Origin of the sequence: Brasilonema sp. UFV-L1, assembly GCF_012912105.1 — a bacterium.
Taxonomy (GTDB): Bacteria; Cyanobacteriota; Cyanobacteriia; order Cyanobacteriales; family Nostocaceae; genus Brasilonema.
The window spans coordinates 1-49,540 of sequence record NZ_QMEA01000042.1 but is presented as its reverse complement, the minus strand read 5'-3'; the positions used below and the strand labels follow the sequence as shown (position 1 = coordinate 49,540).

General features: G+C 40.7%; 42 protein-coding genes and 2 pseudogenes. 22 read left to right on the top strand and 22 right to left on the bottom strand.

Annotated features, from left to right (window positions below; all coding sequences use genetic code 11):
* Positions 1–496 precede the first annotated feature (496 nt).
* From DP117_RS14210 to DP117_RS14185, 6 genes and pseudogenes are all read left to right on the top strand, one after another.
* Positions 497–1,096: a cytochrome b/b6 domain-containing protein gene (locus DP117_RS14210; protein WP_169218948.1), complete on the top strand. Its 600-nt coding sequence runs from the start codon at positions 497–499 to the stop codon at positions 1,094–1,096.
* Positions 1,097–1,179: 83 nt separating this feature from the next.
* Complete coding sequence (locus DP117_RS14205) at positions 1,180–1,902, top strand: molybdopterin-dependent oxidoreductase (RefSeq protein WP_169218947.1); 723 nt, start codon at positions 1,180–1,182, stop codon at positions 1,900–1,902.
* Between the two features lie 68 nt (positions 1,903–1,970).
* Positions 1,971–3,413, top strand: a complete 1,443-nt coding sequence (locus tag DP117_RS14200) for a bifunctional orotidine-5'-phosphate decarboxylase/orotate phosphoribosyltransferase (RefSeq protein ID WP_169218946.1) — start codon at positions 1,971–1,973, stop codon at positions 3,411–3,413.
* 287 nt (positions 3,414–3,700) lie between these two features.
* Positions 3,701–4,981: pseudogene (locus DP117_RS14195) on the top strand (glycosyltransferase).
* Positions 4,982–5,047: 66 nt separating this feature from the next.
* Complete coding sequence (locus DP117_RS14190) at positions 5,048–5,812, top strand: phytanoyl-CoA dioxygenase family protein (protein WP_169218945.1); 765 nt, start codon at positions 5,048–5,050, stop codon at positions 5,810–5,812.
* A gap of 522 nt (positions 5,813–6,334) precedes the next feature.
* Entirely contained in the window at positions 6,335–6,562 is a 228-nt protein-coding gene (locus tag DP117_RS14185) for a hypothetical protein (RefSeq protein WP_169218944.1), read from the top strand.
* A 156-nt stretch (positions 6,563–6,718) separates the two neighbouring features.
* On the opposite strand, the gene DP117_RS14180 is transcribed toward DP117_RS14185, so the two are convergent.
* The 7 genes and pseudogenes from DP117_RS14180 to DP117_RS14145 form a co-directional block, all read right to left on the bottom strand.
* Positions 6,719–7,141 carry a TerB family tellurite resistance protein gene (locus DP117_RS14180; RefSeq protein WP_169218943.1) on the bottom strand — a complete coding sequence of 141 codons (423 nt, stop codon included), beginning with the start codon at positions 7,139–7,141 and terminating at the stop codon, positions 6,719–6,721.
* 90 nt (positions 7,142–7,231) lie between these two features.
* Positions 7,232–8,632 carry a 16S rRNA (cytosine(967)-C(5))-methyltransferase gene (locus DP117_RS14175; protein WP_282440277.1) on the bottom strand — a complete coding sequence of 467 codons (1,401 nt, stop codon included), beginning with the start codon at positions 8,630–8,632 and terminating at the stop codon, positions 7,232–7,234.
* Between the two features lie 1,374 nt (positions 8,633–10,006).
* Entirely contained in the window at positions 10,007–11,455 is a 1,449-nt protein-coding gene (locus tag DP117_RS14165) for a glycoside hydrolase 100 family protein (protein ID WP_169218941.1), read from the bottom strand.
* A 1,664-nt stretch (positions 11,456–13,119) separates the two neighbouring features.
* Positions 13,120–13,408, bottom strand: a pseudogene (locus DP117_RS14160) (Uma2 family endonuclease); the annotation flags it as partial.
* Between the two features lie 235 nt (positions 13,409–13,643).
* Positions 13,644–14,972: a carboxyl-terminal processing protease CtpB gene (ctpB, locus tag DP117_RS14155; RefSeq protein WP_169218940.1), complete on the bottom strand. Its 1,329-nt coding sequence runs from the start codon at positions 14,970–14,972 to the stop codon at positions 13,644–13,646.
* A gap of 272 nt (positions 14,973–15,244) precedes the next feature.
* The gene (locus tag DP117_RS14150) at positions 15,245–15,856 is read right to left on the bottom strand and encodes a hypothetical protein (RefSeq protein ID WP_169218939.1); all 612 of its coding nucleotides are present in this window, start codon (positions 15,854–15,856) and stop codon (positions 15,245–15,247) included.
* A gap of 180 nt (positions 15,857–16,036) precedes the next feature.
* Entirely contained in the window at positions 16,037–17,044 is a 1,008-nt protein-coding gene (locus DP117_RS14145) for a hypothetical protein (RefSeq protein WP_169218938.1), read from the bottom strand.
* Positions 17,045–17,172: 128 nt separating this feature from the next.
* Here DP117_RS14145 and DP117_RS14140 point away from each other — a divergent pair, with 128 nt between their 5' ends.
* A complete protein-coding gene (locus DP117_RS14140) occupies positions 17,173–18,090 on the top strand; it encodes a metallophosphoesterase (protein ID WP_169218937.1) in 918 nt (305 codons plus the stop codon).
* A 641-nt stretch (positions 18,091–18,731) separates the two neighbouring features.
* Complete coding sequence (locus DP117_RS14135; RefSeq protein ID WP_169218936.1) at positions 18,732–20,291, top strand: serine/threonine-protein kinase; 1,560 nt, start codon at positions 18,732–18,734, stop codon at positions 20,289–20,291.
* Positions 20,292–20,749: 458 nt separating this feature from the next.
* On the opposite strand, the gene DP117_RS14130 is transcribed toward DP117_RS14135, so the two are convergent.
* The 5 genes from DP117_RS14130 to DP117_RS14110 form a co-directional block, all read right to left on the bottom strand.
* On the bottom strand, positions 20,750–20,953 hold the full coding sequence (locus DP117_RS14130; protein ID WP_169218935.1) for an NblA/ycf18 family protein: 204 nt from the start codon (positions 20,951–20,953) through the stop codon (positions 20,750–20,752).
* Between the two features lie 207 nt (positions 20,954–21,160).
* Complete coding sequence (locus DP117_RS14125) at positions 21,161–21,346, bottom strand: hypothetical protein (protein WP_169218934.1); 186 nt, start codon at positions 21,344–21,346, stop codon at positions 21,161–21,163.
* A 213-nt stretch (positions 21,347–21,559) separates the two neighbouring features.
* A complete protein-coding gene (gene nblB / locus DP117_RS14120) occupies positions 21,560–22,225 on the bottom strand; it encodes a phycobilisome degradation protein NblB (protein ID WP_169218933.1) in 666 nt (221 codons plus the stop codon).
* A 122-nt stretch (positions 22,226–22,347) separates the two neighbouring features.
* Complete coding sequence (locus DP117_RS14115; RefSeq protein ID WP_169218932.1) at positions 22,348–22,815, bottom strand: CBS domain-containing protein; 468 nt, start codon at positions 22,813–22,815, stop codon at positions 22,348–22,350.
* Between the two features lie 123 nt (positions 22,816–22,938).
* Positions 22,939–23,982, bottom strand: coding sequence for a M42 family peptidase (locus DP117_RS14110; protein WP_169218931.1), 1,044 nt, complete (start codon positions 23,980–23,982; stop codon positions 22,939–22,941).
* A gap of 219 nt (positions 23,983–24,201) precedes the next feature.
* On the opposite strand from DP117_RS14110, the gene DP117_RS14105 reads away from it, so the two are divergent.
* The 5 genes from DP117_RS14105 to ilvD all read left to right on the top strand — a co-directional run bounded on the left by DP117_RS14105 (position 24,202) and on the right by ilvD (position 29,379).
* Positions 24,202–24,843 (top strand): pentapeptide repeat-containing protein, encoded by a 642-nt coding sequence (locus tag DP117_RS14105; RefSeq protein ID WP_169218930.1) that lies wholly within the window; start codon positions 24,202–24,204, stop codon positions 24,841–24,843.
* 424 nt (positions 24,844–25,267) lie between these two features.
* Entirely contained in the window at positions 25,268–26,038 is a 771-nt protein-coding gene (locus DP117_RS14100; RefSeq protein ID WP_169218929.1) for a pentapeptide repeat-containing protein, read from the top strand.
* Positions 26,039–26,086: 48 nt separating this feature from the next.
* Positions 26,087–26,707 (top strand): TenA family protein, encoded by a 621-nt coding sequence (locus tag DP117_RS14095; protein WP_169218928.1) that lies wholly within the window; start codon positions 26,087–26,089, stop codon positions 26,705–26,707.
* Between the two features lie 445 nt (positions 26,708–27,152).
* Entirely contained in the window at positions 27,153–27,572 is a 420-nt protein-coding gene (locus tag DP117_RS14090) for a pentapeptide repeat-containing protein (protein WP_169218951.1), read from the top strand.
* Positions 27,573–27,693: 121 nt separating this feature from the next.
* Entirely contained in the window at positions 27,694–29,379 is a 1,686-nt protein-coding gene (gene ilvD, locus DP117_RS14085; RefSeq protein WP_169218927.1) for a dihydroxy-acid dehydratase, read from the top strand.
* Here the strand turns inward: ilvD and DP117_RS14080 are convergent.
* Complete coding sequence (locus tag DP117_RS14080) at positions 29,376–30,695, bottom strand: hypothetical protein (protein WP_169218926.1); 1,320 nt, start codon at positions 30,693–30,695, stop codon at positions 29,376–29,378. The two genes, ilvD and DP117_RS14080, sit on opposite strands and share 4 nt — an antisense overlap.
* Before the next feature lie 80 nt (positions 30,696–30,775).
* Positions 30,776–31,441, bottom strand: a complete 666-nt coding sequence (locus DP117_RS14075; RefSeq protein ID WP_169218925.1) for a hypothetical protein — start codon at positions 31,439–31,441, stop codon at positions 30,776–30,778.
* Between the two features lie 1,009 nt (positions 31,442–32,450).
* On the opposite strand from DP117_RS14075, the gene DP117_RS14070 reads away from it, so the two are divergent.
* The 4 genes from DP117_RS14070 to DP117_RS14055 all read left to right on the top strand — a co-directional run bounded on the left by DP117_RS14070 (position 32,451) and on the right by DP117_RS14055 (position 35,400).
* Complete coding sequence (locus DP117_RS14070) at positions 32,451–32,594, top strand: hypothetical protein (protein WP_169218924.1); 144 nt, start codon at positions 32,451–32,453, stop codon at positions 32,592–32,594.
* Entirely contained in the window at positions 32,587–33,066 is a 480-nt protein-coding gene (locus DP117_RS14065; protein WP_169218923.1) for a hypothetical protein, read from the top strand. Before DP117_RS14070 ends, DP117_RS14065 begins: the two co-directional genes overlap by 8 nt.
* 549 nt (positions 33,067–33,615) lie before the next feature.
* Positions 33,616–34,968 (top strand): S8 family serine peptidase, encoded by a 1,353-nt coding sequence (locus tag DP117_RS14060; protein WP_211176108.1) that lies wholly within the window; start codon positions 33,616–33,618, stop codon positions 34,966–34,968.
* Positions 34,969–34,989: 21 nt separating this feature from the next.
* Positions 34,990–35,400, top strand: coding sequence for a hypothetical protein (locus DP117_RS14055; RefSeq protein ID WP_169218922.1), 411 nt, complete (start codon positions 34,990–34,992; stop codon positions 35,398–35,400).
* Between the two features lie 67 nt (positions 35,401–35,467).
* On the opposite strand, the gene DP117_RS14050 is transcribed toward DP117_RS14055, so the two are convergent.
* From DP117_RS14050 to DP117_RS14040, 3 genes are all read right to left on the bottom strand, one after another.
* A complete protein-coding gene (locus DP117_RS14050; RefSeq protein WP_169218921.1) occupies positions 35,468–36,628 on the bottom strand; it encodes an FAD-binding oxidoreductase in 1,161 nt (386 codons plus the stop codon).
* 371 nt (positions 36,629–36,999) lie between these two features.
* Positions 37,000–37,824: a hypothetical protein gene (locus DP117_RS14045; RefSeq protein WP_169218920.1), complete on the bottom strand. Its 825-nt coding sequence runs from the start codon at positions 37,822–37,824 to the stop codon at positions 37,000–37,002.
* Positions 37,825–37,944: 120 nt separating this feature from the next.
* Positions 37,945–38,730 (bottom strand): hypothetical protein, encoded by a 786-nt coding sequence (locus DP117_RS14040; protein WP_169218919.1) that lies wholly within the window; start codon positions 38,728–38,730, stop codon positions 37,945–37,947.
* Positions 38,731–39,365: 635 nt separating this feature from the next.
* On the opposite strand from DP117_RS14040, the gene DP117_RS14035 reads away from it, so the two are divergent.
* A complete protein-coding gene (locus tag DP117_RS14035; RefSeq protein ID WP_169218918.1) occupies positions 39,366–41,315 on the top strand; it encodes an iron uptake porin in 1,950 nt (649 codons plus the stop codon).
* Positions 41,316–41,525: 210 nt separating this feature from the next.
* Here the strand turns inward: DP117_RS14035 and DP117_RS14030 are convergent, their stop codons facing one another.
* Positions 41,526–42,476, bottom strand: a complete 951-nt coding sequence (locus DP117_RS14030; protein WP_169218917.1) for an isopenicillin N synthase family oxygenase — start codon at positions 42,474–42,476, stop codon at positions 41,526–41,528.
* Between the two features lie 13 nt (positions 42,477–42,489).
* Here DP117_RS14030 and DP117_RS14025 point away from each other — a divergent pair, with 13 nt between their 5' ends.
* Positions 42,490–43,017, top strand: a complete 528-nt coding sequence (locus tag DP117_RS14025; protein WP_248277660.1) for a GNAT family N-acetyltransferase — start codon at positions 42,490–42,492, stop codon at positions 43,015–43,017.
* A 54-nt stretch (positions 43,018–43,071) separates the two neighbouring features.
* On the opposite strand, the gene ychF is transcribed toward DP117_RS14025, so the two are convergent.
* Positions 43,072–44,163, bottom strand: a complete 1,092-nt coding sequence (gene ychF / locus DP117_RS14020) for a redox-regulated ATPase YchF (RefSeq protein WP_169218916.1) — start codon at positions 44,161–44,163, stop codon at positions 43,072–43,074.
* Between the two features lie 61 nt (positions 44,164–44,224).
* Positions 44,225–44,446 carry a hypothetical protein gene (locus tag DP117_RS14015; RefSeq protein ID WP_169218915.1) on the bottom strand — a complete coding sequence of 74 codons (222 nt, stop codon included), beginning with the start codon at positions 44,444–44,446 and terminating at the stop codon, positions 44,225–44,227.
* A gap of 128 nt (positions 44,447–44,574) precedes the next feature.
* Between DP117_RS14015 and DP117_RS14010 the strand changes: the two genes are divergently transcribed.
* The 3 genes from DP117_RS14010 to DP117_RS14000 all read left to right on the top strand — a co-directional run bounded on the left by DP117_RS14010 (position 44,575) and on the right by DP117_RS14000 (position 47,798).
* Complete coding sequence (locus tag DP117_RS14010; RefSeq protein WP_169218914.1) at positions 44,575–45,465, top strand: AraC family transcriptional regulator; 891 nt, start codon at positions 44,575–44,577, stop codon at positions 45,463–45,465.
* Between the two features lie 97 nt (positions 45,466–45,562).
* Positions 45,563–46,267: a DJ-1/PfpI family protein gene (locus tag DP117_RS14005; protein WP_169218913.1), complete on the top strand. Its 705-nt coding sequence runs from the start codon at positions 45,563–45,565 to the stop codon at positions 46,265–46,267.
* Between the two features lie 19 nt (positions 46,268–46,286).
* Positions 46,287–47,798: an aminotransferase class I/II-fold pyridoxal phosphate-dependent enzyme gene (locus DP117_RS14000; protein WP_169218912.1), complete on the top strand. Its 1,512-nt coding sequence runs from the start codon at positions 46,287–46,289 to the stop codon at positions 47,796–47,798.
* A 71-nt stretch (positions 47,799–47,869) separates the two neighbouring features.
* On the opposite strand, the gene DP117_RS13995 is transcribed toward DP117_RS14000, so the two are convergent.
* Positions 47,870–48,010: a hypothetical protein gene (locus DP117_RS13995; protein ID WP_169218910.1), complete on the bottom strand. Its 141-nt coding sequence runs from the start codon at positions 48,008–48,010 to the stop codon at positions 47,870–47,872.
* Positions 48,011–48,228: 218 nt separating this feature from the next.
* Complete coding sequence (locus DP117_RS13990) at positions 48,229–49,398, bottom strand: CO2 hydration protein (protein ID WP_169218911.1); 1,170 nt, start codon at positions 49,396–49,398, stop codon at positions 48,229–48,231.
* Positions 49,399–49,540: the final 142 nt, after the last annotated feature.

Here is a 49,540-nt window from a genome sequence, read left to right as displayed (position 1 = left end):
GCGGAGGACTTACGGCGAAGAAGTTAAAACTTGATTTTTCGATCATCTGGAGTGCGATACGCTTTGCGTCAAGCCTCCGGCTTATCGCCACCCATCTAACGGTAATTGTTAAAAGTCTGGAACGACCAAATCACGTTATACACATGATGTCCTTTTTGTACAGTGCGTAAGTCCTAAACCGAAGAAATCGCTCGATTTCGCTGTGGTTAATAAAGCAGGGGTCAAACAAACTGTTAACTGAGGCGTTCATCCAGATTACCTAGGGTAAAAATTACGTAAGCTCGATAGCGATCTGCGCTTCCTTGCAGCAGCGTTAGCGCAGGCCCCCTAAGGGGCTAGCGATCGCCAAGGAATTGCTTAATCCTGAGAAAGACTACTGATTAGATATTTCCGGAAACACTCAAATTTATGGCTGACAGGTAGTAAAGTGTAGGGTATGACGCCTTGGTTTCTGAAGGCAACCGAATGTATACGCCAAATATAGATAAGTTTATCTATGACTTCAACTGTTACCTATAAAAATCGCAAGTTACCAACTCAAGCAATAGGAGCCAAAATTTTCCACTGGATTAACATTATTAGTGTATTGATTATGTTGACCAGTGGACTGCAAATTTACAACGCCAATCCTGTATTTGGTGGACGAGCAGGTTGGCACATTCCTCCTATATTTACTTTAGGAGGTTGGCTGGCTGGAGGTAGACACTGGCATTTTGCTGCTATGTGGTTATTTGCGCTAAATCTTTTTTGGTATGGAATTTATATTTTCATCAGTCGGCGCTGGCGACATCGATTTGTAGGTATCAACGACTTCAAAGCATTGCAAAAAAGTAAAAATTCCAAACGCCTTATTTATGCTTGGCATCGCATTATTTATACAGGTATTATTCCTATTCTACTTTTAGCTATATTCACAGGTTTAGGAATGTATAAACCTGCTCAATTTCATTGGATTGTCGATATGTTTGGCAGTTGGCAAGCACTGCGAATTGTTCACTTTTCATCGGTTCCAATAGTTCTTTTATTTGTCATAGCTCACTTTTTGTTAGGACGTCAGGCTGGAGGTGATAAATTAACTGAATCTATGTTTTGGTAAATCAACAGCAGAGTCACAGAAAACAGAGAGACTCAAAAGAGTGAAGGAAGAGAACGAGTTATAAATAGCTCATGATAAATCCTATGAATTTAATTCGCATTCATCGTCCTCAATTATCACGCCGTCGATTTTTACAAATTTCTGGACTGTCTGGCACAAGTTTTCTTCTTGGTGGATGTGGAACACCGTTGTTTGAAGATGTTGTTGGTAAACTGTCTGAACCACTTAATGAAAAAGTTGAAGCTTTTATATTGAACTCACAAAAACCTGTGCCAGAATTCTCTTACAATGAGATTCAACCAGAAGCTTTGATTATTAATAGCTTTAGGCATACTCCAGTTATTGACCAGGCAAAATATCGTTTAATTGTGAATGGTGAAGTCAATAATCCCTTAAGCTTGAGTTTAACAGAAATTCACTCTTTACCCCTAACGTCCATGATTATTCGTCATGTTTGTGTAGAGGGTTGGGCAGCAATTGTGCAATGGGGAGGCGTTCGCTTGCAAGACATTGTTGCTCTTGCACAGCCGAAAGCAAATGTCCGATATGTTTACTTCCAATCGGCTGATGGCTACTATTCAAGCTGGGATATTGCTTCAAGTTTGCATCCCCAAACTTTATTAGCTTATCAGAAAAACGGAGAATCTCTGCCAGTACAAAATGGTGCGCCACTTCGTTTGGCTTCTCCCATTAAACTTGGATATAAGCAAAGTAAGTGGATAACTGAAATTACACTTGTGAGTCAATTGTCTCGTTTTCGAGGTTATTGGGAAGACCAAGGATATGAATGGTTTGCAGGACTGTAATTAGGAAAGATTTTTTATAAAACTCTGAAATATGACTGTCACAACAAATCTATCCTTTCAATAAAACTATGAACTTTTTTGATAAGTTGAATCAGGCAATATCACAAAATCAAAGTCTTCTATTCATCGGGTTAGATCCTAGTCTAGAAATGATACCCAAACGCTACAAATCTCAAGATATCATTTCTGGATTATCGGATTGGTTGCAATTTATTATTTCTGAAACAGTCGATAAAGTCTGTGCTTATAAACCGACACTCGGATTTTATGAAGCTTTAGGTGCTCCAGGTTTAGAACTGTTGCAGCAAACTTTAGCAGCGGTTCCTGCTCACATTCCGATTATTTTAGATGCCAAACATGGTGATTTAAATACCAGCACTATTTTTGCCCAAACTGTGTTTGCTCAATGGGGTGTAGATGCGATAACTTTGAGTCCTTATATAGGACAAGAACATGTAGCGCCTTTTTTGGTTTACCCAGATAAGGCTGTTTTTATTTTGTGTTGTACTTCTAATTCGACTGCTATTACTTTACAGCAATATCCTTCAACTGAGTCACCTTTTTATTTGCAGGTTGTCAAGGAATCAAAAAATTGGGGGACTCTAGAACAACTGGGTTTAGAAGTCGGGACGACGAATCCAGATGTTTTGTCACGTATTCGTGCAGTTTCTCCTGAACGAGTGATCATGACTCGTAGTATTTGGGCAGAAGGTAACAATCTTTCTAAAATTTTAGCAGCTGGTTTGAATGCAAATGGTGACGGTTTGCTGATTCCTGTTCCTCAAGATATCTTGATACAAGAAAATTTATCTGAACAAGTTCAGTCTTTGCAAGCAGAAGTTAATCACGCCAAAACTGAAATTACCTATAATGCTTCCAGTTGTTCTGTATGGTTACCTGATGTTTGTCTATTAGAACAACATCCGCAGCAAGATTTGATTTTGCAACTTTATGATATCGGTTGCATTATGTTTGGTAACTATGTGCAAGCATCAGGTACTACATTTCCTTATTATGTTGATTTACGGACAATTATTTCTAATCCACAAGTTTTTAATCAAGTTATCAATGCTTATGAAGAGATTTTGAAAAGCTTAGAATTTGATAGAGTAGCAGGTATTCCTTATGGCTCTTTACCTACAGCTACTGGTTTAGCATTACGTCTCAATTGTCCAATGATTTTCCCGCGCAAAGAAGCGAAAGCACATGGAACTCGAAGGTTAATTGAGGGTGAATTTTATCCAGGAGAAACCGTTGTTGTTGTCGATGATATTCTCATCAGTGGTAAAAGCGTTATGGAAGGAGCAGAAAAGTTAAAATCTGTCGGATTAAATATCAATGATATTGTAGTTTTTATCGACCATGAACAAGGGGTGAAAAACCGATTACAAGAAAATGGTTATCGAGGTCATTCTGTTTTAACGATGTCAGAAATCACAGAGACGTTATATCAAGCTGGACGAATTAATGAAGAGCAATTTTCAGCTTTAAGTGAATCATCAAATAGGTAGGACGTACAGCATGGGAATAAATATACTATGAAAAACTAATGTTGGACAGGTTTTTAACACTTAAGTAAAATGTGTGATTAGCAGAGGGCTAGTATACCAAAAGTTGTTTTTTTGCAAGCCTTCTGTCAAAAGTGTTCAATTTCTTTACATTTATGCTCTATCTAAGTTAAGTGCATAAGCTGATTTGATTGGCACTTAATAAGTAGATAACGGGTTTTGAGTTTAACCGTTGCATAGTTTTGCTTGCCATATCTGAAACTCTATTGAACTTTTGTAAAGTATCAGCTATGACTCATTTTGGACTAATCTGCCCTGCATCCACTGGTCACCTTAACACGATGATTCCCTTAGGAAAAGAACTACAAAAGCGTGGTCATCATGTGACTTTCATCGGAATGCTTGATGCGAAACCTAGGATACTAGCAGCAGGATTAGAATTTAGGGCAATAGGCGAATCAGAATTTCCAAGTGGGGCGATCGCACAATGTTTGACAGATCTTGGAAAACTAAGCGGACTTGCAGCAACAAAATATACTATCAATCTGCTTAAAGAGTCAGCGGTTGTCATACTTCGAGATGCACCAACAGCCATCAAACAAGCAGGTGTCGAAGCACTGTTAATAGACCAAGTTTCACCAGGGGGAGCAGCTGTTGCAGAATCTCTAGATATTCCTTTCGTGACTGTATGTAGTGCTGTAGCTGTTAACAGAGAAGAGAGTGTTCCCCCTCATTTCACAAACTGGCGCTATAATCCTGCCTGGTGGGCACGTCTTCGCAATCAAACAGGTTATGAGTTGCTTAAACGCATGACCAAACCAGTCAAAGAGGTGATAGCTGAGTATCGCCGAGAGTGGAACTTACCCATACCCTCTGTTTCTACTGATCGCTTCTCTCAACTAGCTCAAATCAGTCAACAGCCTGCTGAACTAGAATTTCCAAGACAGCACTTACCTCAGTGGTTTCATTTTACAGGACCTTATCATAGTCCAGTTGGTCGGGATGCTGTTGATTTTCCATATGAAAAGTTGACGGGACAACCCTTGATTTATGCTTCACTAGGGACTGTACAAAATCGGCTACAGTACGTTTTCCGTGATATTGCTCAAGCATGTGAGGGGTTGGATGTTCAGTTCGTGATGTCTCTGGGAGGTTCACTTGAACCAGAAGCACTGCCGAAATTACCGGGTGAGCCTTTAGTTGTCAAATATGTACCCCAATTGGAATTGCTAAAAAAAACCACCTTCATGATTACTCATGCAGGAATGAATACCACCCTAGAATGCTTAACTAATGGTGTGCCAATGGTTGCTATTCCCATTGCCAATGATCAGCCAGGGATAGCGGCGCGTATTGCTTGGGCTGGGGCGGGTGAAGTTGTTTCCCTCAACAAATAGAGTGTTTCTAAGCTGCGAGAAGCCATCAAGCGAGTGTTAACGCAAGAATCTTACAAGCAGAATGCTCTGAGGTTGCAAGAAGCTATTCGTCAGGCTGGGGGAGTGAGTCGCGCTGCTGATATTGTCGAGAAGGCGGTATCTACAGGTAAGCCTGTCTTGGCTCAAACGATTTAAACAATAACAGATAAAAACTAAACGCCTAACAACAACACAAATCATTGGTCAGGAGTTAATTTTACGATGAAAGAAGTTGCAAGTTTGGTAGACGAAATTATTCAAGGCAAGGGATATGTTCTGATTCCTGAGGTATTAAGTGCAGAACAGGCGCAAGAGGCTCGCTCCCTTGTTCTCAAACTCGCACAGGAGGAGCGCCAGCAAGGAAAATTGTTGATAGATGGAGACAAGGAACGATTGTATGGCTTAATTTACAAAGGCGAAATTTTCGAGTTGATGGTGCAGCACCCAACAATAATCGAAATCATCGAGACTATTTTGGGGAATGACATGACACTTGGTGGTTTCTCCGCTCACATACTCAACCCTGGTGCGACAAACATGGGTGTACACGTAGACTATCCTTATTGGACAATGAAGCCGCCGTTTCCGACTTATCCCATAATGGAAGTTCAAGTCATTTGGATGGTTGAGGACTTCAAAGAGGAAAACGGTGCGCCACTTTTCACTCCAGGTAGCCAGAAGCTTTGCAGTCCGCCTGACTCAGTATACTTTTCAAAAACGGCTGAAAAAGTCACTGGAAAGGCTGGCTCAGTCGTTGTTTCCCACGGTCTTTGCTGGCATGATACCTCTGTCAATGCTACAGAGAAGCCAAGAGTCTCAATTCTTGGCAACTATGGTCCTAAGTTCGTGCGTCCTCTTGAAGACCCGTTGCATGACGTGCGGCAAGAAGTGCTAGAACGAGCAACTCCTAAGCTCAAACAACTGCTTGGATACGAATTTAAATCAGCTCTGTTTAAAGATATTCAAAGAATTCGGTCACAAGGATGAAACCGAATAATCTAGAACTTACGCAGAAACCGGGTTTCTTTACGAAAAATCGTCATTTTAGCCGTAAGTCTGTGGTCTGTGAAACCCGGTTTCTTTCGTGTCTGTGCGTAAGTCCTGTTGTCTTTAATGCGTGAATTTTGAGAGAAGTTGGAGCGGAGGTTTCCTCCGTAGACGCTTTGCGGTGAGACAGCACGGCGCAGGAGGGTTTCCCGACAGAGGCGACTGCGAATCCGTTCGGCCTCAAGCCGTGCCCGATAGGCGCAGCCGTGCCGTAGGCATAGGGCTCAGGGCAAGCCTGTGGCATCCAATCTATGCCCTCCCTTGCCCGCTGCGCTATCGGTGATTTTGAATTTTGAATTTGTTAGCGTAGCGTGCCGTAGGCAGCGTTTGCGCAGCCCCCCCTTAGGGGCTAGCGAGTGACTTCCCACTCTAACTATATTCCTCTCTCCTGCGGTGGATGCCGGTGATACGCTCTTTCTATACGGTCTAATGTAGTGTTGCCGACTATAGGAGGTTATACTCATGTATTTTTTGATGGAAGTAGCAGCGGAAGCAGTCAAAGAACCATATCAATTTCCTTGGGCTTTCACGGCTGTGTATGTGATTGGCTTTATTGCAGCTGTCACTATTGGCTCAATTGCTTGGTACAACTCTAAACGTCCCGTGGGTTGGGAAGACAAAGAGCGTCCTGATTTTGTTCCTAAAGTGGACAAAGATCCGACTCCAGGATTGGGTGAGCCAAAGTCCTAGATAGTGCTGAGTTGTGAGTGCTTCATCAGTACCGAGTCATGAGTTGCGAGTTCCGAGTGGAGAACAAAGAGTTTTTGTTTGACTCGACAAGTCGATACTCAGGACTCAGCACTGCTTAGCACTCATTGCTCAGAACTTAAGACTAGCAGACTCTATTCAATGTTGAACTTCAACCCAACGACGGTAAAGCTTTTGAATTTGTTTGAGAATGGCATTATGCCCAGTTTGGCTTGAATCATTTGCGTCTGATAACTGTTGTAGTTTCGTTAAGAGTTTTGCTTCTTCGATCGCAACTTCGCCATCGCTGTAAATTAAGCCACTGATGGCTTCAATCAGGTTTTGGCTATCTTCTGCACTCGGGCGATCGCCTAAATATTCCTTCACCCACTCGTAAAACTGTTCTGGTTGGACAGCAACCAACTCATGTAGCAAAGGCTGAATTTCCGAATCATTCGCCACACCCTTTTCTTGAGCTATTTTGCGAAGATATTGTCTTTCTTCTGGCTGAATTCTGCCATCAATCCAAGCTGCGCCAATCAGAATTTTCACCAAGTTTTTCACACTGGAATTACTAACCATGATTTTTTCTTAGAAAATTAGGATTTGAGAATTGGTATTCATAACTATTTTCCTATTCCCCATATCCTATTCCCCATTCATCAAAAAATCTTACCTTTCATTCTTAGTTTTCCTTAAACGCACCATAAAAAAGCCATCCATATTCTGTTGATGGGGTAACACTTTAATCCAACCTTGTGGAGTGAAGTGTACTCCAACAGGAGAATCAGGATTAGGAGGCTCTATTTCCCAATTAGGATTCTCAGCCAAAAAAGACGAAACCACATCTTCATTTTCTTTTGGATGCAGTGTACAGGTGGAATAAACGAGGACACCATTTTCCTTGACAAAAGTAGATGTATGTGATATTAATTCTTTTTGAAGCACCGAAAGTTCTTCTACAGTTTTTGGAGTCTGTCGCCAACGAGCATCAGCATGACGGTGCAAAGTACCCAAACCAGAGCATGGGGCATCTAGTAGGACACGGTGAGCAGTATTTTGAAACTGAGGCATATTGCGACTGTCACCAGTACAAATCTCAATAGATTTTAATTTCAACCGTTGAGCATTTTCTTGCAGTTTTTTTAGACGCGAGAAAGTGCGGTCACAAGCAAAAATCTTTCCTTCATCCCTCATCAACTCTGCAATGTGAGTTGTTTTACCCCCTGGTGCAGCACAAGCATCAATCACCACTTCACCAGGTTGAGGGTCGAGTAAATAACTGACTAATTGGGCGCTACTATCTTGTATTGTCCACCAACCCTCGTGATAACCAGGTAGATTTTGAATAGGACCGGCGTTACTTATCAATCGTAAAGCTTGTGGTAACAGGGGAAGCTGTTGGAATGCAACACCGTCAGATGTCAACGCCGCTTCCACTTGTTCTGTTGAAGTGCGAAGGAGGTTGACTCGCAAATCAATGGCTGGAGTCTTATTCATCCACAAGCAAAGTTGTTCTGTTTGTGCTAAACCAAATTGTTCCACCCAAACTTGAATGATCCAGTCAGGAAAGCTGTATAAAATACCTAAACGTTCTATGGGGTCAGAAGATTGAACACACAAGAAAGAAGATAGAGAACTTTCTTGATCATTGTTTGTTTGATTTTCTTTCTTCTCTAAACGGATATACTGTCGCAATAGACCATTCACAAAACCCGTCAGTCCAGAAAAGCCATTCTCTCTAGCGAGTTGGACAGTCGTATTGACAGCAGCACTTTCAGGAATGCGTTCTTGATACTGTAGTTGGTATAAGCCCAAATGTAGAATAGTGCGGAGGTCTTTTGGCTGTTGGTGGGATTTCTTTTTGCCTAATTGGTCGATGAAGGCGTCAAGCGTACGCTGTCTTCTGGTGCAGCCATAGACTAATTCTGTGACAAGGCGGCGGTCAGTATCTGGTAATTTTACTTTTTGCAGCACTCTGTCTAGGGCAATGTCAGTGTAAGCCCCTTTATGAACATCTCGCAAGGCCATAAAAGCCAGCTGACGGGGAGATGGGAACAATTCAAAGTTCAAAATTCGCTCATTCAAAATTCAAAATTGGACAAGCTGATGGTAGCAAGTCTCTTGGCGGTTTTGCTGATAGCAGTCTCATTCCAAAATGTATAAAAGATATTTGTGAATGCCCAGGCGGAGGTCTTGCTGCAGCTTCAAAAACCGGGTTTCTTGCAACTCATATAATCTAGAAACCTTGATTTTTCGTTAATAAACCCGGTTTTCTTGGTCTTGTTGAGAATGCTGCAAGACCTAAGCAAGGGTGATTCTAAGGCGATCGCCTGAATTTCAAATCAGTCAGTTTCCATGAAAAAATCAAGCTTTTAGATGTTTGTTGTTCATCAAAAAGGCGAAGTTATGCACGCTTTTCCCAGACTATCAATGAGTCAGTCTTAGAACTTTCAGTCAAATGACAAAATTTAACGCGGTTCGGCGGAATTCAAGAGTCCGCCGTGCGGTGGGGATGGATAGCCGGGGAATGACGAAAGCAACCCCAATTAAAGTTGTTCTCGATCAACAAGATTGTGGGTTGTTTGAGGAATTCCCACCCTCCTTTGTTGGTAACGAGTCGATGAAGTCTTCAAGTATTCGAGTCATAGTTTTGTCTTCCATCGTTGAGTATTCGCGTAGCTTGTTCAGTCTGCGCTCAGATATCCGAAGGTTTAATGTTTTATTCTTCATTCGCCAGTACAAGGCCGTTACATTTATGCTATCATGATTGTATCAGCTAACCACTGACCACTTGACACAAACGAACTTGCTTGACAAGGTGACCGAGTCTAACACGAAAAAAATGGGCAGCCTTACTACAACGAGTACTCGTGAGCGCCGACAGATCAACAAAACAAAGGAGCCACTGCTCGACTAGGGTTCCCCGGCAGTCCCGCATGTGGCGTGCTGCCCATTTTTTAGGGGACAAATTGGTGAACAGTGCAAACGTTGGGAACGGTTCTGAACCATGACAACTGATAGGGGGTTGCAGCCAGAAGCACAGGTAATCTTGTCTGTCAGGTTGGTTGCGTAAAATCAGTTACCTTTGGCTGTACAGAGCTTTTGCTTCATGTACAAAGACTCCGTGGGGCGTCAGGAGTCTCTAAACTGCCTGTGGAGGTGAGACAGCCCTGCAGGAGGGTTTCCCGACAGAGGGGACTGCGTTAGCGCAGCCAGACCGAAGGTCTTCCCCGAAGGGCTTCGGAGCGTGGATGTTGCTGTATGTTTTCGGACTTGGGGCATCTGGAGTAACGACCAATGTTCGCGCAGCGTGCCCGAAGGGCTTAGCAGGAAATTTCTAGTTCCTAAAAGGAACCGCTAGCCCCTAAGAGGGGCGCTACGCAAACGCTTCAAAGCAATTTGGGGAAGCCCCACCAAGAGCCGGAAGGCAGGGTGGGGAGAACGTCACCCGAAGTACAAAGTATTAGCCTCAACGAGTTCAAACTCACAAGCCCGAGAAGCAGGTTCTACACTAAATGATGCAAAAGTGACCAAAGGTAAAAATGTAGGGTTGCGTAATAGTTCTTTTGCTAACAAAAATCCAGTAATTGTCCAGGTTTGATATTTTCTGGCTTGTTTCCCAATGAGTCGCCCTTTCTTACCATCGTAATACTCTGGCCATTCGTCTAGATGTAGGCGTGCTTGTGCAATTTCAACAGCTTTGTGTGCAAGTTCCACTCTATTCGTTTTCACAGCAGCTGCTGATAAGAACCACAGTAAAACTGGCCAACTTCCACCATTATGATATGACCAAGGTATATTCTTGGGGTCACATCCAGTGACAATCTTATACTCTTCGTCTTCCAAAGCTGGGAAACAAATTTTCATGGGCATATCTCCCACTAAATCCTCCCATCGCTCTTCAATAAGATTCATAATTGCTTGTGATTGCTCTTCACTGGCAAGGTCTGAAATAATAGCCATCATGTTTGCTAAACAAAAGAAGCGAGTATCTAGCTGCGAAGGTCCAACATTACCAACTAGATAACCACCTTTTCTTGGCAACCACCTGTCCAGTTCATAATAAGGTAGTGAATCTGCATATATATTGAAGGGATTAGCTGCTGCTTTACCATACTCTTCACTCTTGAAGCGATAAATCTTATTTAAGCGATGAAGATCCATCCAGTAATGCTGGCGAATATGAGCCTGTAGAAGCGGTAAGCGATTATCAATAGCTGTAACAATATCCTCATTTCCCTGACAAACCAGCAGTTCTCTTGCTGCACGTAATGCAGTAAAAAAGAGAGCTTGAATTTCCAATGGGTGCCCATAAATACCCATACGACGGTCAATCATACAAGCACCATCTGGAACTAATAATGTCGGGTACATATCAAACCGAGTTGCCAAACACAGTTCCATAATTAATCTCAAACCGTGTTGGAATTCAGGTTTATAGGCTAGAGAAAAATCTTTCGTAGCAACAACGTAAGCACGCAATAAAATAACCCACCACAAGCAAGAATCAACAGGTGTGACTCGCGCAATAGCGTGTTCGCCAAAATCAGCTTCTAGATATTCTTCGTCAGCTTCGCATACTACTTTAAAGCTAGCTGGTATTAAACCTCGACCAGGCTTGTAAGCATTCAATTGCCTTTCTTTAGGCTGTAATCTTAAAGTTTCTTCTAAAAAGTTGCGGACAATATCCGCTCTACCTTTAATCAGAAAAATTAAAGCGGAAGATACAAAATCCCGAATAAAACATTGGTCGTAATTCAGCGCCTCTACTGTTGCATCATAAGCAGCTACCGTCCCTACAGGACGACCTTTATAATAGAGAATGGACCTTTCCAGTGCTGTCCACCCTTCTTTTTCTAGACTATCACTTGATACCAAGTTATCTAATTGCATTTTTAGAACAACTCCCTTTTGGTCGTAAATTGTGGTTTGCTTGCTGGTTTGCTTGTAAATGCACCAATGTTTAAGTTATTGCTGTTATTTTCATCATAACAATGATGATTTTTTGAAGAATAGCAAACAAAAATCGCTAAACTTTAATAACAGCAAAAGTCGCTTTGCCTACTCATTTCTCACAGTTTCATTGAGAGTTTTTTTTCAATGAATTATCTCTTTTGAAATGAAAACTTTTGTTTTCTCTCACTTCAAACAGTCAATTCAAATCTTTTTATAGCATTTTTTAGATCATAATCTTGCTCTGTTTGAAATCCAGAAATCTTTGTTTTACTAAACAACTACATGTTTCAGCTACTATGTAATGTTTGCATATTAAAGTCTTGATTTAGGCAATTTTACTTAAACTTTCTAGAGATTCATTGGACTATGAATGAAATGATTTGACCATGCCTATATGATCAAAAATTATAACAAATTTTCACAATATGCAATATGATTTTTCATTTTGCTCTTTACATTGCTTAATAAGGGTTGCTCATTTTACCTCAATTTCCTTTCAATAACGAACGTCTAAAAAGTAGAAGAGATAAAATAAAATGCACAAGAGCCGAAACAAAAAATAAGTTTTCATCTTGCTTAAAGAAAATTTATAGGCAAGAGAAGTAAGGATAATGTGATTTTTAAAACAACCAAAATTTTGTAACCTGTCTTGAAAATAGAACTTAGCAACTCCAAACCTCCAGTTAGGAGTCTGGTGGCTCCCTTCAGAAGGGAAAAAATCTTTTTCATGGCAAGGTTCGTGGGATTTTCCCGTGATTGACTGTCTTAAAAAGAGTTACAAAGCTGTATAGTGACTTCGTAGTTTAGCTAAAGCAAAATCTGCACTTATTCGCAAAACACTTTAGATTTACTGTGTGCTGAGAATAAAGATTTCTCTTTACCACTCAGTTAAATGCTTTTTGCAAAAACAAATAAGCAATACGGGAGTATCTGACTCCCAAATTTTAACCAAAGTGGGATAGGAGCCAGGACTACAAAACACAACAAACAGAAACATTTAGGATGTTCCCACCAAGAAGACTTAGCTGTATGGAAAACCATAACAGCTAGCAGTTGGTAAATGTATTAAGCAAGTGTAGATACCCAGAAAAGTACACCCGAAGAAAAGATATATGCTGCATAGTTAGAATGGCTGTATGACCTGTGAATACTTTATCTACAAGATAATCCCATTCTATTACGCTAATTCAATACAAACTGTGATTTCAAAGTCCACTTTGAAATGTTGAACTGTGCTGGCAGACCAGCCCTTTAACTGTAAGTGAAACTGATTTTATTTTTAATCCCATTGTGTACCAATCACTACAGTATATAAGAAATTTTGTTACTTGGTACATATAAGTTCTAGTTATTACGTACCAATTTTGTTAAAACTATTTTTCAACAAGTTTTTATAATCTTTTCCATTATTTTTAACTAAAAATATCTAGAAGAAGAATGATGTGCATATATAAATACTAACTTGACATAGTGATTCTTGTTCAGTAAAAATCCGTAAACTATTGGATTTTTTATGTAAATTTTCTGTAAATTTTTTGAATTATTCCGGTTAGCAAAGTTAGCAATTCAATGCTGTCATAGTACCAAATAATTTAAAAATCTTAATTTTCTTTATCACTTTTTGCAAAATTTACTTGTTCGTAAAGATTGCTAAGTTTAATTTGAAAATCAATCGTTTTCAGTGATACAATCGCAGATTAATCTTCGGATATGAGTAAATAACCATTGATTCTCAGCAGTTTTGACATACTGCATAACATGATAGTGATATTTGTTGATTAAAATATATTCCTTGAATTCTGGGATTGACCGATAGTAGAAAAACTTATCACCTTGGTCATAATTTTTAGTAGATTTAGATAAAACTTCTGCAATGAGCAAAGGATTCATTGCATAAAGACACCACCTCTTTTTTGTGCAGCTAAAATTTTTTAGGCACAAACATGATCACACTCAGTAATGGTTTTCATGAGATTGTTAATATTGAATGGATACAGCCGAGCGCAAAATTAAAAGTATAAAAACTTACCTATTGGAAATCAAAATGAATGATTCCAGCAGGTTGATAGATAACTTCCTAAATGTCGTCGAAGTCGTTTTCTGCAAAACGGCTTCGGTGATAGCGCTAGCTTTTTCGTAATCGAATAAACGGTTGATGAAGCGAGGATTTAGCAGTAAACGAGTTGTTTAGCAAAACTGCGAGCGCTCGAGCATACTGAGGGTCAGACTGAGTGCCAATTAATGCTGGGTTCGTGGCTAATTGCCGCAATTGCTCATCCGTCAAGTCTATCTTGACATCAGGCATAATTCCTATTTTGTTAATATCTGTTCCCTTGGGGGTAAAATAACGACCGACAGTCACTGTCAATCCTGAACCATCTGAAAGAGAATAAAGCTGCTGAACTAAAGCTTTACCAAAGGTTTTACTCCCAACAATCACTGCTCTATTATTATCCCTAAGTGCTCCAGTGAGAATTTCACTAGCACTGGCAGAATTTCCATCTACCAAAACCACTAAAGGCTTTTGTGTCAGTGCTGTGTGATTAGCCTTAAACTCTGTGGATCCACCTGTACGTTCTACCTCGCGGGCGATCGCACCGTGATTTAACCACATTCGGGCAATATCTACACTTGCTACTAGCAATCCGCCTCCATTCCCGCGCAGATCCAATACAAATCCTCCAACCTGCTGGCGATTGAGATCCTGGATTGCCTTTCGCATTTGCTTGGGTGCAGTTGCACTAAACTCTGATAAACGGATGTAGCCAACACGCTTGGAACCTTCCTGCTTGAGAGTGTAACTCACTTTCGGCAATTCTATATTCGTACGTGTGATTTTCACGTCAAAAGTTTTCTGCTCTTGTTGTCGTCCAATGCGTAAGACTACTGGTGTACCAACCTTCCCACGAATCAGTTTGGAAGCATCTTCCAGTTTCATACCGTTAGTCGGTTTGCCATCAATCGCTAATATCTGATCTCCTGCTTTAATCCCAGCAGTGAAGGCTGGGGAATTTTCCAAAGCTTTCTCAATGGTGAGGCGCTGAGTTTTTTGATCCAGTTTTATCTGAATCCCAATCCCTGAGGTTTCTCCAGAAATTGTTTGCTCATTGAGGGCTTGGTTTTGCTTAGGATCTAAAAAGCGAGTGTAAGGATCTTCGAGCTTTTTTAAAGTCTCACGTATAGCTGTGTAAGCTTGTTCACGAGAAGTGTATTCCTGGCTTAACAAGCTTTGTCTGGTTGCTTGCCAGTTAACTTGATTGAATGTACTGTCAGCATAGCGGCGGTTGACAATTTGCCAAACTTCATCTACTAAAGCTTTTGGACTATCTTGTAACTCGGCGCGGACTGGACGACATTGTACTGAGCTGACTAAGGATAATAGAGTCGTTGTCGCGAACACTCCACTTAAGAAGCTGGTTCGCAGAAGCGAGTAGCGGTTTGAAGACTGAAACATTGTGTTAGGTTTTTAACCTTTTATGTGAATTCTATCTAAAAAAACAAGTTTTTGCAGTAGATATTTCTAGAATACAAATGTTTTGTGGTAGAAGATGAGTTAATTTGTCAGAATTGCTGCACTTCTTGAGCGTTTCCTCTGCCTACTCCGGAGCTCTGGCCAAAATTTGTCAGGACTTTAGCATGATTGGTATATTCATTCATCAAATATTCTCCTGATTATTTTAATCTTCTGATTTTTGAATACAGACAAGCGTGAATTTTTACGTTAATTTATTTTACGATTCCAACTAGAATATTTAAAAGTTCCCTGATCTCTTCAGGTACTCGGTATAACTTCAGGTCTTCTATAATTTTTTTTTCTTGACGTTTATATATTCCAAACCGCCAATCTTCCCCAGTTGTGACTGCGCCATATAATATTAATGTCTTTGAATCAATCCATTGGTCAAGGGCAATTAATTCTACAGAAAGTTGAGTAAATCCTCTACTTAAATCTGCTTGTTTAGCTTCTATAACTAATAACTCTTTACCTTTACTTATATAGTAATCAAAACTTCCTTTTAATTGTTGGTTAATACTGACAGGATACTCAATATTTAACTGAGTCTCTGCAAGATCACAGACTTCCAATAAAATTGGTGCAATGATTGCTTGTTTGCGTGCATCTTCGCTTAATAATTTCACATACTTTAAATTACGTTCAATGAGAACACGTACTTCTTCAATTCGATTGAAATCACATTCTGCTTTTGGTAATTGCAGTCTGTCTCTATCGTAAGAGCATCCTAATTCTGCCAGAATATCTTCTGGTGTAAAAGGCAAGTCAAAATATTTACTAAATGTATAACTTTGACCTGGTTGTAATATGCGTGGGCGGTTCATAAATAACTTATAATTACTGAGACAGCAATTTTAAAGAAATCATGAAATTCTCTGTTTTTCTTATACCTTTACATCCATAGCGTCTGTGCGATTCATTTCAGATTAAAATGAATCGCTCTCCTCTTCAGTTTTGACTATCTTCTGCCTAATTGTTGTGCATTTTTAATACAAAAGAGCTGATCATCTTGAAGTTGTTGCTTGACGTTGAAAAATAATCATCTCAGTACCAACAACAGGATTCCGTGCGACTAGCTTTCCCTGTGAATCAACAATATCTAAGTGGGTAAAATCCAGTTCTTTGGAACGTTGTAGCATCTGAGCCAAGAGTTTATCTTGCTCAGATTGTTTGATATTATACCACTCATCATTAATTGTGATTGCAAGATAACTGCTACGAAAGTTAGCTTGAATTGACTGTATTAAACCTGAAGCAAAGCGATCGCTAACCTCTGCGACTTGATTTTCAATAGCTGCAATCAAAGTTTGCTCTGGTGTCAAAATAATGGTTGGCGTCGGAGTTGATTCCGGTTCTGGTTCTGGTGGCGAAATTTCTTCCACAGGCGGTGGAGCTTCTTGGGCTACAGGTGGCGGTGGAGTTTCTTCAGTTAATGGCGGTGTGATTTCCTCTACAGGCGATGGAGTTTCTTCAGTTAGTGGCGAAGTTTCTTCCACAGGCGGCGAAGTTTCTTCGGCTGCTGGTGGCGTAGGAAGTGTTTCTACCTCTGGTGGAGTCGTTATTGTTGCTGGAGGTGTTTCTACCTTTGGTGGAGTTGTTGCAACTTCAGTTGGCTGACTACCGAACACCGTAGAAGTTGTCCAAACGAGAATCACTGTTATTCCTGCAATTATCCCTGTTAAAGCCGTATCCGATAACTTTGTTGATAAACTTCTTGGCAACAATGAGCGGATTTTACCTAAAACTGTACTCCACGCTAGCTGAAGCTTTTGGAAAAAACCGGGAGTTTCCTTGCTACCACCAGAAGATTGTATCTCTAATTTCTGTACTGTTGCTTCTAATATCCCAATTGTCCCTCTCAAAATTCGGATAGTTATTGCCTTCCAAATTGGCTGGACTCTCTGGTATTGTTTTTGGGGAGGTTGAGATGCCGACTCAACCGTCGGTTGCGGCTGATTCGGTTCGGTTGGTGGTGAGAATGGTGGTTGGGAATTTGGATTATCTTGGGACATGGAACTTTCACCGACAGCTGCGAATCAAAGACAAGAGACTTTATTCTTGCAGGTGCAGCCTCCTCAGCCTTAATTTATCACTTCATTGGCATCGGCTATACTTTACTATTTATTGAATTTGATAATCTATGAAACTCAAACGTCGTCAATTTTTGTTTTTCAGTAGCCTCAGCGCCATTGGTTTAGGATTTCTAGGTTGTGTCACTCGTCAAGCTGGCAAAAATACTGGGATTGCTGCATCAAAAGCCGCAGTTCCCTCTCCTACAGCTAAAAACAACTTGTTATTACGTTTTGTTTCCGTGGCAGATACAGGTACTGGAGATCAAGGACAATACGCCGTCGCTAAGGCTATGACTAATTATCACAGCAAAAATCTTTATGATTTAGTCGTTTTAGCTGGTGATAATATCTACAACAACGGCGAAATGGAAAAAATTAATGCAGTGTTTGAGCGTCCTTATGCACCTCTACTAAAGCAAGGTGTGAAATTTCAGGCTGCTCTTGGAAACCACGATATCCGTACAGCAAACGGCGATCCTCAACTGAAGTATCTCAATTTTAATATGAAGGGGCGATATTACACATTTCAACGTGATAATAATGTGCAATTTTTTGTTTTAGATACAAACACTAATGCTGATTGGGAAAAGCAGCTAAAATGGTTGGAGCAAGAATTAAGCGCCTCTAAAGCACCTTGGAAAATTGTGTCTGGTCATCATCCAGTGTATGCATCGGGTGTGTATGGCAGCAATCCAACTTTCATTAAAACTTTTACGCCGCTTTTTCAAAAATACGGTGTTCAACTATATATAAATGGTCACGAACATCATTATGAACGCACTCGTTCAATTAATGGAACAACTTATTTAATCTGTGGCGGTGGTGCAGGTACTCGTCCTGTCGGTCGTTCTGAATGGACAGAATATTCGGCAGAGAAGTTAAGTTTTGCTGCCTATGAAGTCTATGCAGATAGAATAGAAATTAGTGGTATAGGTACTGATAATCGCGTTTTTGATAAAGGAATTGTTCAACTCAAATCAGCTTAATTATTAATTTTATCGAAACAGTTAATTTTTTTTGAATACAAAACCACAGAGAAACACAGAGAAAAAAAGATATCTGTGGTTTAAAATAGCCTTAAGAGATGATTTATAAAGTAAACCTTAAATTGTAGGGTGCGTTAAAGCAACGCGTAACGCACCGCATCTAGTGGTGCCCTGCGGCTCATTCCTACTCTCTAAAGACGCTTCATACCTTACATAGCCGTAACACACCCTACTTAATATTTACTTTATAAATGACCTCTAAGCCAAATTTTGGCTTTTCAGATTTGCGAGTTGAGAGATCTGCAAAGCAGCGCAGCAGCGTTAGCGCAGGCCCCCTAAGGGGCTAGCTATCGCCTAAAATCATTAGACTCAGCAAAACCGCTTTTTCACTGTTTGCGTTTCCACGTGGCGAGATCGCCAGCGAAATTGCTTTGCAGTAAACACCACTCACGACTCATTCACCATTTTTTACACGCCTGACGTTACTTAGCTGCTGAATTTTGGGCACTATAAATAATAATACAAGTGCTTTCTCGCACACGCTCATAAGTCAAAATACTAAACCCTGTTCTCTGCATCAACTGACAAGTTGTTAGCTCAACAGGGTTCTTTTATGACTCTTAACACTGAAATCGATTTCTATGTCAGACTCCAACATTGGTCGTCTACTCGGCAAACGCTACGAACTTCAGGAGATAATTGGTACTGGAGCGATGGGTAGAGTCTATCGTGCTAATGACATTTTATTGGGTGGCGTACCCGTTGCAGTCAAGTTTCTGACTTTATCCACCCAAAATCAAGATCTGCGAGTGAAAGAGCGTTTTGAGCAAGAGGCAAAAACCTGTGCTTTACTTGGACAAAAAAGTATCCATATTATCCGAGTGATGGACTACGGGGTAGACGACGAGAATCACACTCCATTTTATGTGATGGAATACCTGCAAGGAAACAGCCTAAGCAATATCATCCGCCAGCAACCACTCTCTTTACCAAGATTTTTGAGTATGGTACGTCAAATTTGCTTAGGATTACAATGTGCCCATGATGGTATCCTAGTTAACGACAAAATATGTCCAATTATCCATCGCGATATCAAGCCGAGTAATATGTTGCTTGTTCAAGACCATACTTTCGGCGAATTAGTCAAAGTTTTAGATTTTGGTATCGCCAAGTTAGTACAATCAGATAGCAATCACACAAACTGCTATTTAGGGACTCTTGCTTATTCTGCTCCCGAACAGATAGATGGTCAAGAATTAGATAACCGTGCTGATATTTATAGTTTGGGAGTTATGATGTTTGAGATGCTGACGGGTAAAATTCCCTTAGTCGCACCAACTAACTCTTTTGGAGCATGGTACAAAGTACACCACTACCAACAACCACGTTCCTTTGCTGAGGTTGCACCCAATCTACAACTACCACCACAGGTGGAAAATTTGGTCATGAGTTGTTTAGCTAAGGCACCAAGCTCACGGCCTCAAAGTATAAACGAGATTCTCCAAGTTCTCGCACCATTAGAAGAGTATCATGACACGAGCACAACTTGGTCACACACTGATAAACCTCTAACTCTCTCTCGCTTAGCAAAAACAGATATTGAGTACAAATGCCAGACATTAACGCTATCATCTGCATTGATCGATGAAATTGCGCAGCAAGTCAGTTGGCCTTCGAGTAAACCGATCGCTGATATCGTCTTTCCCAGTCCTCTGTGTTTCAATGGAAAGATTTTACCAGCCTTGTGGGTGATGCTACCGCATGTAGAAATTCAAAAGCGTGTGCTGTGTAAGCGTTATAATCAGTTTCTTTTCATGACTGCTCCTCACCCCATGCTGCTATGGATGACTCTCATCTACAACCATCAGCATGGTGCCAAATGGTTACCATATTACCTTGATCTGAAAACAAGTTTCGGGCAAAAAATCACTCGTTTACTCAGACAAACAGGTTTCTACCCAATACTGTTCTTTGCTCGAGAGACACCAAATCGTTGTGTTCATGTATTACTTTCAAGTATCGCCTCTACACAACGCCTGTGGTTGCATCACTGGATGATGATGAGTCACACGCTAGTATCATCTGCCGAACCACAATTTAGTAAAACTTTACTGAAAACCGAGTATGAAAAAATTAAGCCCTATCTTTTGACAAAGATACAAGCAATGGATACAGATTCGTCATTTGACTTTTTTACTTAAGAAAAATATACCCTTAGTAAGGTAACAAATATTACTTTACAAGATTCTTCTGTAACCTTTTCTAAAAAATTTATGTTTATTATAATAAACAAAGTGATAAGAAATATAAATAGAAAGATGACAAGCGGTAAGATTTAGGTAAACTAATGACTGGGCTTAGAATTAGTTCAACAAATGAAACGCTGTTTAACAAAGCGCGTGTCATTGCATTTATTCTCCCAACCTGCAAGTGATGAGCAGATATTGGGTTTATGAATGCACAAAACTGGTCAAGCCCAATGTTAACCTAAACAACATAGGTTAAGAACTTAAACTCACTTAATCACTAGAACCGAAAATTCTTGTTGGTAAAGTCTTAGTAAGAGTTGTTCATCTTAGTTGACGCCCCGGCATCCCCAGCTCTTTTCCTTCTTGGAACTAAGCAAGAGAAGGAGGTCGCCTACTGAGGCGTTAGTACTCTATACTGCCCAACTCGACCCACCAGAATCTAGTCCCCATTGGTGCTTGAGAAGCTCTTTATAAGTCGCTTCCCGAACGACCATTTGTTCATAAAGCTTAACCAAAAAGTCTTGAGCTTGTTCATGGCTCATGTGCTGCACTTGAGTGGCAAATGAGCGAATATTGAATTGCTGTTCAAGAGTTAGTTCGATTGGTTGGTGCATAATAAACTCCTAAAAACAAAAGAGTAAAGGTGATATAGCTGTTAGTTGACTCATAAGGTATATGGCTTTTTTGCCTAAAACATTTGTACCTCCGTATTACGAACGATAACAATTGTTTGACAGATTGCCCATATCTTATGGGTGGTTTTTGGCTTGTCGTTGGTTCATACCCTAGTGGGTAAGTTTTGGGTTGTGACACCATGTTCCTCAGCCAACTGATATAGATCCCAAGTCTGTTGAAGCAGATTCCGGGAAAATGTAGGTTTTTAAAACCTTTTTTTTTGCAGGAACTCCCTTAGTTTTCCCTAATTTAAGATTGGGGTCTGTTTTAAGATGTAGAGATTTTAACATCGCTACACCTGTACAGACATAAGCATTAAGCTCTTGTCCCATAAACCCTGTCTTTTTAGGGTATTTAAGGTAAGTAAGAGTGAATTATATTCGCTCTACCTCATTGGGTGCAAGATGTCAATTACACAAAATACGAGAATTAACCTCCTGAGTTATAAACTTAGGAGGCTAGAAGTATATGTATCAAACTGCCAACGGGAAAAAAGCTCAGTATGAACAAATACAGTTCACTGAGTGATTGTTAAGCCAGATGCTTCAAGCCTCGGTTAAAGATTTTTTGGCTTCAATTGCAACAGCTTCTACTCCATCATTCGCCAAAGTTTCCAATATGGACTTTGCATGTGTAGTGCCTAAACGACTCAAGGCTTGTACCAGCCTGTAGCGAACTTGCCAATCTGGATCTGTTGCATAGGGAGCTAACAAGGGAATAGCCTGCAAATCTCCTAACTCACCAAGAGAACTAATAGCTGCAGTTTTCACTAAGTCATTGTCTGAAGAGAGTGCCGTCTTTAGCAACTCAAAAGCTCTTGGATCGTTGAACTCTCCTAATGTAGCAATAATGCTGAATTGTACAATCCACTCGTTGCTGGTTTGGTAAAGTTGCAGTAAATCTTCAAAAGCATCATGCAATTTTAGAGCACCTAAACAATCTGCTGCAGCTGCTTGGACATCAGGTTCAGGATCATTGCGCAGGCGATCGCGTAATATATTCAAAGATAAATCTAAATCTTGTTGACCTAGTGTATCCAACTGACTAACCGCTGAGTACCGCACACGCGAATTGCTATCGTTCACAGCATTTTGAATCAATTCAAAACCGACACCTGGATCGAGTTCACGGATTTGGTTGACTGCTCGCAGGCGATCGCCTAAATCTTCAGAATTCAGCAATTGCTTGACAGATTCAGGAGTAACACTCATTTTATTATCCCAATTTTTCAAAGATTTTTTCAAAAAAAAGTTAACCAGTTATCACTCATCAGTCATCAATTGCTTGATAACTGTGTACTGTTTTAAATACTGGACTAATGACTCATAACTCATCATTGATCTTGACTCGCTGCCATTGCTCGAATGATGTCACCACGAGTGAGAATACCAATGACTTGGCTCTCGCTGTCAAGTACTGGTAAACGGTGGACATTGCGGTCATGCATGAGTCTAGCAGCTTCTGTGACAGTTTTGTCAGGAGCGATGGTGATCGGGTTTTTGCTCATGACTTCACCAACAGTTTGCCCAAGTGCTTTGTGCAAGTCACGTTCATAATCTGCCGGATTTTGCAAATAGATAACGCTATCAAGAAGCATGATGTAAGCCGGAGGAGTCACACCAGTTTGTTGCCACATCAAATCTGTTTCCGAGATAATACCGACTAACTTCCCAGTGTCATTGACAACAGGTAGTCCACTAATGCGTCGTTCTGCCAGGATTTTAATCGCTTCCTGTAGAGGAGTTTCTGGTCGAACGACGACTGGATCATGGCTCATGATATCGGCAACTGTCTTAGGCATTGGCTTACTGTCACTTTTTTTTTACCTACCTGGGTTTATTGTAGAGACTTGTGGGTATTAACCCGATCACGTTAATACATTGTTACTTGTACAGAAGTCGGGGAAGTAGAGGAAGGTAATTTATCACTCAAATTCAGTTTTACAAAACGCTTGTAACAAATCAACACAATTAGCAATTGCTCTCAAATGAGCAATTTCGTATCCATGAGTATTTTGTGTCGGAAACGCCAAACAAGCACCACGAGCAACATGACCAAATTTCATCGCAATCGAAGCATCACTACCAAAACCACTGAGTGTTGCTAGCTGTACTGACATATCCAGTTGCTTGGCACATTGACGCAGTTGTCCATTTAGGGTTTCATCGTAAATTCCATATCCATCTTGATAAAGTATCACAGGGCTTTCCCCATCTTCAATGGGATATTCTGATGAGAGAGGACAAATTTCCAAAGCAATCAAGGCATCTAAGCGCTGGTTTTGAGTAAAGAAAAGTGCCCCAATTGCTCCCACTTCTTCTTTTGCTGATGCGACTAGATACACATCGACTGCTGGCTGTTTTACTTTTTCGGCAAGTGATAGTAGGATAGCAACTGAAGCTTTGTTATCCAAAGTGTAACTGGCAATGTAGTCGTTTAACCTGATTGGGCGTTTTCGATGCTTGCCGATAACCATTCTGGTACCTGGTCGAATACCAGCTGCTTCCAGTTCGGTGGTAGTACATTTTGTTTCTATCCAGGCATTTTCCCATTTTACAGGAGTGTTTTCCTGCTGGACTTTTTGAGGTGATTCGTGGGAGACGTGACGGGAACCAAAACTGAGAATACCGCTTACAGTTGCGTTGTCTCCTAATAAATCTACGACTCCTTCACCATAAACCCACGGGAATGAGCCGCCTAGCTTGCGAACTTCAACTCGACCGTCATTGCCAACTGTTTTCACAATAGCCCCGATTTCATCTTTGTGAGCAGTTATGGCAATTTGTCTTGTTGGATCTAGGCCTGGAATTTTAGCAATGATATTGTCAGCGCGATCGCACCAAACTTCTACTCCTAGTCTCGCAAACTGCTGCATCAAGAATTCGTTAATTTCTGCTTCTGCACCACTGGGAGAATGATGCATAACTAATTTTTCTATTGTTTCAAATAAGTGGTCGTAGTTCCACATTGTTGTTTTAATGACAAAAGAGTTGAACAAAGAAGTAGTCAGGAGTCATAAGTCAGAATGATTCGTTTTGCAAGTAGCTGCTGACTTGAGGGTTCAAGCCCCCATTGATTCAGAATTCTTCAATAGACGCCGGAATTAAATTTCAGCGTACTTGATTGAATTGATAACTGCTATAAATAATATGCAAAAGCCCAAATTTATACCACTGAGGCAGCACAAATGTATCAACAACAGCGCCAAAATTTGCTTTTCACCCTCTCCGCCCTACTCACTGGAGCAACTCTTCTGGCTGGATTTGGAATCTACGCAGCGCTCAAAACCGCAGAAACACCAGTCGCCGCACCAAACCAAACAATAACCGCACCAGAATCAGACATCACAGAAGCACCTGTCGATACATTCGTTCCGCCACTTGACAATACATCAGTAGAACCACCAGAAGAAACACCAGAAGAAACACCAGTCGTACCAATTCAACAACAGCAATACGAACTAGGGAAAAACCTTGGCGGTGTTAATTGGCAGGGAAAAGACTTACGGAGAATGAAGCTACGTAATGCCAATTTAGGCGGTGCCAATCTTGCAAAAGCTAACTTAAGTGGTGTTGATTTGAGTGGTGCTACCTTGAGTGGTGCCAATCTTGCTCATGCTAACTTGAGTGGTGTGAATTTGAGCAGTGCTAATCTGGGTGGTGCAACTCTTAACAATGCGAATCTAAGCAATACTGATCTAAGCAGTGCTGACTTCAGGGGTGCCAATCTTACTCATGCGAACCTTGAGGGAGCTACTTTGAGAGGAACTCTCTTAGAAGGTGCAAATCTGAATCATACAAATATGCCTAAAGGAGCTAGCTTTAGGTAAACAAGTCAAATATATAATTTAATCAGTGATGAGCCTCACTCAAAAAATTGATCTAAGTCACTTTCCCCTAATTTGTTTATCTCTTAGCTTGGGAGTGAACAGAAATCATGTTCGTACTTAAACCTCAGGTATAGCACTGATTTCGGACTTGGCGGTTGTGAGGAATAACCTATGCTGGAAAAACTATTGCTGGCTCTGACTCTGACATTTGCTCTGAGTTTTTTTGCACAAGTAAACAGGTTTTCTTCTGCCCACACAGCCGGAGAGAAGACAACGCCTATTTTGCCTACTTTTACTGTTACTCAGCGCAATAACCAAAATTATATGCCATAGCAACACAGATACAGCTTAAAACAAAAAAAATATCGAAATATATGTCTATCGAAAGGGCAAGTCTTTAGGGCAAGGTATTGTGACGTCAATAATGAAAAGCCACATTCTAGCCATAGCCGCATTTTTAACTTTTATCAGCCTCAACCAGACTGCCCAAGCAGCAAATCTTGAACATATCAGACAGTTATTAGCAAGCAAACAATGTCAAAACTGTGATTTAGCTGGTGCTGGTTTAGTCATGGTTGATTTATCAGGAGCGAATTTAAGTGGAGCCAATCTTGCAGGTGCTAATCTCAGCCGTGCTAACTTAAGCGGTGCGGATTTGAGAGATGCAAACTTGAGTGGTGTTGGTTTATTTGGTGCTAACCTCAGTGGAGCTAATCTTGTAGGAGCGAATCTACAGAATGCTGATTTGCGAAATGCTTATTTAATGAACGCTCAATTGAATGGTGTTAATTTTAATGCAATGAACTTACAAGGAGCAATAGGCATACCATCGCAAATTGCTACACATGAGGAATTTTATGTTTGGGGTGTTACTGAAGCACAAAAAGGTAATCAACAGCAAGCAATTGATTATTTTAATCAAGCTATTTTTAAAAAACCTGATTATGCAAGTGCTTATCTAGCTCGTAGTGTCGTTCGTTACCAAGTATTTGACCGACAAGGTGCATTTCAAGACGCTCAAGTTGCTGAAAAACTGTTTACATCCCAAAACAATAGTACTGGAATACAAACAGCACAAGCTTTTATAAAAGAACTACAAACACCTTACCAAAGTAAGGTAAAACCTGCTAAACCGAATTTCGTTGATTTTGTAGGAAGTGTTAGTTCTTTGCTACTCCAGTTTTTGCGATTTTAGTTGTGAGTGAATAGTGGTACTTTATTGACAACTCATCACTCATGACTCATGACTATCTCTAATGAATTATGGCAAGCAAATCAAGATATAGCGCAGGCTTGTTTTAAGCATCCCTTTGTCCAAGGTATAGGTGACGGTACTCTTGAGGAGAAAAAATTTGCCTATTATGTCGGACAAGATGCTTTTTTCTTGGAAGCCTTTGCTCGTGCTTACAGTATAGCTGCAGCTAAAGCACCAGATTTCTCAGGATTTACTACATTTCACTCTTTAGCTGATGGAGTTTTACAAGAACTCAAACTTCATGAAGGTTATGCAGGAAAGTGGGGAGTCAGTTTGCATTCTGTAGAACCTGGAGTCACGACTCGCCGCTATACTGACTTTTTGTTAGCAACTGCTTGGAGTGGTGATGTGGGTGTAACAGCTACAGCAATGTCTCCCTGTATGCGTTTGTATGCTTTTTTAGGGAAGCAATTGGCTTGTGATGGCATTCCCAATCATCAATATGCGGATTGGATTCGTACTTATAGTAGTGCAGATTTTCAACCACTAACACAACAATTAGAAGATTTGGTTGATCGTTATGCGAGTCACAGAATTTTGGTAGACTCTACTTATCGTTATGCCATGTTGTGTGAGCGAGACTTTTTCCAAGCAGCATGGGAATATTGATAAATCGGCACTTATGCTTTCATAAATGCTTTTTGTCTCACGCAAAGGCGAAACAGCACCGTGGGCAGATCTCCCGACTTGAGGAGCCAATGTTCAAGAAAATAAAGTCAATATGATTATTGAGAATATTAAGCGTGAGATGATTCTCCTTTGATCACTAGTTTACCGAGTATGCTGTGGATTCGTCAATTCTATGCGTGAGTGTTATTTATAAACATAAATGACTGAAAAGTGCCTAATAGACACCTTGGATCAGTGGTAGTGTTTACACCCTAACAAATTGTTATTTATAAGTTGTTTACCAATGACTGAGTTTGAATTGCCATCATGATAACTTGTAAGTTAATGACAGAATTTGTCATAAATCGACATCATCACACAATCCACTCATTAAAGTCTGTTCTTTGAGGCACACTGCATGCAAGAAGTATTGTTAAATCGTGCAATGAGCGTAGATGATTTATTAAAACGCTATCAGGCAGGAGAAAGAAATTTTAAAGGTGTCAACCTTGTAGGTGGCTATCTTAATGGAGTTAATCTTAGTGGAGCGACTTTAAAAGGAGCTTCTTTGAGTGAAGTTGATTTGAGTCAAGCAAATTTGGTTGGAGTTGATTTGACAGAAGCATCTTTAGTGAGAGCTAACCTTAGCGAAGCTAACCTCACAGGAGCGAATCTGAGTGGAGCAAATCTTTATGAGGCAAAGCTCACAGGAGCTATCCTAGATAGAGCAGTCTTGAAAATGGCAGATTTGATAGATGCAGACTTTACTGCTGCAAATCTACAGAGAGCTAATCTGTATGGGGCATACATGATGGGTACTCTGTTGCAAGATGCAATTATGCCAGATGGCAGCATCAACCGTTAGCCACATCGTCTGTCATCTTTGAGCTAACGCGTGAAAATAAGCTGTAGAGTATCTGATATTTTGAGATAATTATAAAACAAATGTGCCAAAAGAAAGATGACGGCGCAGGGGAAATATCAAGATGTCAGAAAATTTAAGAAGCCAAGTTGTCACGCAAGGAGTGCAGCGATCGCCTAACCGAGCAATGCTGCGCGCCGTTGGTTTTCAAGATGAAGACTTCTCCAAAGCGATTGTTGGTATTGCCAATGGCTATAGTACTATTACCCCTTGCAATATGGGGATCAATAAATTAGCACTCATAGCAGAAATTGGCATCAAAAATGCCAAGGCAATGCCGCAAATGTTCGGCACAATTACTATCAGCGATGGCATTTCTATGGGAACTGAAGGAATGAAATATTCCTTGGTATCGCGGGAAGTTATCGCTGATTCAATAGAAACTGCTTGCAATGGACAAAGTATGGACGGTGTTCTTGCTATTGGCGGTTGCGACAAAAATATGCCAGGGGCAATGATCGCGATCGCTCGCATGAATATCCCTGCTATCTTTGTTTATGGCGGTACCATCAAACCCGGACATTACAATGGACGCGACTTGACTGTCGTTAGCTCTTTTGAAGCGGTTGGTCAATACAGCGCGGCTAAAATTGATGAGCAGGAATTGTTTGAAGTTGAGAGAAGGGCTTGCCCAGGCGCTGGTTCTTGTGGTGGAATGTTTACAGCAAACACCATGTCTAGTGCTATTGAAGCTCTGGGGATGAGTCTGCCTTATTCCTCGACAATGGCAGCAGAAGATGAAGAAAAAGCTGAAAGTACCGAAAAATCTGCTTTCGTTTTAGTGGAAGCGATTCGTAAGCAAATTTTACCTTCCCAGATTATAACTCGCAAATCCATAGAAAATGCTATTTCTGTCGTCATGGCAGTGGGTGGTTCGACAAATGCAGTGTTGCACATGCTGGCGATCGCCCACGCGATTGGTGTTGAACTTACGCTCGACGACTTTGAAGCTATCCGCGCTCGTGTTCCGGTGTTATGCGATTTAAAACCCAGTGGTCGATATGTAGCCACAGACCTGCACAAAGTCGGTGGTATTCCTCAAGTTATGAAAATGCTACTCGTACATAACTTGATACATGGAGACTGCTTAACCATTACTGGGCAAACAGTAGCTGAAGCGTTGATTGATGTCCCAGAAGAAGCACCTACCAACCAAGATGTCATCCGTCCCTGGAATAAACCTTTGTATAAAGAAGGACACTTAGCTATCCTCAAAGGAAACTTGGCAACAGAAGGATCTGTCGCTAAGATTACCGGCGTCAAAGCACCCAAAATTACGGGACCTGCACGGGTTTTTGAATCAGAGGAATCCTGCTTGGATGCGATTTTGGCAAAGAAAATTAACCCAGGAGATGTCATTGTTATCCGCTACGAAGGACCCAAAGGTGGTCCTGGAATGCGGGAAATGCTAGCTCCTACCTCGGCAATTATTGGTGCTGGTTTGGGCGATTCAGTCGGACTCATCACTGATGGACGCTTTTCGGGTGGTACGTATGGTATGGTTGTTGGTCACGTTGCACCAGAAGCCGCAGTTGGGGGGGCGATCGCTCTCGTTGAAGAAGGCGATACCATCACCATTGATGCGCATGCTCGTGTACTACATTTACACATTTCTGATGAAGAGTTAGCCCTTCGTCGTGCCAATTGGCAACCACGTCCACCCCGTTATACTACAGGTGTGCTGGCAAAATATACTAAATTAGTATCCTCCAGTAGTCTAGGTGCAGTCACGGATTTAGATTTGTTTTAATTTAAACATTTTTGTTTGAGCCACTTTCTGTAACTGATTATGGACATAATCATCGTCAGCAACAAAAGAGGCGTTAACGTTGATGACTCAGGTATACGCTGTGTTGGTGGTGGCTGAATTCCAGGAGGTATTTCGCCTCCAGGGGGCGTTTGACCTCCAGGAGGAGTTTCACTAACTGGAGGTGTTTCGCTTCCAGGAGGAGTTTCACTAACTGGAGGTGTTTCGCTTCCAGGAGGAGTTTCACTAACTGGAGGCGTTTCACTTCCAGGAGGTGTCTGACTAACTGGAGGTGATGATGTCGTATCTGAAGAATCATCTCCACCGCCAAAAAGAAAAGGTAGAAGAAGTAAGGGAATACCAGCAAGAGTCCAGTATGGGAACTGACTACCTCCGCCTCGTGTGACAACATCTCCTTCAGGAATAGGAGCAATCTCTTGGCTAATCAAGTCTCCCTCAGGCAATATTGGAAGCGCACCTGCAAAGACATCTCCTGAAAGACCTTGCCCAACAATCTGGTCAAACTCTTGAGGAATACCAGCATTTGGACGGTTGAAGGGAGTCCCTTCTGGGGTATATGGTGCAGAGAGGACATTAAGAATTTTCCCTTCTAGTTGTTGCTCACTGCCACTATTCAAGGCACGCAACCCTTGAGAGATGTTACTCACATAATATTGCTTGACCTCTGGCGGTAAATCTTGAGATTGAATTTGCTGTTTCCAATTGGGAATTTTTGCGACTTCTTCCAACAGCAAACGCCCATACGAATATTTCAAGTTCAGTAAACCACTACGAGGGTCAACCGAATTCGGAGATCCTTCAGGTGACCAGTAAAAGTTTTGAGTCACTTGTCCTAAACCTGCTTGGGGTGTCCGACTAACTGTTTGCCCAAGACTATACCGATACCCATCCATAATGTAAGGACTGTCGTTTTGCCAGAATGAGGTATAGGGTATCTGTTCAAGGTTAGGGTTATTTCCGTAGAAAGAGGCAAAATTTTGATAGTTTTGATCTCCACCAGCAGCTCGGATCAATAGGTTGTTGTAACTAGGTCCGTTGTTGGCTTCCACTAATTGCTGTAGCACAGCTCCAGACTTGTTACAAGCAGCACCAAATCCCACACCACATCCAGGAATGACTTGCATCCTACTCAAATCCTGCCCGGATAGTTGATACTGGAGATAGTTTGACTCCAGTCCTGGCTGGATACCGTAACGTCCAATACTGAGCTGAGCAGAAGCTTGGAGAGGCGCAGTCAGTATTGCCGCCATGTAGGATGAAAACGCAATGACACTTTTTGTAAGACGAGACTTAAACAAGATATGAACCTCCAGTAAACAGGGCTAAAAAGGATTAAAGAAAAACAAATTTGAATTTTGATTTTTCATTTTGAATTTCTCTACAACCTGCCTCCGAGGGATTTAGTCCCAGAGACTGGAGAGGGACCCAAGTTCTGAGGAGAGTTAATGTTGATTGTAATTGCTGTACCCTGAAGTTCTCCTCGCGTAATAGAGTGATATAGGACAAATCCACGGTTTGATTGATTAAAAAGATAAGCTCGACCTGAGGGAGGAATCTTTCCTTGCTTGACTAGAGAAATAAAGGATTCTAAATATTTTTGAATGCTTTGACGGTTGCTTTGATTTGTGTTCGTATGCTTGTCGATCACGGTCATAAACAGATCTAAGCTACGATTGTCTTGCCCCTCAATCAGAATGCCGCTTTCTAGGAAAGAACTAGCAAGAAGTGTTCCATTAACTTGTTGGACTTTGAAGAGCGTATAATAACGCTCCTGTTTTCTATTATCTCTCATATAACAGACCCAGGAACCGTCTGGCTTTTGTGTAAAACCTCGCTCTCTGAGGTAAGAAAATGGAGAAGGGCTTTGCGATCGCGCTGGTGAAGGCTGCAAATTCTTGACAATCTCGGAAGAACAAAGATCCTGCTTTGCCGTTTGTTCAGGAGTCGTTAGAGTATTCTGCGCTTGCGCAACATATGGCGGAACGAGAACCGACGCAAACACGGATAAAGTGAATGCGTTTAATGAACGAATGATGACATTCATAAAACTTATAATGGTAGATGACTTAAAAGGGTTGCCGAGTAATAATAGGAATTAAGATTTTTGGTTAAGATGTCATACCAATAACATATAGAAGGAAGACATAAGTCGTAAACCCTCAGATGTTAGATGAGCGTCTTAAGTGACTTTTGAAACAGTCTCTGTATCTATAGATAGAGATACACTGGCAAAACTTAGTAATCCGTAAGAATTGGCACAAAAGAAGCTCATTCATTAATGTAACTGTTTATTAGCCGGTTGAAACATTTTACTCAACTATGTAACTCTGACACAAAATAGGAACTATTTGTTTCCTCTGTTTCCTCTATTTTGTTGGACTGAAAAAAGACAGATGCACTCTAGTAAATACTCTTTGAGTAGGTTTACTGCTAGTATGTTCACAAGTGCTTAACGTTTGTGATTTCAATTCACTTCTGTTTTATTTTTAACAAGTAGGTTCCTCTCTTCTCGTCTAGCCTAAGAATGAGAATTGCCTACGAATAAAGGATGACTTGTTAATTTGCTTTCTAAGTAAATAATTCAGTTTGTTTGAAGATATACTGTCCTAAGTTGTAGAGTACTCAACGTTTGAACAAGCTCAGACTTACGCGTTAACTGACACCAAACCCGTTGTAAACGTATTCAGTAGCGGGAGCTAGCAACTGGTCAATAAATTGTTGTCCTAACTTTCGTACAGATTCAGCACATACATAGCTGTTATCTATGTACTTCCATCTAGGGATAGAATGTTTCTTACCTAAATTTTACAATAAAAAATGTTTGCTTAAATTGAATTAAGTTAATCATCTTGCTCTGGGTGTCTGTTGTGAGACTTTTGGCTAAATTCCATAAAGATAAAAATCTACTAAAAAAAGTCTTTCAACGTTTTCAGCAGACGCAAGATATGAGGAGCTAGTACCGTCGAGTCACTGGTGTCTTTCGTAGGGTGTTCAAAGAACATACTCGCAAAAGTGAGGCTACAGTGCTAACTCTTTCTTAGTCAACGCAACAAATGGGAGAATCTTGGCAAAAAACAGCATATCAAGCTACAAGTCGGGCTGTTGATACAGTGACGACAACATTAGAGCAAGCTAAAGCCTCTAGTAAACAATACAATATCGATAGCGGTTCAAACAGCTATTTCTTCTGTGGATAATTGGTTTGCGCGACATCGTATACTTTTACAGCTTGTTCAAATTCTCGGTTGGGCGGTTAACCACCCACTCATCAGTGTTGTCATTCTGCTTTTTGCCCTTGCTGTCGTTTGGAGCCTGATTAAGGCAATTAGTCGCATAATTGAATCAACCAGTTTGTCACTTTTGCAAGTTCCTTTCAAATTGCTTCAAGCTCTTGTCAGGGTAATTTTTGTATCATCAAAAACATCTTGGGGTTTGGTTGTCAAACAACTAATTGATACGAAAACAGCAGATGACATGACAACTGTGCCACCTTCCATCTATCCGCAAATTCACAAAGATAAGCAACAGAGACTGGTAGAAATTTCTACCCGTTTAGAAGAAATTCAAAAAGAACAGAATTACCTTTTACAGGAAGCCGCAGAAATTTTAGCTTCAGAAAAAGTTGATACCAATTCAAAATTTAAAATCGCGCAGGATCTATCGCGTTAGCGCAGGCCCCCAAAGGGGCTGGCTCCATTTCTAGGGGCGGCAGCTTTCGGGTAAGAAGCTTCTTACCCGAAACGTGCCGCTGACTTTGCGTCGCATTCTTTTTTCAAATTGGTATTACTGGAGCTGATGAAAGAAAACTTGATAACTTTAACACTTTATAGTAAAATCTACGTCTATATTTATGTTGTGTAGAGTATATTTGTACACTTTATTTTTGCTTGTACAAAATAAAGTTAGTGAATGCACAATATATTTTTTTGCAGAATATTAAAGAAGACATCAAAAGTTCATAATATTTAAATTTTTGCTATTTTTAAAAGCAGATAGGGGACAGATAGACGAGAATTTCGTCCACCTCCGTAGTGGCTTGTTGACAAAGCGGGAATTGCTCTACTGATAAACAACTTAGACATTTTTGCCCTGCCGGGATACCAGAGCAGGGAACATTTTTCTGAAAAAATAATACAGGAGGTAGAGTAAAAATTCCGCAATCCCACTATGGTAGAAAACCAAGCCGACGAAAATAAATTGAGGAAGATCTAGATTGCAATGAATCCAGAAAATAAGATATCGCCAGCTTTCGAGCCATTTCTTGCTGAAATGGGGCTTTTTGACAAACGTGATGCAATTGTAATCTACAAAGCGCCGCCTGTTGAAGGTTTACCGCCACGGGGTCGTTTGCGTGAACTGAAAAATAGGCTAGTTGAGGTTCAAAAACGAGCGACTCATCAAGTTGCTGCAAAGCTTTTTGATGAGTACCAGGAAGCAAGTGAAGATATGGGATATCACGATGAGCCTTTAGAAGTTTCTACTATTGGTTCGGGCGCAATGCCAGTAGCGACGGTTGAAGTGACTCCCAAAACTCTCGAAGCGCTGGTAGAACAACCTAACGTAGTTGCTATTTTGCCAAATCAAAAAATTCATCTCATCCAACCCCGGAAAGTAGAGTATTCTGAACTATTTGCCGAGGAAAACAATGACAATGTGACTTGGGGATTGAAACAGCTTGAGATTCCTAAATTATGGGAGACAACCACAGGTGAAAATATCAATGTGGCGGTATTAGACACAGGGGTGTATGCTGCTCATCCAGCACTCGAAAAACGAGTCAAAGAATTTGTAGTTATTGATCCACTTGGCAGACGAATTAATGCTAAGCCACCTTTTGACTGTGGACAGCATGGTACTCATGTTTGTGGTACGATTGCTGGAGGCAAAACCCCAAAAGGTCTCTCTATTGGCGTTGCACCGCAAGCTAATTTGCTAGTTGGTGGTGTGTTGATCGGAGATACGACTTTACGAACCTTGTTGGAAGGTATTTCTTGGGCGATTGAAAGAGGGGCTGATATTATCAACATGTCCCTTGGTTTAAGTTATTATGAACCATTATTTGCTGAGGTACTTGACATATTGGTGAAACAGTATGGTATTTTACCTGTAGTTGCGATCGGCAATGAAAACCACGGTAATACCAGCTCACCTGGCAATGCTTATAACGCTTTCAGTGTGGGTGCAATAGAAAAACAGCCAGACAGCAAGGTTGATGTCGCATTCTTCAGCAGCGGGGCAAGCCTCGTTTTTCCTGGAGATGAGCCAAATGGTGTGGTGACAAAGCCGGACGTCGTTGCTCCGGGTGCTCAGGTTTATTCCTGCATACCGCCGACAAAAACCCATCACGGAACCTACGAGTACAACTATATGGATGGCACTTCTATGGCAACTCCCCATGTCGCAGGCGTTGCAGCCTTATTGATGGCAGCAAAGCCAACAGCACCTCTCACAGATATCGTCACTGTACTGAAGGAAACGGCAAAACATCCAGGAGGATTTGGTCGCCGTCCTGATAACCGCTGGGGTTGGGGTTTACTTCAACCTTTGGAAGCTTTGAGTGCTCTTAGTTGAGGACAAAGCGGGAAGTGCATCATGTATGATAACAAGACAATTGGGAAAGACAAGATTAGTTCTGAATTTGCGTATCGACTAAATCATCTAGCGCCTCAACAGAAGGTTAGCGTCATAGTCTTTTTAAAGCTAGAAAATCTGGTTCAGTCAAGCAGCTTGCGCCAGTCACGTGCTGAACGCAAAGCCGCTATAGAAGGGATGCGCAATTCAGCAAAGCAAGCCCTAAGCTACATACGCGAAATCATACAGAATTTCGGAGGCATACAGTTAGCTGAAAATCCTGATGCGTTAGGTTCAATACCAATTGAAATTTCTGCTGATGGTATCAAGGCTCTTGCTGCATCAGATGCAGTGAAAGCCGTGGTAGAAGAACAAGAGATTATCCTAGCAAACACGACTAACAGATTCTACATTCAAAGTCGTGAGTGTTAGAAAAAGCAACATGTGTTTTTGAGTGCTTGTGGCATAAGAACTGAAATATTAGTTTTTATTATAAACGCTACAACAAACTTAGAAAGCGAGCGGGGGACAATTTGGTAATCATTTCGTCTTCCATTCCAAAGACCGAATTTGCAAAATGTTGTGCCAGAGGAGGCACAATGACAAGGGGGTTACTAAAACCCGAAAAAAGATGAACGTTTTCGCGTTCTGGGATGAGACCAATCAAGGGAAGTGCATCGCTACTGAATGACACCAAACAATGGTGCCATGTTCCTGGTATATTGTTTAATTTCGGTAAAACTTTTTCGATGCTTGCTCTTAACTTAGCTTCGCTTTGCTTGGAGTCAACATTGGCGTAAGGATCTGTGATGGCGCGGCTGATTTGACCAAAGCGAAAACTACCATCTTTAAATTGAACTGCGCCTGCATCTAAAATAGGTGGTACTATCTCAAGATTTGATTGATTCCACAATTCGTCATTTTTAGTGGAATTGACTTCTAATTGGAACCTTTTCAGATTTGCTGGCATGACGATGGTCCGCAGTTGTCTATCTACAGGTGGAGTTTCAATCATTTCTGCGTGAGTGAAATACAGTTTGGTGGAAATACCGGATGATTTAAGCAGTTCTCGGCTTAGTCCACCAGCGCACACGACAGTGTTAGCACTGTAGTATGTTTCTTGTGGTGTTGTTACTTTCCCTGAAAATATTTGTATGACTTGGGTGAACTTTATTTGACCACCTGCACGCAAAAAGGCGTTAATGTAAGCTTGGGTGGTTTTTTCAGGATGGATATGACCGTGTTTGACAGTTAAAGCACCGGCGATCGCCTCTTGATTCAACAGAGGTTCTAATTCACAAGCTTCCTTCACACTAAGTAATTTCGGAGGGATAGCAAAACGAGTGTAGGACGTTGCTACGCTTGCTGGATCTGCATCGGCACAAATGGTCAATAATAAGTCTAGTTCCCGAAACTCAGTATCAGCATCCAACTCTTCCGACAAAATGCGGTGACGTGAAATACCCTCCTCACACAATTGGCGAGTGAGTGGAGTAGTACCAGACCAAAAAGCTAAACCACCATAACTATAACGAGTTGCGTTTTGTGGGGTCGCGTATTGTTCTAGTAAAAGCACTTGAGAGTCTTTTTTTACCAGTTCGTAGGCGAGTGCAGCACCCGTAATACCAGCACCAACAACAATCCAGTCGTAGGTTTTCATTGAATATCTTTAGTTAAGAGGCTCAAAAAATATTTTTCCTCTTTGGTGCTACTCCAACTCAGTTCTTGCACCATAATTCTCATCCGCCAAGAAATAAATTCTCAGGCTAACAGTTCAACTCCGTTAAAATTGAGATCTTGCACCATTCTCAGTAACCGTAGGGTGGGCACTGCTATCAACGTAAAAATAAGGTTTTCAGCGAACCTTAGGCAGTGCCCACCTTATAAAAATCGCAATAACGCAATTGGTGCAAGATGTGAATTAAAACGGACTTTGGTTATAAGCCTTGAACTTCAGTTCAAAGCGTACTCAGGTTAAGGTGCAAGATCTGAGTTAACTTATTTGATTTTGAGAAACTTATACTACCACAATTATTTACCAACAGTAAGCTTTGTAACTTTTCTATCGTAAGAGCGACCGGAAGTCGCACCTTGACGTCTACCTTGGGTAGTAATGCCCAGTGAGCCAGGCATTGAGCGTAAAATTAAAGTAGGTGAAGCCTCAGGTGCGGCGACTTTGGCTTGACCTCTTCTCAAAGCTATTAAAGTGATATTTGTTTGCTTATTAAAAGAGCGTTTTACAGAACCACGAACAAAAGTACTCGCAAATTTTTGACTTCCTCCAAAATTAGAATCTTTGAATTCAGTATCTATAGTCACGTTTTCGCTTTTATCAATTGTCAAAAAGTTATTCTTACCTGAGGTGTTTATATCTCCAGAAAGAGAAAAGAAGATGAGAGGACTTTTTTCAAAACTATCTGGCTCAGATAATAAATTGGTAAGAAAGTCTGGAAGAGTTTCTTTAGATATATCAGAAGTATCGTATAAAGAAAAAGAAACCTCTCTCACAACGCTGGCATTCTTTGATTGTTGTGAAGTATCTGTAGAGGTTTCTAAATCTAAAGCGGATGTAAAATTAAAAGACAAAGTTTTACCAGCATCTACAACAAAGTTACCAACAATAATTGCATAAGTTTCTGCTAATGCAGAATAATCTTTCTTTTCACCAGAAGCTGAACTCGTTGCAAATGTCAATACTTCTGTATCATCAGTTTCTACGACAGCATTATTAAAAACAGTTGCTGTACCACCATTCGCAAAAGCTGAGGTATCAGCCAAATTTTCACTGTCAATAGTGGAAAAGCTTTGACTCAAGTTTGTTAAAAATAAATCTCCATAAGAAAGAGCAGAAGTCACGGTTTGACTGGGTGACGTGGTTGATGTGTTTGGAGTCGCCATTGGAAAAAACCTCTTGGTTAGATTTAGATAAAGCTTGACAGAATTTTCTATCTACAGTTTGACTTAATTCTCAGCCGTTTACTTTATAATTTTTACTGTCGAAAAACGTTTTGAGAAATTTGCTTTCAATCTATCTTTGTTAGCCATAGCCAGTAATGCTGAAAATAACAGTAAAGCAAAACCAGTTGCAGGTTCAGGTGCTGTCACTCTTGCCTGACTTCTTCTAGTTGCAATTAAAGTAACATTTGTATTTTTCTCAAAATAGCGTTGGAAAGAACCCGTCAACTCAGTCAGAGCAGATTCTTCATTCCCTTCAAAATCAACTTTTGTATAAGTATCGGTTACGGTAATATCTGAACTATTTTGAGTGAGGAGAAAATCATCACCAACAGTGCTAACACTTCCAGTCAGAGAAAAGAAGGAAAGCGAATTGTTGTTAATGCTGCTAGAATCTTCTAATAAACCAGTCAGAAAGTTAGGAAGAGCTTGTTCTGAAATATCTGAAGTGTCAAATAAATAGAATGCAATGTCTCCATTAGCTTGGGCATTTTCTACTGGAGAGGTTTCTATTTCTGTTCCTAGGCTTAGAAAAGACGAGAAGTCAAAAGAAAAAGTTTGACCAGCACCTATATTAAAATTACCAACAATGCCCGAATGACTTTTTACTAATCCTGTATAATTTCTACCTTCCCCACTCACTGAACTGAAAACATCAGTAGATGCTTTTGGTGGAGAGCTCGACGTTTCTACTACTGGGTTATTTTGCAAATCGACAAAATCATCCTTACCCAGAGTAATACCTTCTGTTTCAGCATTATTGTTGCTACTAAATTCTGTGGAAAGAATACCACTGAAATTTGTCAAACTTAATTCTCCATCCGAAAAAGCGAAAGTCGCAGCTTGGCTTGGTGAGGTGAAGAGTACGGAAGTCGCGACGAGTGGAGTACATAGTACTGAAAATCGCTTGCCAAATCCCAAATATTTATTCATAAAATTCTCTGAATATTTATTTTGATTGTCTCTGTTGTGAGATAATTAACAATTAATACAAAGGAAATAATTAGAATTCCATAATTTTCAGGTAACTTTTGCTAAAGCTACATAAAATCTACACTGTTTTCAAAAATGAAATGGCTATCAACTACTACAGAGTACTTAATTATACTGATACCAGAGTAATGTTACAAAAAATCAACGTAATTTTTGTATGAAAATATATAAAATTTTCTTGAAATGATTAATAAAAATAGACATAATCACATAGGACATATAAGAATTACAAATAACAGTTTGTGTGAATGATTGCCGGAAATCGATTTATGATAATTTGTACTATTGCGGTAATAACTCATAATTCACTGAAATAATCATATTATTTCTTTAGAAAAACTAAGTGAAGCAGGCAACATTCTGTTGAAAAGTTTGCCTTGATTTGACTTAATCATTTGTTTTCAACTATCGCAGTCTAGTTTCTCGTATTAGGTGTATAGGAGTGTACTATGAAGAGATATCTACTAGCTTTTGCTGGTGGAGCCAGTTTTGTGTGTTTAATCAACAGACCATTACCTGTGCAAGCAATGCCTGATTTGGAGGTAGCACATGACACACTTCAACTAAATGACGCTGAACGATTAAACACTTTGAACAGTAGTGCTAGTTATGATGTCAAAAGTTTTCATGACAGTATTATTGTTAATGACACTCAGGCAGAATCCATTGTATCTACGGATAGTAAACAACAAGATTCGTCTATTTTAAATCAGAAGCAGGAAAGTAAGAATTTAGGACTAACTGCTGTTCCTAGTTCTTCGCTTCAAGCTACCCCAAGATCTTCAAATAGAGTTGCAGCATCAGACGTCATATCACAAGTCACATCTGTATCACAATTGTCTGATGTACAGCCTACTGACTGGGCTTTTCAGGCATTGCAATCTCTTGTTGAGCGCTACGGTTGTATTGCTGGGTATCCAAATGGTACCTATCGAGGCAATCGCGCTATGACTCGCTATGAATTTGCTGCTGGCTTAAACGCCTGTCTGAATCGAGTCAACGAACTCATTGCCACAGCAACTGCTGATTTAGTCAAAAAAGAAGATTTAACCACCTTGCAGAAACTGCAAGAAGATTTCACAGCAGAACTGGCCACACTACGAGGTCGGGTAGATGTTGTAGAAGCTCGCACGGCCGAATTGCAAGCGAATCAATTTTCTACAACGACTAAACTCAGCGGAGAAGCCATTATAGCAGGTATTGGTGCAACAGGAGGCGCTTCCGGTAGCAATGACTCAAATATTATCCTGACAAATAGAGTGCGGTTAAATCTCAACACCAGCTTTACAGGCAAAGACTTACTGATTACTGGTTTGCAAGCTCATAACTTTTTAGGTGGTGTGAGTGGTAGTGGTAGCCTTCAAAAATCTTTGGGGTTAGCTTCGCCACTTCTGAGTGCTAGTAGTGCTCGTGTCAGTTTTGAACCGCAATTTCCTGGCGTCGATGTTAAAACTTTGTCGGAAACTGGTAGCAATGACATTGAGCTTTACAAGCTGCTTTATATCTTTCCTGTTGCGAAGAAATTAACTTTATTTGCTGGGACTGCGGCGGAAGTGTCGGATGCCTTTCCTACCATCACACCTTTTTATGGTGAAGGACAAGAAGCGATTTCTCGCTTTGCAGGTTTAAACCCCGTGGTACGTGTCTCTGGCGGGACTTCGGGTTCTGGTTTAGCATCGGCTGCAGGATTTATTTTTGACATATCAAAGCAGGTGGATCTCAGAGCTTTGTATGGCAGTGTAAATGCCAATATTACGACTTCAGCTGCGGATGTTGCGGGTCTGCCGGGAGTTTCTAACACACCTTTGGGAGCAGGCGTGTTTGGAGGTAGTAGTATTGTCGCGACACAATTAACCTTTAGACCAAGCAGTTCCCTAGATATTGCTCTAAACTACGCCCACAGTTATCACGAAATCAACATCTTGGGCACAGGATTAACCAGCAGTGATATTTATTCTTTAGCTGGCGTTTCACTAGGAATACCGGTTACACTTAACTCCGTTGGCGGTACAGTAAGTTGGCGTTTTTCTCCAAAAGTTGCTTTATCTGGCTACGGTGCGGCAATATTTGTGAATGATTCTTCAGGTCGTGTTGATGCTTCCACTACCTTCACAAGTTGGATGGCGGGATTGCACTTCAATGATTTATTCAAACCAGGAAACAATGCGGGGATTCTTTTTGGACAGCCTCTTTATCGCACTTCTGCAGATGGTGATGCGAGACTCACGCCTGAAGGTGAACGGCGGGCTGTTCCTTATCATTTAGAAGCTTACTACCGTTTTAAAGTGAGTGACAATATCAGCATTACTCCAGGAGCATTTGTCCTTTTTAATCCTGAAGGTAACAGTAGAAATGATACGACAACTGTAGGCGTACTTCGTACCACCTTCACTTTTTAATAAGTCAATACAGTTCAGTTAAGGATTGTTGCTAACAATTTCACATTATGTAGAGACGTTGCATGCAACGTCTCTACATTAGACTGTATTGCTTAATAATACCGATTTAAAAAATGTTTGCGACAGATGACCCCACCCTCGCTTTTAGCTGCGCTAAAATCTTTCCCTCCCCGAATTCGCGGGGAGGGTTAGGGAGGGGTTTAAAAGTTTTCAACTCCATGTGTCGCATTCTTTTTTCAAACTGGTATAAGTTGCTTGTAAACGGCTTAAAAGATACTCTCCTGCAAGAATAGGAGGATAAATTGGTGATTTATTCCTCTGACAGCTTTTCAGACAAACAATTTCTGTATCGTCATTGGGATGACAGAAAAACGCCACAGAATATCTCGACTGCTTTACCCTCTCATCGTTTGGAATCATGACCCGATGCTTTGTTGAGCAAAACACGTGATTTGTCCAACGTTCCATTAAATCGCCAGTGTTAACAATAACAGTATCAGGAATTGGTGAAGCTGCAATCCACTCTCCTGATGCTGTTCGTACTTCTAATCCTCCAACTTCATCTTGAAACAACAAGGTGATGCTGCCATAGTCAGAATGTTCACCCGCACGAACTTGTCCGAGTTTGGGTAGCTGCGACAAAGATGGATAGTGCAGTAGTCGTAAAGTATGGTTTTGCTGATTATGGTTTGTCGTAAAAAAATCTTGTGGTAATTCTAGAGATAGGGCGATCGCCTGCAAAACGTTATTAGCAAGTTCTGTACAAGCTTCGTAGAAGGTGAGAATGTGAGGGTTTTCTGCAGGAGAAGATAATTTATCTGTGACATTTATATCTGTTACCTTTTGTTTACTAATATTAAACGCCTCTTTCAAGTCTCCTGGGTGATTGGGGTTAAGACGTTCCCTTTCAAGACCAACATAACCTTGATTACTAAATTCATCACTCCAAGCTAACTGCTGCTTTTGTGTTAGAGGTAAATTAAAGAAGTTTTTGCTCTTTTTAAAAACTTGGTGAATTAAGTCATTTGATATATTTGTATTTTTTAAGTACATGAATCCGATTTCATGGCAAGCTTGATAAATTTGTTTAACTACAGTTTGCCTGTCTGTTACATTACCCTTAGTGAAGCGAGAAAAATCAATAACTGGAATTACAAGCATATTGAATGAGTTGATGGAGGAGTCAAACTTGCTCAAGATTATACAAGTAGAGACAGACGAACATAAGACATATGTCCAAGAATTGTTTTGTGAATACTTAAACTGGGCTAACTTGATGTTTCAACGTCAATTCAACATCAGTTTTGATGTTAATGCATTTTTAGAGCAAGATATGGCAAAACTCCAACAATTTGCACCGCCAGAAGGAAGAGTGTTACTGGGAGAATATGAAACCAAGATAGCAGGTTGTGGTTGCTTGCGAAAAATTGGTGAAGATGTCGGGGAGGTTAAAAGGATGTATGTGAAACCAGAGTTTCGCAGAAAAGGAATAGGTAAGTCTTTATTACAAGCGATTATCTATGAAGATCACCAGATAGGCTATGCAATAATTCGTTTGGATACTGCTCCTTTTGCTAAGGAAGCACAGGCGCTTTATCGTAGTCTTGGATTTCAGGAGATTTCGCCATATGCTGAAAGTGAAATTCCTGAAAAATATCGTTCGTCTTGGATATTTATGGAGTTATTTTTCAAGCCGAATTAAGAAACCCAGTTTCTTAAAAAAACTGGGTTTCTAATGATTGAAATTTCAACAAAATCACACATTAAAGCGGAACAACATTACATCGCCTTCTTGCACGATGTAATCTTTTCCTTCACTGCGAACTAAGCCTTTCTCCTTCGCAGCATTCATTGAACCAGTTGTGGCTAAATCATTATAAGCAACAGTCTCTGCTCGAATAAATCCTCGTTCAAAGTCGCTGTGAATGACACCGGCTGCTTGTGGTGCTGACATTCCTGCAGTGATAGTCCAAGCACGGGTTTCCTTTTCTCCTGTGGTGAAGTAAGTGCGCAAACCTAACAGAGTATATGTAGCGCGAATCAGAGATTTTAAACCACCTTCTTCTACACCTAAAGATGCCAAGAATTCAGAGCGTTCTTCTTCTGGAAGTTCAATGAGTTCCGATTCAACCTGTGCAGAAACGACGACGACTTGTGCATTTTCAGCACATGCAATTTTTCGCACTTTTTCCACGTATTCATTACCTGTTGCTAATTCATCTTCAGACACATTGGCAGCATAAATAATCGGTTTATTTGTGAGCAGTTCTAGTGGTTTAATAATCTCGGCTTCTTCTTCAGTCAAACTAACTTGTCGTACTGATTTACCTTCATTTAATGCAGCAGCTAATTTCTCCAGCAAAGCTAATTCAATTTGTCCTTCTTTGCTAGTACGAGCTTGTTTGCGGGTGCGTTCTATCCGCCGTTCAATTTGTGCTAAATCGGCTAAACCGAGTTCCAAATTGATGATTTCAATATCTCGCGCTGGATCAACTGAACCAGCAACGTGGATAATGTCGTCATTTTCAAAACAACGTACAACATGAACAATTGCATCAACTTCCCGGATGTGGGATAGAAATTGATTACCCAATCCCTCACCCTTACTCGCACCCTTAACCAAACCGGCGATATCTACAAACTCAACACGCGCCGGAACAATCTGTTTTGAGGAAGAAATCTTCGATAAAACATTTAACCGCTCATCCGGCACAGAGACAACGCCGACGTTTGGTTCTATAGTACAGAAAGGGAAGTTGGCTGCTTCTGCCTTAGCATTGGCAACCAAGGCATTAAACAAAGTCGATTTTCCAACGTTAGGGAGTCCGACAATTCCGGCTCGTAGCATCTTAGATTTAAAATTCTGGATTTGGTACCAAACGCTATCTTAAAACTACAAGCAAGGAGTTTCAAACAGGTGCTGGTACAGGTTGAGGAATAGGTGCTGGTACAGGCTGCGGAATGGGAGTAGGTACAGGTTCAGGAACTGGTGCTGGAACTGGTTCAGGGACAGGTGCTGGTATGGGTTGGGGAACCCCTGGTTGGGATGGTGGTTCAGGATTTGGTAATGGATCTGGTAATGGATTCGGAATCTGTGGTTCTGGTAAAGGTCCAGGATTGGGATAAATCATGGTAATGTCTACTTAAATCATCCGACTTTACCAACCTAGATGACAATAGATACTGGCGACATCTTCCAATATCAGTAAACCGAAATGTTTTAAAACTTTTGATAAATGTGAGAAACTCTGGCTTTGGTATGAGTGATAGTGAACTGCTTCTGGTTAATTTAATCAAGCAGGAGGAATCCCTTCAAATTTTGCCTCAAGCTCCAATTCTATCGAGTCAGCAAGCAGGATGGGAAAGTATTAATATATTTTACTATTGTCATCCCGCTCATTCTACTACTGAACACTATTTAACGCATCATGCCCTAGCGCTTGCCTACAATCAATTTCAATTAGAAGTCCGAAAAGATGGGAAATCAAGAACTCAGCTCGTAGACAATGGTATCATTCAATTAACCCCTGCTAACGTTAGCCAATGGTTACGTTGGGACAGAGAGGGAGAATTTTTGATAGTTACCCTTTGCCCCAAGTTTTTGGAAAAAGTAGTCTATGAGTCAATGAAGGGAGATGTTATCGAACTCATCCCACAATTTTCTATTATTGACTCCGTTATTCTGCACACAGCAGAAGCACTAAAAGCAGAGATTGAAACTGGACATTCCTCAAGCAGGTTGTTTGCTGAATCGGCTGCGACAATGCTAGCAGTTCGTTTGCTCCAAGCTTATGCTAACTATAAACCCGTAATCAGAGCTTACAGCGACGGTCTTGCCAAGAACAAGTTACAACTAGCAATTGACTACATCAATGCACATCTTGACCAAGATATCAAGTTAGCAGATATCGCCGAACTTTTAGGAGTTAGTCATTACTATTTTTGTCATCTATTTAAACAATCAGTCGGCATGACTCCTCATAAATATTTGATTCAACAGCGAATAGAACGAGCAAAAGTTTTGTTGAAAAACCAAGAGTTCAGCATTGCTGAAGTTGCCTTAGAGTGCGGCTTTACAGACCAAAGTCATTTGACTAAGCACTTCAAGCGTTTGGTTGGACTCACTCCAAAAGCTATGCGCTCACAATAGCAAGAATTTACCGAAAAAATCTCAAGAATTTACAAGATTGTTACTTTTACGTTTGCTACAGTGAGGCTTGTAAAAATAAATATTTGACAAAATAACTATGACCAGCTCAGTTGAATACAACATCGGTTTGTTAATCTACCCAGACTTTACCCAATTAGACGCGACTGCACCTTACCAAGTGTTCTCCACAATACCTACTGCCCGCGTGCATTTGATTTGGAAAAATTTGGAACCTGTAAAAGATATGAGTGGTTTGGTTCTTCATCCAACAACTACGTTTGCTGATTGTCCACAATTGAATGTCATCTGTGTTCCAGGTGGCGGGATGGGAATTGTTCCAATGATGCGTGACTTGGAAGTGCTGAGATTTTTAAAACAACAGGCAAAAAATGCTCAATACATCACCTCAGTTTGTACGGGTTCGCTGATTCTAGCAGCAGCTGGATTACTCCAAGGCTATAAAGCAGGGTGTCATTGGATGTTTCGGGATTGTCTGACTTGCATGGGAGTTGAAGTGAGTCATGAACGTGTTGTCGTTGATAGAAACCGCATCACAGGCGGAGGTATTACTGCAGGTATTGACTTTGGACTTGTAGTTGCAGCGGAACTCTGGGGTGAAGAGACAGCAAAATTCATCCAATTGTTTTTGGAGTATAATCCATCTCCACCATTTAATGCTGGTTCTCCTGAAACAGCAGGCGCAGTTACAAAACTTGTCAAACGTGCTGGTGTAGAAATTTTTGAAGCAATATTGTTAGAGTCTCAGCAAGCAGCAATTCGGTTAGAGAGTAATCAAAAATAATGACACAAAAAATGCTAAAATGTTTAATCAAAACCAAACACCTTTACTAGACACCCTCAAAGCCTGTGCAGAACGTTTTCACGCTGCTTTTTACACCCCAGGACATAAACGAGGACAAGGAATCTCGAAATCCTTAAGTGATGTTTTTGGTAAAGCTGTGTTCCGTGCTGATTTGCCAGAATTAGCAGAATTAGACAATCTTTTTGCACCAAGCGACGTGATTCAGCAAGCGCAGCAACTCGCAGTTCAAGCTTTTGGTGCTTCGCAAACTTGGTTTCTTGTCAATGGTTCTACTTGTGGAATTGAAGCGGCAATTCTTGCAACTTGCGGCACGGGAGATAAAATTATCTTACCTCGGAATGTTCATTCTTCTGCCATAGCAGGTTTAATTCTTTCTGGCGCTATCCCAATTTTTGTTTATCCAGAATATGATCCAGTTTTAGATATTGCTCACAGTATCACTCCTAGTGCTGTACAAGCTGCTTTGGAAAAGCATCCTGATGCGAAAGCAGTATTTATGGTTTACCCGACATACTACGGTGTGTGTGGAGATGTGGAGGCGATAGCTTCCCTCACCCACCAATACAATATCCCCTTAATTGTGGACGAAGCACACGGCGCACACTTCGCCTTTCATCCGCAACTTCCCACTTCAGCTTTAGCCGCAGGTGCTGATTTAACTGTACAATCGATTCACAAAGTCCTAGGCGCATTGACTCAAGCATCGATGCTACATGTTCAAGGCAACAGGATAGATATTGACCGTGTTAGTAAAGCTTTGCAACTCGTACAATCGACTAGTCCTAGTTATTTACTTTTAGCTTCGTTGGATGCAGCGCGTCAGCAGATGGCGCTTTATGGTAAAGAATTGATGTCTCGCACTTTGGAACTAGCCCAAGAAGCGAGAACCCGTATTAGTCAAATCCCTGGTTTATCGGTTTTGGAAATCCCCCCATCCCCCCTTGGTAAGGGGGGTGAGGGGGGTAAGGGGGCATCACCTGGCTTCGTTGCTTTAGATAAAACGCGATTAACTGTCACGGTTTCTAATTTGGGTTTGACTGGCTTTGAAGCTGAGGAAATTCTGAATGATAAGCTAGGTGTAACCGCTGAATTTTCATCACTACAACATCTCACTTTTATTATTAGTTTAGGTAACACCCAAAAAGATATTGAACAATTAGTGCAAGCTTTTATTATTCTTGCTAAAAAGTATCGAAAAACTCCTTCTCCTGCCTACTCTTTGTTAATGGAGAGAGGAAACGATTTGTTTAGCATCACAGGAAATTCTATACAGATTTCGCCTCGCGAAGCTTTCTTTGCTCCTACAGAAACCTTGCCATTACAAGAAACCTCAGGATGTATTTGTGCTGAAATCATTTGTCCATATCCACCAGGAATTCCTATCTTGATGCCTGGAGAAATTATCTCTCAATTTGCTTTAGAGTATTTACAACACATTCAGAAGTTGGGTGGATTTATCAGCGGTTGTGCTGATACAAGTTTAAGAACGTTAAAGGTAGTGAAAGTATAAAGAATTAGCTTTTCTTGATGAGAACGTTCTGCGCAAAGCGCAACAGCGTTTGCGCAGCGCCCCCAAAGGGGCTAGCGATCGCCTACACTAATATCAACACATTTAGTGGAAGAAGGTTCTAAATCAACTATAACTTCTGCTCCATCGGGTATACTGTCCACTGACTCTAATAGTTCGATGTTTTGACCGCGTTTAATTCCTCTGATTTTCATCTGATGAGTTCCTTTCGTAATAATTATAAGATGCGTTATAGCTTGCGCCTAACACATCCTACAAGAAATGTTTACCAGCTTATTCAAGTTGTGGCTTTTGAAAACTATACACATCTTTTTCCCTTAGAGAAACATAGATGCACACAAATAAACCATCTGCATTCATCTGTGCCCATCTGCAGTTCCAAAGAGACATAAACCAGATTTTTGTAAATCTATCAAACCGTCTTACGTAAAGCCACCGGACAAAAACTAGAATCGTTGTTTACCTCTTCCAAACGCGAAGTTTTTAACCTATCAAGCCACTTTTGCATATACACTCGATTCATTTTTTGTTCATCTGGATTTTGAGTATCAACTGGATGAGGCATGAGTCCTAAAATCGTTGCTGTCGTCACACAAAACATCGATTTTTGAAAACTGATACAAATTTGAACTCGCAAATCATCTTCTCCCCGACGACTACGCTTATAAACTTCGTGCAAATAATCTGGAAGATAATGACGCATATCCTGCATCAATAAGGTAGGAGGAATGCCTGCACCGCCAATTGGTAACGGATCGGCATACAAAGCGCCATATTGAAATCGAGCTTGATCAGGGGGAATTTGATAAGCTTGAGCATTATATGAAACTGTGCCATGAAAAGCTGTTCCCCGGAAGAAAACTGCTTCTACATAAGGAATTGCTGTATCTGCAAGAAATGTCAAACCAGTAGATTTAGGAATAATGTCGTAAACTTTATCCCGAATTTTAACAGCGTAGGTAATCGGCTTGTTGGCATCTGCTACCAAACCTGCTTTGATGTGTTCTACAACATCAGGAATAGATTTTATTTCACCTTGATCGTAAAGGTCTGATAAACTGAGGAAAATATCAGCCATTACTCTCCAAAATTGACCTAAACCAGTGGAGTAAGAACTGACACGCAATAGTTCTGTTAAGAAATCAGGAAATAGTTGATTAACTCCCAAGATGATGGGATTGTTTTTAAATTTTGCTTTAATTACAGCTTGTGCTCTCTCTTCAAATTCTGTTGAATCTAAGTATTGATCTAACCCACCGCCACCATGCCAGATCATGGCTTTCATACAATATTCGGCATACTCAAAATTAATTCTGTCATGCCACCAATGCCGTAGTAATTTTTTAAAAGAAAAGTCTCCATTAAAGTATTTCCAAAATTGGAAAAATACTAAAAATTGATGTTCAGCAACATAAATGAGGTTTTTTGAGTAGGCATCTAAGACTACACCATAACTTTTGAGAATGCCGACAACTTCTAGCAAATTTTCTGGAGTATCAGGAAGTAATGCTCCTCCCGCTTCCAATCGCTCGATATACTCAAATAATGCATAGTTAACGGGCTTATTTTTGATGTTTACCATTGAGATTTCTCCGATATACTTAATATTCATCTTAAAGAAGAACTCACCAACACAGTAACTCTTGACTGGAGGCTGAGCATAGGCAAGGGGTTGGGCTTTTACCTAGAAAAACTGCGGTGCCTCCGGAAAAATCGCCCCATGA

What these genes read in the sequence shown, in the direction of transcription:
- DP117_RS14210 (WP_169218948.1), top strand. Translation starts at nt 497, where the DNA reads ATGACTTCAACTGTTACCTATAAAAATCGCAAGTTACCAACTCAAGCA.
- DP117_RS14205 (WP_169218947.1), top strand. Translation starts at nt 1,180, where the DNA reads ATGAATTTAATTCGCATTCATCGTCCTCAATTATCACGCCGTCGATTT.
- DP117_RS14200 (WP_169218946.1), top strand. Translation starts at nt 1,971, where the DNA reads ATGAACTTTTTTGATAAGTTGAATCAGGCAATATCACAAAATCAAAGT.
- DP117_RS14190 (WP_169218945.1), top strand. Translation starts at nt 5,048, where the DNA reads ATGAAAGAAGTTGCAAGTTTGGTAGACGAAATTATTCAAGGCAAGGGA.
- DP117_RS14185 (WP_169218944.1), top strand. Translation starts at nt 6,335, where the DNA reads ATGTATTTTTTGATGGAAGTAGCAGCGGAAGCAGTCAAAGAACCATAT.
- DP117_RS14180 (WP_169218943.1), bottom strand. Translation starts at nt 7,141, where the DNA reads ATGGTTAGTAATTCCAGTGTGAAAAACTTGGTGAAAATTCTGATTGGC.
- DP117_RS14165 (WP_169218941.1), bottom strand. Translation starts at nt 11,455, where the DNA reads ATGCAATTAGATAACTTGGTATCAAGTGATAGTCTAGAAAAAGAAGGG.
- ctpB (WP_169218940.1), bottom strand. Translation starts at nt 14,972, where the DNA reads ATGTTTCAGTCTTCAAACCGCTACTCGCTTCTGCGAACCAGCTTCTTA.
- DP117_RS14150 (WP_169218939.1), bottom strand. Translation starts at nt 15,856, where the DNA reads ATGAACCGCCCACGCATATTACAACCAGGTCAAAGTTATACATTTAGT.
- DP117_RS14145 (WP_169218938.1), bottom strand. Translation starts at nt 17,044, where the DNA reads ATGTCCCAAGATAATCCAAATTCCCAACCACCATTCTCACCACCAACC.
- DP117_RS14140 (WP_169218937.1), top strand. Translation starts at nt 17,173, where the DNA reads ATGAAACTCAAACGTCGTCAATTTTTGTTTTTCAGTAGCCTCAGCGCC.
- DP117_RS14135 (WP_169218936.1), top strand. Translation starts at nt 18,732, where the DNA reads ATGTCAGACTCCAACATTGGTCGTCTACTCGGCAAACGCTACGAACTT.
- DP117_RS14130 (WP_169218935.1), bottom strand. Translation starts at nt 20,953, where the DNA reads ATGCACCAACCAATCGAACTAACTCTTGAACAGCAATTCAATATTCGC.
- DP117_RS14125 (WP_169218934.1), bottom strand. Translation starts at nt 21,346, where the DNA reads ATGGGACAAGAGCTTAATGCTTATGTCTGTACAGGTGTAGCGATGTTA.
- nblB (WP_169218933.1), bottom strand. Translation starts at nt 22,225, where the DNA reads ATGAGTGTTACTCCTGAATCTGTCAAGCAATTGCTGAATTCTGAAGAT.
- DP117_RS14115 (WP_169218932.1), bottom strand. Translation starts at nt 22,815, where the DNA reads ATGCCTAAGACAGTTGCCGATATCATGAGCCATGATCCAGTCGTCGTT.
- DP117_RS14110 (WP_169218931.1), bottom strand. Translation starts at nt 23,982, where the DNA reads ATGTGGAACTACGACCACTTATTTGAAACAATAGAAAAATTAGTTATG.
- DP117_RS14105 (WP_169218930.1), top strand. Translation starts at nt 24,202, where the DNA reads ATGTATCAACAACAGCGCCAAAATTTGCTTTTCACCCTCTCCGCCCTA.
- DP117_RS14100 (WP_169218929.1), top strand. Translation starts at nt 25,268, where the DNA reads ATGAAAAGCCACATTCTAGCCATAGCCGCATTTTTAACTTTTATCAGC.
- DP117_RS14095 (WP_169218928.1), top strand. Translation starts at nt 26,087, where the DNA reads ATGACTATCTCTAATGAATTATGGCAAGCAAATCAAGATATAGCGCAG.
- DP117_RS14090 (WP_169218951.1), top strand. Translation starts at nt 27,153, where the DNA reads ATGAGCGTAGATGATTTATTAAAACGCTATCAGGCAGGAGAAAGAAAT.
- ilvD (WP_169218927.1), top strand. Translation starts at nt 27,694, where the DNA reads ATGTCAGAAAATTTAAGAAGCCAAGTTGTCACGCAAGGAGTGCAGCGA.
- DP117_RS14075 (WP_169218925.1), bottom strand. Translation starts at nt 31,441, where the DNA reads ATGAATGTCATCATTCGTTCATTAAACGCATTCACTTTATCCGTGTTT.
- DP117_RS14070 (WP_169218924.1), top strand. Translation starts at nt 32,451, where the DNA reads ATGGGAGAATCTTGGCAAAAAACAGCATATCAAGCTACAAGTCGGGCT.
- DP117_RS14060 (WP_211176108.1), top strand. Translation starts at nt 33,616, where the DNA reads ATGAATCCAGAAAATAAGATATCGCCAGCTTTCGAGCCATTTCTTGCT.
- DP117_RS14055 (WP_169218922.1), top strand. Translation starts at nt 34,990, where the DNA reads ATGTATGATAACAAGACAATTGGGAAAGACAAGATTAGTTCTGAATTT.
- DP117_RS14050 (WP_169218921.1), bottom strand. Translation starts at nt 36,628, where the DNA reads ATGAAAACCTACGACTGGATTGTTGTTGGTGCTGGTATTACGGGTGCT.
- DP117_RS14035 (WP_169218918.1), top strand. Translation starts at nt 39,366, where the DNA reads ATGAAGAGATATCTACTAGCTTTTGCTGGTGGAGCCAGTTTTGTGTGT.
- DP117_RS14030 (WP_169218917.1), bottom strand. Translation starts at nt 42,476, where the DNA reads ATGCTTGTAATTCCAGTTATTGATTTTTCTCGCTTCACTAAGGGTAAT.
- DP117_RS14025 (WP_248277660.1), top strand. Translation starts at nt 42,490, where the DNA reads ATGGAGGAGTCAAACTTGCTCAAGATTATACAAGTAGAGACAGACGAA.
- ychF (WP_169218916.1), bottom strand. Translation starts at nt 44,163, where the DNA reads ATGCTACGAGCCGGAATTGTCGGACTCCCTAACGTTGGAAAATCGACT.
- DP117_RS14015 (WP_169218915.1), bottom strand. Translation starts at nt 44,446, where the DNA reads ATGATTTATCCCAATCCTGGACCTTTACCAGAACCACAGATTCCGAAT.
- DP117_RS14010 (WP_169218914.1), top strand. Translation starts at nt 44,575, where the DNA reads ATGAGTGATAGTGAACTGCTTCTGGTTAATTTAATCAAGCAGGAGGAA.
- DP117_RS14005 (WP_169218913.1), top strand. Translation starts at nt 45,563, where the DNA reads ATGACCAGCTCAGTTGAATACAACATCGGTTTGTTAATCTACCCAGAC.
- DP117_RS14000 (WP_169218912.1), top strand. Translation starts at nt 46,287, where the DNA reads ATGTTTAATCAAAACCAAACACCTTTACTAGACACCCTCAAAGCCTGT.
- DP117_RS13995 (WP_169218910.1), bottom strand. Translation starts at nt 48,010, where the DNA reads ATGAAAATCAGAGGAATTAAACGCGGTCAAAACATCGAACTATTAGAG.
- DP117_RS13990 (WP_169218911.1), bottom strand. Translation starts at nt 49,398, where the DNA reads ATGGTAAACATCAAAAATAAGCCCGTTAACTATGCATTATTTGAGTAT.